Annotated in this window: 54 protein-coding genes, 1 tRNA gene and 1 pseudogene (2 of these 56 only partly in view); 23 read left to right on the forward strand and 33 right to left on the reverse strand. The window is 63.1% G+C overall.

Features of this window, described 5'->3' with window-relative positions:
- A protein-coding gene (locus NKJ88_RS22470) for a cobalt-precorrin-6A reductase (RefSeq protein ID WP_352445523.1) crosses the window boundary here: on the reverse strand, positions 1-646 show its 5' portion. The gene continues 113 nt to the left of window position 1, outside the view; the window shows 646 of its 759 coding nt (coding positions 1-646); it begins with the start codon at positions 644-646; its stop codon lies beyond the left edge, outside the window.
- Positions 647-854: 208 nt separating this feature from the next.
- On the opposite strand from NKJ88_RS22470, the gene cbiE reads away from it, so the two are divergent.
- Genes cbiE through cobT form a run of 7 tightly spaced genes read left to right on the forward strand, consistent with a single transcriptional unit; the run spans position 855 to position 7136 of the window.
- Positions 855-2081 (forward strand): precorrin-6y C5,15-methyltransferase (decarboxylating) subunit CbiE, encoded by a 1227-nt coding sequence (gene cbiE / locus NKJ88_RS22475; protein ID WP_352445525.1) that lies wholly within the window; start codon positions 855-857, stop codon positions 2079-2081.
- A complete protein-coding gene (locus NKJ88_RS22480; RefSeq protein WP_023690940.1) occupies positions 2078-2464 on the forward strand; it encodes a cobalamin biosynthesis protein in 387 nt (128 codons plus the stop codon). The genes cbiE and NKJ88_RS22480 overlap by 4 nt, the downstream gene beginning before the upstream one ends.
- Positions 2461-3231 (forward strand): precorrin-4 C(11)-methyltransferase, encoded by a 771-nt coding sequence (cobM, locus tag NKJ88_RS22485; protein ID WP_352445526.1) that lies wholly within the window; start codon positions 2461-2463, stop codon positions 3229-3231. Before NKJ88_RS22480 ends, cobM begins: the two co-directional genes overlap by 4 nt.
- Positions 3221-4027: a uroporphyrinogen-III C-methyltransferase gene (gene cobA / locus NKJ88_RS22490; RefSeq protein WP_023746870.1), complete on the forward strand. Its 807-nt coding sequence runs from the start codon at positions 3221-3223 to the stop codon at positions 4025-4027. The genes cobM and cobA overlap by 11 nt, the downstream gene beginning before the upstream one ends.
- The gene (locus tag NKJ88_RS22495; RefSeq protein WP_352445528.1) at positions 4024-5337 is read left to right on the forward strand and encodes a cobyrinic acid a,c-diamide synthase CobB; all 1314 of its coding nucleotides are present in this window, start codon (positions 4024-4026) and stop codon (positions 5335-5337) included. Before cobA ends, NKJ88_RS22495 begins: the two co-directional genes overlap by 4 nt.
- A complete protein-coding gene (locus NKJ88_RS22500; RefSeq protein WP_352445529.1) occupies positions 5334-6101 on the forward strand; it encodes an adenosylcobinamide-GDP ribazoletransferase in 768 nt (255 codons plus the stop codon). Before NKJ88_RS22495 ends, NKJ88_RS22500 begins: the two co-directional genes overlap by 4 nt.
- 24 nt (positions 6102-6125) lie before the next feature.
- Complete coding sequence (cobT, locus tag NKJ88_RS22505; RefSeq protein WP_352445531.1) at positions 6126-7136, forward strand: nicotinate-nucleotide--dimethylbenzimidazole phosphoribosyltransferase; 1011 nt, start codon at positions 6126-6128, stop codon at positions 7134-7136.
- 176 nt (positions 7137-7312) lie between these two features.
- On the opposite strand, the gene NKJ88_RS22510 is transcribed toward cobT, so the two are convergent.
- The 3 genes from NKJ88_RS22510 to NKJ88_RS22520 all read right to left on the reverse strand — a co-directional run bounded on the left by NKJ88_RS22510 (position 7313) and on the right by NKJ88_RS22520 (position 9725).
- Positions 7313-8005, reverse strand: coding sequence for an outer membrane protein (locus tag NKJ88_RS22510; RefSeq protein WP_031201864.1), 693 nt, complete (start codon positions 8003-8005; stop codon positions 7313-7315).
- A gap of 389 nt (positions 8006-8394) precedes the next feature.
- A tRNA-Lys gene (locus NKJ88_RS22515) sits at positions 8395-8470 on the reverse strand.
- Positions 8471-8816: 346 nt separating this feature from the next.
- On the reverse strand, positions 8817-9725 hold the full coding sequence (locus NKJ88_RS22520; RefSeq protein ID WP_023805502.1) for a PhzF family phenazine biosynthesis protein: 909 nt from the start codon (positions 9723-9725) through the stop codon (positions 8817-8819).
- A 113-nt stretch (positions 9726-9838) separates the two neighbouring features.
- Here NKJ88_RS22520 and NKJ88_RS22525 point away from each other — a divergent pair, with 113 nt between their 5' ends.
- The 4 genes from NKJ88_RS22525 (at position 9839) to NKJ88_RS22540 (ending at position 13419) form a co-directional block, all read left to right on the forward strand.
- On the forward strand, positions 9839-11125 hold the full coding sequence (locus NKJ88_RS22525) for an efflux RND transporter periplasmic adaptor subunit (RefSeq protein WP_023706151.1): 1287 nt from the start codon (positions 9839-9841) through the stop codon (positions 11123-11125).
- A gap of 4 nt (positions 11126-11129) precedes the next feature.
- Positions 11130-11834 carry an ABC transporter ATP-binding protein gene (locus tag NKJ88_RS22530; protein WP_352445534.1) on the forward strand — a complete coding sequence of 235 codons (705 nt, stop codon included), beginning with the start codon at positions 11130-11132 and terminating at the stop codon, positions 11832-11834.
- A complete protein-coding gene (locus tag NKJ88_RS22535; protein WP_023685173.1) occupies positions 11831-13048 on the forward strand; it encodes an ABC transporter permease in 1218 nt (405 codons plus the stop codon). Before NKJ88_RS22530 ends, NKJ88_RS22535 begins: the two co-directional genes overlap by 4 nt.
- A 128-nt stretch (positions 13049-13176) precedes the next feature.
- The gene (locus NKJ88_RS22540; protein ID WP_023690325.1) at positions 13177-13419 is read left to right on the forward strand and encodes a hypothetical protein; all 243 of its coding nucleotides are present in this window, start codon (positions 13177-13179) and stop codon (positions 13417-13419) included.
- On the opposite strand, the gene NKJ88_RS22545 is transcribed toward NKJ88_RS22540, so the two are convergent.
- The gene (locus NKJ88_RS22545) at positions 13416-14135 is read right to left on the reverse strand and encodes an NUDIX hydrolase (protein ID WP_023668380.1); all 720 of its coding nucleotides are present in this window, start codon (positions 14133-14135) and stop codon (positions 13416-13418) included. The genes NKJ88_RS22540 and NKJ88_RS22545 overlap by 4 nt on opposite strands.
- 5 nt (positions 14136-14140) lie before the next feature.
- Positions 14141-15253 (reverse strand): endonuclease/exonuclease/phosphatase family protein, encoded by a 1113-nt coding sequence (locus NKJ88_RS22550; RefSeq protein ID WP_023746877.1) that lies wholly within the window; start codon positions 15251-15253, stop codon positions 14141-14143.
- Positions 15254-15410: 157 nt separating this feature from the next.
- Between NKJ88_RS22550 and NKJ88_RS22555 the strand changes: the two genes are divergently transcribed.
- Together NKJ88_RS22555 and NKJ88_RS22560 are read left to right on the forward strand one after the other, a co-directional pair.
- Positions 15411-15989, forward strand: a complete 579-nt coding sequence (locus tag NKJ88_RS22555) for a BA14K family protein (RefSeq protein ID WP_023700393.1) — start codon at positions 15411-15413, stop codon at positions 15987-15989.
- A gap of 166 nt (positions 15990-16155) precedes the next feature.
- Positions 16156-16440, forward strand: coding sequence for a PilZ domain-containing protein (locus NKJ88_RS22560; RefSeq protein ID WP_023685169.1), 285 nt, complete (start codon positions 16156-16158; stop codon positions 16438-16440).
- Between the two features lie 80 nt (positions 16441-16520).
- On the opposite strand, the gene ilvC is transcribed toward NKJ88_RS22560, so the two are convergent.
- The 3 genes from ilvC to NKJ88_RS22575 form a co-directional block, all read right to left on the reverse strand.
- Entirely contained in the window at positions 16521-17540 is a 1020-nt protein-coding gene (gene ilvC, locus NKJ88_RS22565) for a ketol-acid reductoisomerase (protein WP_013531065.1), read from the reverse strand.
- 22 nt (positions 17541-17562) lie between these two features.
- A complete protein-coding gene (locus NKJ88_RS22570; RefSeq protein ID WP_352445537.1) occupies positions 17563-18228 on the reverse strand; it encodes a TetR/AcrR family transcriptional regulator in 666 nt (221 codons plus the stop codon).
- A 143-nt stretch (positions 18229-18371) separates the two neighbouring features.
- Positions 18372-18830: a MarR family winged helix-turn-helix transcriptional regulator gene (locus NKJ88_RS22575; protein WP_352445539.1), complete on the reverse strand. Its 459-nt coding sequence runs from the start codon at positions 18828-18830 to the stop codon at positions 18372-18374.
- A gap of 62 nt (positions 18831-18892) precedes the next feature.
- Here NKJ88_RS22575 and NKJ88_RS22580 point away from each other — a divergent pair, with 62 nt between their 5' ends.
- Complete coding sequence (locus NKJ88_RS22580) at positions 18893-19231, forward strand: Rieske (2Fe-2S) protein (protein ID WP_352445541.1); 339 nt, start codon at positions 18893-18895, stop codon at positions 19229-19231.
- A gap of 1 nt (position 19232) precedes the next feature.
- Complete coding sequence (locus NKJ88_RS22585; protein WP_352445542.1) at positions 19233-19991, forward strand: glutathione S-transferase family protein; 759 nt, start codon at positions 19233-19235, stop codon at positions 19989-19991.
- Here NKJ88_RS22585 and NKJ88_RS22590 read toward each other — a convergent pair.
- Together NKJ88_RS22590 and NKJ88_RS22595 are read right to left on the reverse strand one after the other, a co-directional pair.
- Positions 19954-21189, reverse strand: a pseudogene (locus tag NKJ88_RS22590) (FAD-dependent oxidoreductase); the annotation flags it as partial. The gene NKJ88_RS22585 and the pseudogene NKJ88_RS22590 overlap by 38 nt on opposite strands.
- Before the next feature lie 75 nt (positions 21190-21264).
- Positions 21265-21672 (reverse strand): winged helix-turn-helix transcriptional regulator, encoded by a 408-nt coding sequence (locus NKJ88_RS22595; protein WP_023690335.1) that lies wholly within the window; start codon positions 21670-21672, stop codon positions 21265-21267.
- 138 nt (positions 21673-21810) lie between these two features.
- On the opposite strand from NKJ88_RS22595, the gene NKJ88_RS22600 reads away from it, so the two are divergent.
- The gene (locus tag NKJ88_RS22600; protein WP_352445544.1) at positions 21811-22701 is read left to right on the forward strand and encodes an SDR family oxidoreductase; all 891 of its coding nucleotides are present in this window, start codon (positions 21811-21813) and stop codon (positions 22699-22701) included.
- 50 nt (positions 22702-22751) lie between these two features.
- On the opposite strand, the gene NKJ88_RS22605 is transcribed toward NKJ88_RS22600, so the two are convergent.
- The 4 genes from NKJ88_RS22605 to NKJ88_RS22620 all read right to left on the reverse strand — a co-directional run bounded on the left by NKJ88_RS22605 (position 22752) and on the right by NKJ88_RS22620 (position 28621).
- Positions 22752-23792, reverse strand: coding sequence for an SDR family oxidoreductase (locus NKJ88_RS22605; RefSeq protein ID WP_352445546.1), 1041 nt, complete (start codon positions 23790-23792; stop codon positions 22752-22754).
- A gap of 36 nt (positions 23793-23828) precedes the next feature.
- Positions 23829-25748, reverse strand: a complete 1920-nt coding sequence (locus tag NKJ88_RS22610) for a potassium transporter Kup (RefSeq protein ID WP_352445548.1) — start codon at positions 25746-25748, stop codon at positions 23829-23831.
- 141 nt (positions 25749-25889) lie between these two features.
- The gene (locus tag NKJ88_RS22615; protein ID WP_023823130.1) at positions 25890-27803 is read right to left on the reverse strand and encodes a potassium transporter Kup; all 1914 of its coding nucleotides are present in this window, start codon (positions 27801-27803) and stop codon (positions 25890-25892) included.
- Positions 27804-27880: 77 nt separating this feature from the next.
- Complete coding sequence (locus NKJ88_RS22620) at positions 27881-28621, reverse strand: pyridoxine 5'-phosphate synthase (protein ID WP_023702989.1); 741 nt, start codon at positions 28619-28621, stop codon at positions 27881-27883.
- Positions 28622-28733: 112 nt separating this feature from the next.
- On the opposite strand from NKJ88_RS22620, the gene NKJ88_RS22625 reads away from it, so the two are divergent.
- The gene (locus NKJ88_RS22625; RefSeq protein ID WP_023682069.1) at positions 28734-29153 is read left to right on the forward strand and encodes a SpoIIAA family protein; all 420 of its coding nucleotides are present in this window, start codon (positions 28734-28736) and stop codon (positions 29151-29153) included.
- A 34-nt stretch (positions 29154-29187) separates the two neighbouring features.
- Here NKJ88_RS22625 and NKJ88_RS22630 read toward each other — a convergent pair whose 3' ends face one another.
- The 10 genes from NKJ88_RS22630 to NKJ88_RS22675 form a co-directional block, all read right to left on the reverse strand.
- Positions 29188-30315 carry an ATP-dependent DNA helicase gene (locus NKJ88_RS22630; protein WP_023682070.1) on the reverse strand — a complete coding sequence of 376 codons (1128 nt, stop codon included), beginning with the start codon at positions 30313-30315 and terminating at the stop codon, positions 29188-29190.
- A 471-nt stretch (positions 30316-30786) separates the two neighbouring features.
- A complete protein-coding gene (locus tag NKJ88_RS22635; RefSeq protein WP_352445551.1) occupies positions 30787-31161 on the reverse strand; it encodes a nitrile hydratase accessory protein in 375 nt (124 codons plus the stop codon).
- Positions 31148-31807, reverse strand: a complete 660-nt coding sequence (gene nthB, locus NKJ88_RS22640) for a nitrile hydratase subunit beta (protein ID WP_352445553.1) — start codon at positions 31805-31807, stop codon at positions 31148-31150. Before nthB ends, NKJ88_RS22635 begins: the two co-directional genes overlap by 14 nt.
- Positions 31804-32409 (reverse strand): nitrile hydratase subunit alpha, encoded by a 606-nt coding sequence (gene nthA, locus NKJ88_RS22645; protein WP_352445554.1) that lies wholly within the window; start codon positions 32407-32409, stop codon positions 31804-31806. Before nthA ends, nthB begins: the two co-directional genes overlap by 4 nt.
- Before the next feature lie 64 nt (positions 32410-32473).
- Positions 32474-35635: an efflux RND transporter permease subunit gene (locus NKJ88_RS22650; protein ID WP_352445556.1), complete on the reverse strand. Its 3162-nt coding sequence runs from the start codon at positions 35633-35635 to the stop codon at positions 32474-32476.
- Positions 35632-36927 carry an efflux RND transporter periplasmic adaptor subunit gene (locus NKJ88_RS22655; protein WP_352445558.1) on the reverse strand — a complete coding sequence of 432 codons (1296 nt, stop codon included), beginning with the start codon at positions 36925-36927 and terminating at the stop codon, positions 35632-35634. The genes NKJ88_RS22650 and NKJ88_RS22655 overlap by 4 nt, the downstream gene beginning before the upstream one ends.
- A 225-nt stretch (positions 36928-37152) precedes the next feature.
- Positions 37153-37749 carry a LysE family translocator gene (locus tag NKJ88_RS22660; RefSeq protein WP_023682076.1) on the reverse strand — a complete coding sequence of 199 codons (597 nt, stop codon included), beginning with the start codon at positions 37747-37749 and terminating at the stop codon, positions 37153-37155.
- 99 nt (positions 37750-37848) lie between these two features.
- Positions 37849-38421 carry an acetolactate synthase small subunit gene (ilvN, locus tag NKJ88_RS22665; RefSeq protein WP_023668352.1) on the reverse strand — a complete coding sequence of 191 codons (573 nt, stop codon included), beginning with the start codon at positions 38419-38421 and terminating at the stop codon, positions 37849-37851.
- A gap of 79 nt (positions 38422-38500) precedes the next feature.
- On the reverse strand, positions 38501-40297 hold the full coding sequence (locus NKJ88_RS22670; protein ID WP_023668351.1) for an acetolactate synthase 3 large subunit: 1797 nt from the start codon (positions 40295-40297) through the stop codon (positions 38501-38503).
- A gap of 331 nt (positions 40298-40628) precedes the next feature.
- On the reverse strand, positions 40629-41591 hold the full coding sequence (locus NKJ88_RS22675) for a DUF1236 domain-containing protein (protein ID WP_023668350.1): 963 nt from the start codon (positions 41589-41591) through the stop codon (positions 40629-40631).
- 565 nt (positions 41592-42156) lie between these two features.
- Here NKJ88_RS22675 and NKJ88_RS22680 point away from each other — a divergent pair.
- The 3 genes from NKJ88_RS22680 (at position 42157) to NKJ88_RS22690 (ending at position 44667) form a co-directional block, all read left to right on the forward strand.
- Complete coding sequence (locus NKJ88_RS22680; protein WP_352445560.1) at positions 42157-42468, forward strand: DUF1236 domain-containing protein; 312 nt, start codon at positions 42157-42159, stop codon at positions 42466-42468.
- A gap of 163 nt (positions 42469-42631) precedes the next feature.
- The gene (locus NKJ88_RS22685) at positions 42632-44023 is read left to right on the forward strand and encodes a sensor histidine kinase (RefSeq protein ID WP_023690914.1); all 1392 of its coding nucleotides are present in this window, start codon (positions 42632-42634) and stop codon (positions 44021-44023) included.
- Positions 44020-44667: a LuxR C-terminal-related transcriptional regulator gene (locus tag NKJ88_RS22690; RefSeq protein WP_023682079.1), complete on the forward strand. Its 648-nt coding sequence runs from the start codon at positions 44020-44022 to the stop codon at positions 44665-44667. Before NKJ88_RS22685 ends, NKJ88_RS22690 begins: the two co-directional genes overlap by 4 nt.
- Positions 44668-44716: 49 nt before the next feature.
- Here NKJ88_RS22690 and NKJ88_RS22695 read toward each other — a convergent pair whose 3' ends face one another.
- The 3 genes from NKJ88_RS22695 to tmpA form a co-directional block, all read right to left on the reverse strand.
- Positions 44717-45202: a hypothetical protein gene (locus NKJ88_RS22695; RefSeq protein ID WP_352445561.1), complete on the reverse strand. Its 486-nt coding sequence runs from the start codon at positions 45200-45202 to the stop codon at positions 44717-44719.
- A 334-nt stretch (positions 45203-45536) separates the two neighbouring features.
- On the reverse strand, positions 45537-46121 hold the full coding sequence (gene tmpB, locus NKJ88_RS22700) for a (R)-1-hydroxy-2-trimethylaminoethylphosphonate oxygenase (RefSeq protein ID WP_352445562.1): 585 nt from the start codon (positions 46119-46121) through the stop codon (positions 45537-45539).
- A complete protein-coding gene (gene tmpA / locus NKJ88_RS22705; RefSeq protein WP_352445564.1) occupies positions 46118-47269 on the reverse strand; it encodes a 2-trimethylaminoethylphosphonate dioxygenase in 1152 nt (383 codons plus the stop codon). Before tmpA ends, tmpB begins: the two co-directional genes overlap by 4 nt.
- A 121-nt stretch (positions 47270-47390) precedes the next feature.
- On the opposite strand from tmpA, the gene NKJ88_RS22710 reads away from it, so the two are divergent.
- Complete coding sequence (locus NKJ88_RS22710) at positions 47391-48281, forward strand: LysR family transcriptional regulator (protein ID WP_352445566.1); 891 nt, start codon at positions 47391-47393, stop codon at positions 48279-48281.
- 138 nt (positions 48282-48419) lie between these two features.
- Positions 48420-50222, forward strand: coding sequence for an NAD(P)-binding domain-containing protein (locus NKJ88_RS22715; RefSeq protein WP_352445567.1), 1803 nt, complete (start codon positions 48420-48422; stop codon positions 50220-50222).
- On the opposite strand, the gene NKJ88_RS22720 is transcribed toward NKJ88_RS22715, so the two are convergent.
- From NKJ88_RS22720 to NKJ88_RS22730, 3 genes are read right to left on the reverse strand one after another with little or no spacing between them, the layout of a single operon-like run.
- Positions 50219-50740, reverse strand: coding sequence for a GNAT family N-acetyltransferase (locus tag NKJ88_RS22720; RefSeq protein ID WP_352445568.1), 522 nt, complete (start codon positions 50738-50740; stop codon positions 50219-50221). The genes NKJ88_RS22715 and NKJ88_RS22720 overlap by 4 nt on opposite strands.
- Positions 50741-50755: 15 nt before the next feature.
- Complete coding sequence (locus NKJ88_RS22725; RefSeq protein ID WP_352445570.1) at positions 50756-51064, reverse strand: hypothetical protein; 309 nt, start codon at positions 51062-51064, stop codon at positions 50756-50758.
- Positions 51065-51068: 4 nt separating this feature from the next.
- Positions 51069-51635: a helix-turn-helix domain-containing protein gene (locus NKJ88_RS22730; protein WP_352445572.1), complete on the reverse strand. Its 567-nt coding sequence runs from the start codon at positions 51633-51635 to the stop codon at positions 51069-51071.
- A 152-nt stretch (positions 51636-51787) separates the two neighbouring features.
- On the opposite strand from NKJ88_RS22730, the gene NKJ88_RS22735 reads away from it, so the two are divergent.
- Positions 51788-53620, forward strand: a complete 1833-nt coding sequence (locus NKJ88_RS22735; protein ID WP_023668338.1) for an ATP-binding protein — start codon at positions 51788-51790, stop codon at positions 53618-53620.
- Positions 53621-53908: 288 nt separating this feature from the next.
- Here NKJ88_RS22735 and NKJ88_RS22740 read toward each other — a convergent pair whose 3' ends face one another.
- Both NKJ88_RS22740 and miaA read right to left on the reverse strand, forming a co-directional pair.
- Complete coding sequence (locus tag NKJ88_RS22740) at positions 53909-54700, reverse strand: GGDEF domain-containing protein (RefSeq protein WP_023690907.1); 792 nt, start codon at positions 54698-54700, stop codon at positions 53909-53911.
- Positions 54701-54831: 131 nt separating this feature from the next.
- A protein-coding gene (miaA, locus tag NKJ88_RS22745) for a tRNA (adenosine(37)-N6)-dimethylallyltransferase MiaA (protein ID WP_023733841.1) crosses the window boundary here: on the reverse strand, positions 54832-55216 show its 3' end. 599 nt of this gene lie beyond the right edge of the window; 385 of the gene's 984 nt are visible here — the last part of the coding sequence; the start codon falls outside the window, past its right edge; it ends in the stop codon at positions 54832-54834.

Below are 55216 nucleotides of genomic sequence, written 5' to 3' on the forward strand. Positions count from 1 at the left end.
CCTCGATACCGAGCGCCCGCGCCGCCGCGATCTTGCCGTAGGTGGCCTCGCCGCCGCTGTTCTTGGATACGACGACATCGATGCGGTGCTCCTCGAGCAGCGCGCGTTCATCCGCCTCGCGAAACGGCCCACGCGCCAGCAGGTAGGTCGCATCCGGCACCGCCAGTTTCGGCTCGACCGGATCGACGCTGCGGACAAGGTAATGATGCTGCGGCGCCGCCTCGAAAGCCGCGACCTCCTGCCGGCCGAGCGCCAGGAAGGCACGGCGCGGCGGCGACCCAAGCGCGTGCACCGCATCGCCTGTCATATCGACCTGCGTCCAGCGGTCGCCATCTATTGGCTCCCAGCCAGGGCGGCGCAAAGCAAGGATCGGCACGCCGGTCATTTGCGCGGCTTGCGCCGCATTGGCGGAAATTCGCGCGGCATAGGGATGCGTCGCGTCGATCAGCAGATCGGTTCGCGTCTCCTTGAGATAGGCGGCCAGCCCGTCGGCGCCGCCAAATCCGCCGCTACGCACCGGCACGCCTTGCGCGACCGGACTTTCGGTACGCCCGGCCAGCGACAGGGTGACAAGGAAATCTTCCACCAGTTTTCCGGCCAATTGGCGCGCTTCTGTCGTGCCGCCAAGGATCAGAATCTTCTTCATGAGCACCATGTTGAACAGCGTCGGCGCTGCCCCTCACCCCTACCCTCTCCCCGTGAAGAACGGGGAGAGGGAGGCGTCAGCGCCGGAGCTTCTCCCTTCTCCCCGTCACTACACGGGGAGGTGAGGAGTGGTCTGGCTGGCAGACGAAAAGTCAATTGCTTGACTTTTCGAACGACGAACGCCTCAGGCGGATGAGGGGCGGCGCGACATGTCAAAAAAACAGCCCACGCCAAAATGGCTTACAATCGTCGGCATCGGCGAGGACGGTTTAGCGAGTCTCGGCGACGAGGCCAAGCGGCAGATCGCTGACGCCGAGACCGTCTTCGGCGGCAAGCGGCATCTGGCGCTGGTGGCTTCGCTCATCAAGGGTGAGCAGCGCCCATGGCCGGTGCCATTCGATGCCGGCATGGCAGACGTGCTGGCGCTGGCCGGCCGGCGCGTCTGCGTGCTCGCCTCCGGTGATCCATTCTTCCACGGGGTCGGCGCCACCCTTGCCCGCAAGGTCAAGCCTGAAGAGATGCATGTCATCCCCGCGCCATCGGCGATTTCGCTGGCTGCCGCCCGGCTCGGCTGGGCGTTGCAGGACATCGAGACGATCTCGCTGCATGGAAGGCCGCTCGACCTGATCCGGCCGCTGCTGCATCCCAGGGCGCGCATCCTGGCGCTGACATCGGACGGCGACGCACCAGCGACAATAGCGCGCCTGCTCGTAGAGCTCGACTTCGGCGGTTCGCGGCTGACCGTTCTGGAAGCGCTGGGCGGACCGAACGAGAAGCTTCGCTCGGCACGTGCCGACGCTTTCGATCTCAGAGACATCAATCCGCTCAACGTGCTGGCGCTTGAGCTTGAATCGACACAAGAGGCCCGCATCCTGCCGCTGACCGTTGGCCGCGCCGACCATCTGTTCGAGCACGACGGCCAGATCACCAAGCACGACATCCGCGCCATCACGCTTGCGGCGCTGGCGCCGAGGCGTGGCGAATTGCTGTGGGACATCGGCGCCGGTTCCGGCTCCATCGGCATCGAATGGATGCTCGCCCATCCCTCGATGCGCGCCATTGCCATCGAGGCCAACAGCGACCGCGCCGCCCGCATCGTCCGCAACGCCGCGCATTGCGGCGTGCCCGGTCTTGTCGTGGTGGAAGGGTCGGCGCCCAAGGCACTGGCCGGGCTGGACACGCCGGATGCGATCTTCATCGGCGGAGGTGGCAGCGACGCCGGCTTACTGAACGCCGCCATCAAGTTGCTGCCATCCCGTGGCCGTCTCGTTGCTAATGCGGTGACGCTGGAGATGGAGGCGCTGCTTCTCGCGGAGCACATCAAGCGCGGCGGCGACCTTACCCGCATCACCATTTCCCGCGCTTCTCCTGTCGGTTCGATGCAGGCCTGGCGCCCGGCCATGCCGGTCACCCAGTGGAGCTGGGTGAAGCCATGATGGTGGCGGGCATCGGCAGCCGGAAGGGCGTGAGCGTCGAAGACGTGCTCGCGGCGATCGAAACCGCCCTCGAAGCGCACGGGCTGGCGATAACGGCGCTGTCGGCCTTGGCCACCGCCGCGCTCAAGAAAGACGAAGAAGCGATCTCTGCCGCTGGCCGCACGCTCAACCTTCCCGTCATCATCGTTGATGACGCAGCACTTCAGGCCGTCTCGTCGGAGGCACTCAGCAAATCCGATCTCTCGCAGGATCTCGCCGGCACACCCTCAGTCTCAGAAGCCTCCGCCCTTGCCGTTGCCGGCCCCGGTGCAAAGCTGCTTGGTCCACGCACCGTGCTCGGCCCGGTCACCTGCGCCATCGCCATCAGCGGAGACGCGCCATGACCGTGCATTTCATCGGCGCCGGTCCCGGTGCCGCCGACCTCATGACACTGCGCGGCGCCAAGCTGCTGGCAAGCTGCCCGGTCTGTCTGCATGCCGGCTCGATCGTCGCGCCGGAATTGCTGCAGCACTGCGCGCCTGGCACAAAACTGATCGACACCGCGCCCATGTCGCTCGACGAGATCGAGGCCGCGTATCTGGAAGCCCATCAGGCCGGCCATGACATCGCCCGACTGCATTCCGGCGATCTCTCGGTGTGGAGTGCGGTTGCCGAGCAGATCCGCCGGCTGGAAAAGCACGGCATCCCCTACACGCTGACGCCGGGCGTTCCCTCTTTCGCCGCCGCAGCCGCAGCCCTTCGCCGCGAACTGACCATTCCCGAGGTGGCGCAAAGCCTGGTGCTGACCCGCGTCTCCGGCCGCGCCTCGAAAATGCCGCCGGGCGAAACGCTGGCCGGCTTCGGCCGCACCGGCGCGACGATGGCCATTCATCTCGCCATCCACGCCATCGACCGAGTCGTCGCCGAATTGTCGCCGCATTATGGCGGCGATTGCCCGGTGGCGATCGTCTTTCGCGCTTCATGGCCGGACGAGCGCGTGCTGACCGGCACGCTCGCCACGATCGAGGCACTGCTCGCCGCCGACCCGATGGAGCGCACGGCGATCATCTTCGTCGGCCGCTCGCTGGCAGCGGAAGGTTTTGGCGAGAGTTCATTGTACGACGCCCACTATCAGCGGCGTTTCCGGGGACGGACGGATTGTGAGCGGTAAAAGCGAAAACACCACGCTCGAACAGGCCCTTGCCCGGCTGAACTTCAAGCCGCGCCGGCTTGAGCCGGGCCATGTCTGGCTGGCCGGCGCCGGCCCCGGCGATCCCGGCTGCCTGACGCTGGAAGTGCTGGCGGCATTGGCCGAGGCCGACGCTGTGGTCTATGACGCGCTGGTCTCCTCTGACGTTGTCGCCGTTGCGGACAATGCCCAGCTGTTCTTTGCGGGAAAGCGCGGCGGCAAGCCGTCGATGAAGCAGGACGACATCACCGCTTTGCTGGTGCGGCTGGCGCGCGATGGCCGCCGCGTCATCAGGCTGAAGGGTGGCGATCCCTATATTTTCGGCCGTGGCGGCGAAGAGGCGCTGGCGCTGGCGCGCGAAAAAATCCCGTTCCGCGTCCTGCCCGGCCTGACATCGGGGCTGAGCGCGCTGGCCGCCACCGGCATTCCCGCAACCATGCGCGGCATCAACAAGGCGATCATCCTGGCGACAGGTCATGCCGCCGGCACAGATGACGATCTCGACTGGGGCGCGATCGCCCGCACCGGCCAGCCGGTGGTCATCTATATGGGCATGGCCAATCTGCCTGTTATCGCCGCGTCGCTGCTCGAAGGCGGGCTGGCGCCGTCGACGCCGGCGGCTGTCATCGTTTCGGCGACGACACCGCAGGAGCGGACCGTCGTCGCGACACTCGCCACCATTTCCGAAGCGGCCGCCGCGGCGGAATTGGCCTCGCCGGCCCTCATTGTCGTCGGCGGCATCGTCGCCATGCGCGCAGCACTGGCGGGTAACGCATGACCCGCGCCATCATCATCGGCGCGCCGCGTTCCGGCTCCGGCAAGACCAGCGTCACCATCGGCATTTTGCGCGCGCTCGCCCGGCGCGGCATCAAGGTGCGCGGCGCCAAGTCCGGCCCCGACTATATCGATCCGGGTTTTCATACCGCCGCCACTGGCCTGTCCGGCGTCAACCTGGACAGCTGGGCGATGTCGCCTGACCTGCTCAACGCGTTGGCCGGCAATGCCACCGAGGACGCCGATTTTATCTTCCTCGAAAGCGCCATGGGCCTGTTCGACGGCATCCCGGCCGGACAAGGCCGCACCGGCTCGGCCGCCGATCTGGCGCGGCTCTACCACCTGCCGGTGCTTTTGGTGCTCGACGTCTCGGGACAGTCGACGACGGCGGCCGCCGTCGCGAAGGGTTTTGCCACCTACGACCCGGATGTGCGCATGGCCGGAATCGTGCTCAACCGTCTCGGCAGCGAGCGGCACCGCAAGCTGTGCAGCGAGGCGATCGAAACGCTCGGCCTGCCGGTCGTCGGTGCCATCCTGCGCGATCCCACGCTCAATTTGCCGGAGCGCCATCTCGGCCTCGTCCAGGCCGGCGAATATGCCGACCTGATGACGCATCTCGACCGCCTCGCCGACATGGTCGAGAAATCCCTCGACCTTGACGCCATCATGGCGCTGGCCGCGCCGTTTTCGCCGTCACCGGGCAGTTTCGAAAATGCCTTGCAGCCGCCCGGCCAGCGCATCGCACTCGCCGAAGATGCCGCCTTCACCTTCCTCTATCCGCATGTCGCCGCCCACTGGCGTCAGGCCGGCGCCGAGCTCGTGCCGTTCTCGCCGCTCGCCGACGAAGCACCGGCGCAGAATTGCGATGTCTGCTGGCTGCCCGGCGGCTATCCCGAGCTCCACTCCGGCCGCCTCGCGGCGGCGACCAATTTCCGAGCTGGCATGGCCAGGTTTGCCGAGACCAAGCCGATCCATGGCGAGTGCGGCGGCTTCATGGTGCTGGGCGAAGCGCTGGAGGACGCGGCCGGCGAGACGCACGCCATGCTTGGCCTGCTCGGCCATTCCACCAGCTTTGCCAAGCGCAAGATGAACCTCGGCTACCGCGAGGCACGCCTGCGCGTCGCCTGTCCGCTGGGGCCGCAAGGCGCGCTGATCCGTGGCCATGAATTCCACTATGCGCAGATGATCGCCACCGGCAATGACGAGCCGTTGGCCGATCTCGCCGACGGCCAGGGCAATCCGCTCGGCGCCTCCGGCTATCGCCGCGGCCATGTCAGCGGCACCTTCTTCCACGCCATTGCGAGGGGTGCATGACCTCCGTGCCCTCGCCCCGGCAAGCGCTCGACGACGTCGCGCTTTGCCTCGTCTTCTTCACCCGGCTGCCGCTGCCGGTCTTCGACCTTCGTGGCCGCAGCCTGGCCGATGCGATCTGGGCGGCGCCTGTCGCCGGCCTCGCCGTCGCTGTGGCTGGTGCTGTCGTCTACGCCGCGGGCGTACAGCTCGGCCTTGCCCCCGGCCCGGCAGCAGCCCTTGCGCTTGCAGCAACCCTGCTCGCCACGGGCTGCCTGCATGAGGACGGGCTGTCGGATGTCGCAGATGGCTTTGGCGGCGGCAAGACACGCGATAAAAAACTGGAGATCATGCGCGACAGCCGCATCGGCGCCTATGGCGCAGCAGCTCTTGGCCTGTCGATGCTCATCCGCTGGAGCGCGCTGTCGCAACTGGCCAATCCGACAGGCGTGCTCTTCGCGCTGATCGCCGCCCACGCCGCATCGCGCGGCCTGCTCGGCGCGTTCATGCATTTGGCGCCGGCGGCGCGCAGTGACGGCCTGTCTGCCGGCGCCGGGACCGTCTCGACCCAGACAGCTGTTCTCGGCGCCGTGCTCGGGGCCATCCCGCTTCTGACTCTGGGGCTCGGCGGCGCCTTTGCCGCACTGATCCTGCTCGCTCTCGTGTTCAGCGCCTTGCGCGCGCTCTGCCTCAACCAGATTGGCGGCCACACCGGTGACACGATCGGCGCCCTGCAGCAGTTGGGCGAGATCACTGTCCTGCTCGTCGCTTCCATTTCCCTGTCCTGATTCTTCCGCGGAGATTCCTTCCCCATGCCCTTCAAATCATTCGATGAACTGCGCGCCGCCTGTTTCGATCTGCCTGCCGGCAGCGATACCGCCGCCAATGCAGTCGCCCGCCGCCAGGACACGCTGACGAAGCCGCAAGGCAGCCTGGGCCGGCTGGAAACCCTCGCCGCCTGGCTGGCACGCTGGCAGGGCCGCGACATGCCGAAACTCGATCGCGTCAAAGTCTTCGTGTTCGCCGGCAATCACGGCGTCACCGCGCAGGGCGTGTCGGCCTTCCCGTCGGAAGTGACCGTGCAGATGTTGGCGAATTTTGCCGGCGGCGGCGCCGCCATCAACCAGCTTGCCCGCATCGCCGGCGCGGAACTCGACGTCATCCCGCTCCATCTCGATCATCCGACAGGCGACTTCACTGACGTGCCGGCAATGGACGAAAAAAACTTCCTCGCCGCCGTCTCGGCTGGCTATGACGCGGTGACGAACGACCTCGACCTCGTCTGTTTCGGCGAGATGGGCATCGGCAACACCACGCCGGCGGCCGCCATCTCGACCGCCCTGTTCGGCGGCGGCGCTGAAAAATGGACCGGGCGCGGCACCGGCGTCGACGATGCCGGGCTGAAGCGCAAGGTCACCGCCATTGAATCCGGCCTTAAGCGCCATGCCGACGCGCTGTCCGACCCGCTGAAGATCGCCGCCGCCCTTGGCGGCCGCGAACTCGCCGCCATCTTCGGCGCCACGCTCGCCGCCCGCCGCAAGAACGTCCCGGTGCTGCTCGACGGCTTCGTCTGCACGGCAGCGGCAGCGCCCCTGGCGCGACTGCACCCCTCAGGCCTCGCCCACACCATCGCCGCCCATGTCTCGGCCGAATCCGGCCACCGCCGCCTGCTCGAAGCGCTCGGCCTGCCGCCGCTGCTCGACCTCGGCATGCGGCTCGGCGAAGGCTCGGGCGCCTGCCTCGCCGTCAACATCGTCCGCTCGGCACTGGAATGCCATGCGAGGATGGCGAGTTTTGCCGAGGCTGGCGTGTCAGAGAAGTAGGCTTTCGCAAGGTTTGCAGGGACGCGCGGACTGGGTGGCCATATCAAGTGGAAGGCCACCCGCGCGGGCCATGTCGCGCCTCCTAGGGTGGAAAGAACGTCCATGACGCGCCCGGCCAGTCGCGCAACAAAAAAGCCTCGCCGAAGCGAGGCTTTGAAAGAAGGCACAGTCAGAAATCAGAACTTGTAGGCAAGTCCAACGCGAACATCGTTGGTGGTCAGATCAAGTCTGGCTTGCTGTGTCGGGAAGTCGAACGGCGCAGGCTGCGATTTGCGGCCATAGTCGGAATAGCGGTATTCGAACCGCGCAATCAAATTGTCGGTGACGGCATAGTCAAGTCCGGCGCCTACCGTCCAACCAACCATGTTATCGCTGTTCTCAATCGACCCACCTGGAAAATTGTTTGCGCCGGAGTAATGACCGATAGCGAGACCGCCAGTTACAAATGGCAGAAAACGATCGAACGCATAGCCTGCACGCAAGCGTGCCGACCCGAACCATTTTAACTCACCGCTTGCGAAGACAACGGGAGGCCCCGCAGGAAACGTATTGTCGCCCTTTACGTCGGCGAAATTGGCATCCGCTTCAACGCCGATGACATAGTTGCCATTGAACTGGTAGTTATAGCCAACATAGGCACCGCCAAAGCCCCCTTTGGGATCGACGGAGGTGCTGATGAAGGGAGGCCCGGCCGGAGACCCCGCGCCGTCGTAAGTTGAATTTCCCCAAGCGTACCCGCCCGCCGCACCTACATAAACACCGGTCCAAGTATAAACCACAGGTTCGGTTGGCTGGGGGGAAAGGTCCGCCGACAATGCAGGGCTGGCCAATGCAAGGGAAGCAAGAAGGGCAAATTTGAGCGCGCGCATCGGGCGATTCCTTGGGGGGTGGAGACAGGGCCGAATAGCTTATGTGTAGCTGGTCCCTTGGAAAACGATGTAGCGTTTCTGCCACAATCGAGATTTGTTTGATCGCCACAGAAAGCGATATCGACTATAGAGTAAAGAAATCCGAGCTTTGTGCAGAACCTGTGCCGGCTTTTTTATGATTTCTGGCGCAAAAAATACGCGTACTCGACATGTTCCGGGCGGCCGGCGCGCTGGTCGACACCACGGTGCGATATCGTCGAGCGACCACTACCAGCTAGCGGGTAACAGCCTTTGACGAATCGCCATGACGGCCAGGTTGCTTCGGCCTGCCCGCAGACGCGTCAACGCCTCTCGCTTTCAAAGGTCTTCCACCAAGTTTTTGAAAAATTTGGTGGGTGCGCACAGGATTGAACTGTGGACCCGCTGATTAAGAGTCAGCTGCTCTACCAACTGAGCTACGCACCCACTCGACCGGTAAAAACCGGCGTTGGCGGGCATATAGCCGCCGATACCGGTCCTGTCCAGCCCTGCCGGAATCATTTCCCGACAAATCGCTCCGGGCTTCGGTTTCGAGTGTTGCAGCGAAGCAAAAACCAGAGTCGGCGGCGGGACAGCGCCCCCCTCTGCCCTGCCGGGCATCTCCCCCACTTGGGGGGAGATTGGCAGCCTTGCCGTTTCGCCTGTCTTTCGGCGTTGGAGATTGGCGAAAGCCAATGCGACATCCGATCTCCCCCCTCGTGGGGGAGATGTCCGGCAGGACAGAGGGGGGCGTGAAGGATCGCCGACAGCGACGATCTCAGCCACGGGCCACTCAAACGAACAGCTTGCCTTCCGCCACTTTTACCGCATGGCCGCCGATGCGCGCCGAGGCCAGTTTTCCGCCCTCGACAGTGAGTTCGAGCCGGATACGCGATGGCCGGCCCATCTCCAGCCCCTGCTCGATCCACAGCTGCGAAATGCCGTCGGTCGGGCCATCGAACTGCATGATGGCGCCGGCAAAGGCCGCCGCCGCCGACCCGGTCGCCGGGTCCTCATAGGAGGGAGTACCCGGCACGATCATGCGGACATGGAAGGCGCTGTCATGGTTCACCGTCTGGCGGCAATAGACGTACGGGCTGGCGAAGGCCCATTCGCTCTTGCGCGGCGCCAGTTCCGACCAGGCCTGGTTGTCGAGCTTGACCCGGGCCGCAGCCTCCAGATTGGCGACCGGGATGGTGACGTAAGGCACGCCTGCCGACCAGAACGACACCAGGTGATTCTCGAAGCCGATCTCGTGCGGCGCCAGCCCGAGGGCGGCGCCGATCGCCTCCGGGTCGGCATCGAGCTTCAGCGGCTCCGGCAGCTTCGCCAGGTCGAACTCGGCAAAGGTGGCGCCATCGTGCCGGCTGACGGCGCAGCGCACCGGGCCGATATTCTCCTCCAGCACGAAGATGCCGGCTTCGCCCTCGCCTGTCAGTTCGGCCAGCGCGATCGCGGCGCCAACTGTCGGATGTCCGGCGAACGGCATCTCATAGTCGGGCGTGAAAATGCGGATGCGGTTGCGATGTTTTGGATTGTCCGGCGGCAGCACGAAGACCGATTCGGACAGGTTGAACTCGCGCGCAATGGCCTGCATGGCGGCTGTATCCAGCCCTTGGCTGTCGAGCACGACGGCCAGCGGATTGCCGGCCAGCCGTTCCGTCGTGAACACATCGTAAAGCAAGTAATTGCGCGTCTGCATCTTGGAAAACCTTCCGCCTCAATCCGAACATGGCCGAAATTTAATTTGATATTCGAACCACCAAGCCTGATCTGTGCACATATAGGGACATTACGCTTTCATAGGGGTCCGGCGTGGACCAGCTTGTCAATCTGCCAAAGACGGAATCGGATTCCGCCATCGAGGCGGCGCTTGGACTTGACCAGAGTGGTGTGCGCAAGACGCGCCGCCGTGGCTGGCTTTACGCGCTGCTGGCGCTGATCGCACTTGCCGCCGGGTTGGCTGGCTACCAGTGGTTTGCCGGCTCTCCGGCCAAGATCGACTACACCACCACGCCGGCCACCATTGCCGACCTCACCGTCGCGGTATCGGCGACCGGCACGCTGCAGCCCCTCACCCAGGTCGATATTTCAAGCGAATTGTCCGGCATCATCCGTTCGGTCTCCGCCGAGGAGAACCAGCAGGTCAAGAAGGGCGACGTGCTGGCGACGCTCGACACCGTGAAACTCGAGGTCCAGATCGAACGCGCCGAAGCCTCGGCCAAGGCCGCTGCCGCCAATGTCGAGGACGCCACGGTAACCCTGAAGGAAAACGAAAGCGCCCTCACCCGCGCGGCCGAACTGACCAGGCGTGGCATGGCGACCGATCAGTCGCTCGAGGCGGCGACTGCCACGCGCGACCGCTCCAAGGCGGCGCTCGATAGTGCGCAGGCCAATCTCGCCATCGCCCAGGCCGATCTCAAGGCGCAGCAGACCGACCTTGCCAAGAGCACCATCTATGCGCCGATTGACGGCATCGTCTTGACGCGTTCCGTCGACCCCGGCCAGACGGTCGCCTCCTCGCTGCAGGCGCCGGTTCTGTTCATCATCGCCGCCGATTTGAGGAACATGGAATTGGTGGCGGCGGTCGACGAGGCCGATATCGGCGCGGTCAAACCAGGCCAGCATGCACGCTTCACCGTCGATGCCTTTCCGGAGCGGCCGTTCGACGCCGAGATCCGCGACATCTCCTACGCCTCGGTCACCACCGACGGCGTCGTCACCTACAATGCACGGTTGGAAGTCGACAATAACGAGCTTTTGCTGCGGCCCGGCATGACCGCCACGGTTTCGGTCGTCACCAGGCAGGCCAAGAGCGTGCTCACCGTGCCTTCAACAGCGTTTCGCTATCGGCCATCGGCACCTGCTGCCCGCGCGTGGAGCCTCAGCGATCTGTTCACCGGCCGCATGGGTCGTGGCGGCAACCGCCGCCAGCCGGTGAAGGCGCCCACCGACGGCTCACGCACGCTCTATGTGCTGGAGAACGGCCGGCCGCACCCGGTCAACGTGAAGATCGGCTCCACCGACGGCGAACTGACCGAGATCACCTCCGGGCTGGATGAAGGTGCAGAGGTTATCACGACCTCGCAGCTGCGGAGCTGACGCCATGGCCGCGGGCCTCATCGGTTTCGACACGGTCTGGAAGAGCTATGGCCAGGGCGAAGCCAAGGTCCATGCGCTGGCCGGCGTCGACTTCGCCATCCAGCGTGGCGAATTCGTCGCCATCATGGGCCCGTCCGGTTCGGGCAAATCGACCGCGATGAACATCATCGGTTGCCTCGACACGCCGACGGCCGGAACCTACTCCTTCATGGGCATCGACGCCGGGCGGCTCGACCGCAACCGCCGGGCGCTTCTGCGCAATCTCTATATCGGCTTCGTCTTCCAGGGTTACAATCTGTTGCCGCGCACCACGGCGGCGGAAAATGTCGAGCTGCCGCTGATCTATCGCGGCGCGCCGGCCCGCGAGCGCCGCGATCTTGCCATGCAGGCGCTGGCGGAGGTCGGCCTGGTCGGGCGCGAACACCACACGCCGGCCGAACTCTCCGGCGGCCAGCAGCAGCGCGTGGCGATCGCGCGCGCCATCGTCACCAGGCCTACGCTGCTCGTCGCCGACGAGCCGACCGGCAATCTCGACACCGCCCGCACGCATGAGATCATGGAGTTGTTGACGCGGCTGAACCGGGAGCTCGGCTTGACCATCGCCATGGTCACCCACGAGGCCGATGTCGCCGATTATGCCGAGCGCACCATCCGCTTCCTCGACGGCCACGTCGCGTCCGACACGGCCAAGTCGGAGTTGGCGTCATGATCTGGGAAACCGTCCGCCTCTCTCTGCGCTCCATCCGCCGCAATGTGCTGCGCTCGTTCCTGACGCTGCTCGGCATCGTCATCGGTGTCGCCGCCGTCATCGCCATGCTGACCATCGGTTCGGGCACCACGGCCAAGGTCAAGTCGGACATCGCCAAGCTCGGCTCGAACCTGCTCGTCGTCCGTTCCGGCCGCCCGGCAGGCACCGGCGGACCAGGCGGGCTCGACCAGGCGGTACGGCCTCTGGCCGACAAGGATGTAGCCGCCCTCGTAGCCCACCTGACCGGCGCGCGCGCCATCGCGCCGGCGTCGCAGAAACAAGTCCGCGTCATCTTCGGCACCGAGAGCCTGACCTCGGGCGTCACCGGCACCGACAGCGCCTATCTCGACGCCCGCGACTGGAAGCTGGTGTCGGGCCGCCCATTCAGCGATTCGGAGACACGCTCGGGCACCGGCGTCTGCCTGATCGGCGAGACGGTGCGCCAGCAATTCTTCGGCGCCGGCGAACCCGAGGGCGAGATCATCCGCGTCAACCGCACCTCGTGCAAGATCATCGGCCTGCTCGAACCCAAGGGCTATACCGGCTTCGGCCAGGACCAGGACAATGTCGTCTTGATGCCGCTTGCCGCCTATCAGCGCCGCATCGCCGGCAACCGCGACATCGACAACATCTACGTCGCCGCCGACGACCGCACCCCGACCACCGAATTGCAGCCGCGAGTCGAGGACATTTTGCGCGACACCCGCCGCATCACGCCGGACCGCGAAGACGATTTCTCGATCCGCGACATGACCCAGATCGCCGACGCCATGGCCAGCGCCACCACCACCATGACCGGCATGCTGGGCGCCGTCGCGGGCGTCAGCCTGCTGGTCGGCGGCATCGGGATCATGAACATCATGCTGGTCTCGGTCACTGAGCGCACCCGCGAGATCGGCATCAGGCTCGCCATCGGCGCGCATGAAAAGCACATCCTCATCCAGTTCCTGGTCGAGGCGACGGTGCTGTCGCTGCTCGGCGGCATTATCGGCATCCTGATCGGCCTGGCGCTGGCCGGCCTCGCCTCGGCAACGCTGGCCATACCGTTTGCGCCGAGCCCGGCGGTCATCCTGCTCGCCGTCGGTTTTTCGGCGCTGATCGGCATGGTGTTCGGCTTCTTCCCGGCGCTGCGCGGCGCCAGGCTCGACCCGATCGACGCGCTGCGCCACGAATAAGCGCCAGATCAGCTCCACCGCAACCAACCGCTATCCACAAGGATGGGTGCTTGTCGACATCGCAATACTTGTTGTCGTCCGGTCTGCGATGCTAATTTTAGAGCAAAGCATCTGGTCAAGGAGTGGCAATGAGCAAGAAGGCGCGGCTGATTCTGACGATGGTGATCATCGAAGGCGCCCTTGCGGGACTTTGGTGGTATCTCGCCCGCTACGGCATGGCCAATCCCGATCGTGTCACCGCCGATTTTCAGGCAGTCGTCGGCCAGACGATGGGCATGGTCATGGGTGGATTGCTGGGCATCGGCGTTATCCTGTTCCTCGTCGCCGCCCGCAACGACCGCAAGGCGGCGCAGAACAATCCGCGCCGTTAGCCCCCGCCACCGCCAAAATGCCACTCGACCAGCGGCTTCATATGCGGTGCCAGCCCTTCCGGCAGGTCGGCGGCGTGGCGGATGATCACCGGCCCCTCGATCTCCGGCTCGGTCTCGGTCGCGACGAAGGCGCCGATGCGCCGCGCAATCTCGTCGGCCGGCGCATCGACGTGGTAGCGGCGGAAGAGGACCGTGCCGGTCGAAGTCGACAGCGCATGGTAGCGCTTGCCGCGCGCAGCGCCTGTCAGGTCAAGCCCGGTCTCCTCGCGCACTTCACGGATCATGTTGAAATCGACATCGACGCGGCCATCGCGAAAATCGATCGGCTCGAACGAGCCGGCAGCGAAGTAGACACTGCCGGCCGGGACCGTGTGCGCGCCCATGCGGATGGCCACCAAGGCGTTGTCGCCGGCGACCAGCATGGCGTGGCCATAGGCGTGCTCGGCGCCCGTCCCCTGCCGGTTCTTTCGCCACAGCAGGAAGGTCGAGTACTTCACCGCGTGACAACGCCCGACGATCCGGTTGTCGCGCCAGGCGAGCGCCGAGAGCAGCACCACCGTGCCGTCGAACAGCGCCGGATTGGCCGTGACCTCGCGCCGCCAGTTGTCAGTGATCGCCTGCGCGTTGTCGCGCTCGAACGGATGCGGGCCGGGGTCGAGCCGGACGTCGATTTCGTCGACGGGCAGGATGACGTTGCGCGGCAGGTCGAAGCTCACCGTGCTCAAGCCATGTCCAGGGTAATTGCGACGGGACAATGGTCCGACGCCTTCGGCCGGTCCCAGCCGGCGCGCGGAAAGCGCTCCACCGCCTGTCCCGCCGGAAAGATGGTGCGCCAGGGCTGGCCGTTGCGGATGATGTCGGGAACCGCCGTCGCATTCTTCGCCGCCAGCCCTTTCGACAGCAGGATGTAGTCGAGCTGGCACAGATGCCGCTCCTTCGGCCCGCGCGTGTGGTAGAAACTCCAGCGGTCCATCTCCGGCCGGCGTTCGACGACATTCTCGCAAAAGCCGCCGGCGGTGAGCACATCGATACAGGACTGGCTCTCGTCGATCACCTGGAAGCGGTAGCCGTCGATAGCGTCGCCCTCGATCTTCACCCGCTGCCGGTAGTCGTTCATGTCGCCGCAGATCGCCCAGTTTTTGTCGGCTGCGTGCTCTTTGCCGAAGCGCTCGTCGATAATGCGGCGCACCGCTTGCGCCTCGGCGATGCGCACCGGCATCGTCGCCTCGCGGCCGTCGAGCCCATTGCGCGGCGAGCCCATCGATTTGAAATGGACGAGGTAAAGCGTCAGCGGCACGCCGCCGACCTTGATGTCGACCTCCAGGCAATCGCGCCGGAAGATGCGTTCATTGGCCAGGTTGCCGAGCGCCTCGAGTTCAGGCGTGTGCAATCCGAACTGCTCGAACGTGACATAGGCATGGCTGGTCATGCGCACGAATTCGATCGGCTGACCTTGCGCTGTCTCGTTGCGCATCATCACGGCAACGTCAATGCCGCGCGAATCATTGCCGGCGGTGGTGTATTTCTGCCGGTAACCCTCGCCCACCATCTTGAAGAGATAGCCATACTCGAACGCCTTCAGCGCCTCGATGTTGTCGACCTCCTGCATGCAGATGATGTCCGCACGGGTGGCGGCAATGGCGAGCGCGGTCAACTGGCGCGTATCGTCGGATTGCGCGATGGCGCGCGCCTGCTCCAGCATCCGGTATTCGGCTTCGCTCTGGATGTCGAAAAGCGCCAGCGTGCGGTCTTCGTTGAGCTGGTTGCGGAAGCCCGAGTAATCGAACCTGTTCATCAGGTTTTCGACATTGAAAGTGGCGAGGCGCAGCGACATGGGCTGACCTTTGCCTGCAAGCGCCAATGAAAACAAGGGCTGCTCGTCATGGCTGATGGAACCTTTCTGTTCATCCTCCGTTCAGACGCCAAGGTCCATCAATAGGCCACTTCCCTGGGGTATCCGGGCGTGGGGCCTGTATCACTTGGAGAGTGCAATGAGCTCGCTCTTTTCGTCCACAGTCAAATCCGGGCTGTTAGCGCTCGGTCTTTTCTCGGGTCTCACGGCGCCATCCGCCGCCGGCCCGATCCTGCAGCCAAACCTGGCGGTGCCGACAAGCACCGCATTGTCTGACATCACACCGGTTCGCGACAGCTGGGCGGGCGGCAATGACCGCCGCTCCTTCAACGATTGGCAGTGGCGCCGCCACGACGGCCGTCGCTTTGCCCGGTCAGGCAACTGGAACAACGGCAACTGGAATGGCGGCAACTGGAACGGCGGCGACAACTGGCGCTGGCGCCATCACCGTCACCATCGCGGCCGTGATTTTGACACCGGCGCCGCAGCAGTTCTCGGCCTCGGCCTGGGTCTCGGCCTCGGCAGCATCTACAACAACGGCTATTACAATGACGGCTACTACGTGCAGCCGGCGCCCCGCCGCTATTACCGCACGCAGCGTCTGTCCAGCGCCCATGTCCAGTGGTGCTACGACCGCTATCGGTCCTACCGGGCCTGGGACAACACGTTCCAGCCCTATGGTGGCCCGCGCCAGCAATGCTGGTCGCCCTACAGCTGACCTATAAACGACAATAAACGACGGCGCCGCCCCATCGCGGCGCCGTTTTCATTGGGAAAGACGGCTGGTCTCGGTCACCGCTAACCATATGTTTATCGGCTCAGCCTATCCGTGATATCGTGCCCCATCTGACGATCGCGCCGATCAGGTCGCGAAGGACGCCGTCATGGCCGACAACGAATTGCGAAACAAACACCGGCAGCGCGTGCTGAAGGGCGCGACGATTCTGACCGGCCTCACCAATTCCGAGGTCAAGTGCACGGTCCGCAACATGCATGCCGGCGGCGCCGAACTGAAAGTCTCGATAGACGCGCGCGTGCCGGACGAGTTCCTGCTCTATGTGCCTGTCGACGGCATCGGCTACAAGGCCATCGTGCGCTGGCGCCGCGACGACCGCATCGGCGTCGAGTTCACCGGCACCGAGCCGAAGCCGCATTGGCACTATGGCTGAGCGTCCTGATCGATAAACCGGCATGAAAAAGCCGGCGGATCGCTCCGCCGGCTCTTTGCTCCCAATCCGAAGATTGCGGGTTAGTTCTTGGCCTTGTCGACCAGCTTGTTCTTGGAAATCCAGGGCATCATGGCGCGCAGCTTGGCGCCGACTTCCTCGATCTGGTGGCTGTCATTGTTGCGGCGGATGCCCTTGAAGCGCGACATGCCGGCGCGGTATTCCTGCATCCACTCCGAGGTGAACTTGCCGGTCTGGATATCCTTCAGCACGCGCTTCATCTCGGCCTTGGTCTCGGCGGTGATGATGCGCGGGCCAGAGACATATTCGCCCCATTCGGCTGTGTTCGAGATCGAGTAGTTCATGTTGGCGATGCCGCCTTCATAGATCAGGTCGACGATCAGCTTGACCTCGTGCAGGCACTCGAAATAGGCCATTTCGGGCGCATAGCCGGCTTCCACCAGCGTCTCGAAACCGGCGCGGATCAGTTCGACCAGGCCGCCGCAGAGCACGACCTGCTCGCCGAACAGATCGGTCTCGCATTCCTCGCGGAAATTGGTCTCGATGATGCCCGAACGGCCGCCCCCGACGCCGCAGGCGTAGGACAGAGCGAGATCGAGCGCATTGCCGGAAGCATCCTGGTTGACGGCGACCAGGCACGGCACGCCGCCGCCCTTCTGGTATTCGCCGCGCACCGTGTGGCCGGGGCCTTTCGGCGCGATCATGACGACATCGACGGTCGACTTCGGCTCGATGAGGCCGAAATGCACGTTGAGGCCGTGCGCGAAGGCAATCGCGGCGCCGTCACGAATGTTTGGCGCGATTTCGTTTTTGTAGATGTCGGCCTGCAATTCGTCAGGCGTCGCCATCATCATCAAATCGGCCCATTTGGCAGCGTCCGCCACGCTCATCACCTTGAGCCCGTCGGCCTCGACCTTCTTGGCCGTCGCCGATCCCGCCTTGAGGCCGATGGCGATTTCCTTGGCGCCCGAATCCTTGAGGTTGAGCGCATGCGCCCGGCCTTGGCTGCCATAGCCGATGATGGCGACCTTCTTGCCCTTGATCAGATTGAGATCGGCGTCGCGATCGTAATAGACACGCATCTTTTGCTTCCTTCCCGTGAGATTAGAGGCCTTGCGGCCCGGTTTTTGCTCCATAAAGAGCGAGAAACTGCTGCGTTGCCCGGACGGCATCGCCGCCGATCGCCGCTTCAGTCAATTCCAGCCTGTCGCCGAGCAGGAGACGGATCTGCACGTCGCGGGCGACCAGCCCGAAAAAGGTCCGGAACGCCATTTCGGCATCCGTAAAGTCGAGCAGCCCGGCCTGCTTGCCGGCAAGCAGCACCGGCTTCAGCCGTCTGGCCAGCGCGAAACGGCCATTCTCCAGCACGATGGCGCCGAGATCGTCCTTTCCGGATCCGGCATGGCCGACCGCGACGCGGTTCAGCGCGATCGAGGTATCGCTCGAAATCACCTTCAGCCAGTCCGAGGCGAAGCCTTCCAGGCTTGCCGTCAGCGAGGCAAGATCGAGCCGCTCACCGTCGACCGGCACCACGCGCACTTTCGATGCCTGCCACTGCACGGTCGCCGTCAGCAGTCCGTCGCGGTCGCCGAACCATTTGTAGAGCGTTTCCTTCGAGCAGCTGGCGCGGCGCGCCACCGCCGTCATGGTCAGATTGTCGCCCTCCTCGACCAGCAGCCGCAAAGCCGCGTCCAGGACGACCTTTTGCCGCTCTGTCAGCACTTCGCTGCTATCGATCTCGGCACTCGCCTGCAACAATTTCCTGCCCATTCGATGAGGTCGCCGGGTCGCCTCAAACGGCGTACCGTACGTTACGGTTCGGCATATTGCGCAATCCTGTGCTCGACGCAAGGGGTTAGGTAGAAAAATCGTCGACGTGAGAGCCGCCGAGCAAACCACGAGATTCTGACGGATCAATCATCGGCGGCCGGATGGCGCAACTCTCCAAGCAGGCTTGCCAGTATCTTCAGCTCCTCCGTCGAGAGTTTGTCGCCGACCAATTCCGCAATCGACCGTCCATAGACAGCCCACATCCGTCGCCGCGTCTGACGGCCCTTGGCCGAGATGCGGATGGTCTGGCCGCGGCCGTCATCGGCAACCCTGAGTTTCTCGACCAGTCCTTCGGCCTCGAGCCGCGCCAGAAGCCGCGAGATGTTGTACTGCGCAAACAGTGTGCGCTCGGTCAGCTGGAATGGCCGCAGCCCGCCCTCACCCGCCTCGGCGAGTTCATGCAGCACGTCATACCAGTCGAGCGGCGGCAAGCCGCTGGTCTTCAAAGCCTCTTCCGCCTTTTCGATGAGCTGGCGCGAAACCCGCATCAGGCGGGCCCAGGCCTTGACGGCTTCGGGCGAAGGCGTGGTTGTTTTGGTCATGACCCATCCTAGGCGGTAGATGCAGTTGCATCAAGCTTGACGGTCGATGCACTTGCATCTATATGCATGCAACTGCATCGATCCGGGAAAGATCCACGAAACACGAAATTTGCAAAGTCGCCGACGTCCCACAGACGGGCAGCCTGATCGCACCGTTCTTCGGCCGCGAGGTCCATGTCTGGCGCAGCGGCGAGCGTGTCCGCGCCGCCGCCAATGTCTGCCTGCATTTCGGCGGGCCGCTCGACTGCAAGGACGGCAAGCTGGTCTGCCAATGGCACGGCGCCGCCTTCGACATGACATCAGGCGACCGAATCGAAGGGCGGGCGCCAAAAGCGTCGCGACTGATGTTCCTGTCGACGCGCGTCGAGGACGGCGCGTTGAACTATGTCTGGGGAGAGTGACATGCCTGAGAAGAATGAAATGCCTGAGAAGAATGAAATGACTGGCAAGCTCATTCTCGTCAGCCATCATCTATGCCCCTATGTGCAGCGCGCGGCGATCTCGCTGGCCGAGAAAGGCGTGCCGTTTGATCGTGTCACCATCGACCTCGCCAACAAGCCGGACTGGTTCAAGGCGATTTCGCCGCTGGGCAAGGTGCCGCTGCTGATCGTCCAGGCAAATGGCGAGGAGACGGTGATCTTCGAATCCGCCGTCATTCTCGAATTCCTCGAGGAGACGCAAGCCAATCCTCTGCATCCGGCCGACGCCTACGCCCGTGCCCGGCATCGCGCCTGGATCGAGTTCGGCTCGGCGACATTGAACGCCATCGGCCGGTTCTACACGGCTTCGACGGAGGCCGCCTTCCTGGCAGAGTCCACGGCACTTTCGGCCATGTTCGATCGTCTGGAGGACGAACTGGCCGACCAGGCCGGACCGTGGTTCAATGGCGAGTGCTTTTGCCTCGTCGATGCCGTCTACGGCCCGGTCTTCCGCTATCTCGACGCCTTCGACCGGATCGGCAATTTCGGCATTCTGGACGGCAAGCCATTGGTCCAGGCCTGGCGCAAGGCGTTGAGCGAACGCGCCTCGATCAAGGGTGCCGTGGCGCCGGACTATCCGCAGCGGCTGCGTCTATTCCTGCGTGCGAGAAATTCGCTTTTCTCGACCCTGATCCCGCCGGATGATCTGGCCAGTGCACCTCCTCTAGCCCGATCCGCCTGAACGGATCGATCAGCGTGCCGGCCACCATCGAGGCAAGCACGCTTGGCACTGGCGGGATTTTGGCGATGGTTGCCACCAGCCTGTCGCGGAAGAAGGGCAGCATCGTGCCGTCCGACTGGTAGAACGGCGTCAGCGCCAGCGACAGCAGCTGGAAGATCCGGACATGCCATCGCCGCGCCCGGGCGTAGCTTTCCAGCGCTGCCTCGACGTTGCCCGTCTGTGCCAAGGCATGGCTGAGCGCTGCCGCGTCGAGCAGCGCCATGTTGGCGCCTTGCCCGAGCTGCGGGCTGGTCGAATGCGCGGCGTCGCCGATCACCGCCAGCCGGCGGCCGGTCGGCAGCTTCATCGTGTGATGGCCGTAGCGCGCCAGCGACAGCTGGTCGAAGCTGTCGATCTGGCTGGTGAACGCCTCGCACTGTGGCCACAGCGAGACCAGTCTCGCCTTCCAGGCGTCGAGCCCTGCCGCGCGCACGTTTTCGGCATCCGCCGGCTTCAGGCTCCAGAAGAACGCCGCCATCTTTTCCCCGCCCGGTTCCGGTCGGCCGATCGGCAGGACGCCGATCATCACGCTGGCCTTGTCGTAGCGCTGCAGCAGCGCATTTTCGTCGAAGCCTTGGCGCCAGCCGAGCGAGGCCCAGAACGCGCCGTAAGTGAGCTGCCGCGGCTGGGCCGGATCGTTGAGGCACCGGCGCAGCTTCGAACGCGAGCCGCTGGCGTCGACCACGAGGTCGAACGGCCCTGCCCTGCGGCCCCCCACCGTTCGGCTCTTGTCGAAGATCAGGATCGCCCGCTCACCGACGTCCAGCGTCTCGATCTCGACACCGGTTTCGATGGCGATGCCTTGGCGCTGCGCGGCGCGAAACAACATGTTGAACAACGCCGCCCGGTGCACCGCCAGCCCGAAACGGCCGCCAGGCTGCGCATCGTAGCGCACGGCGAGCACGGTGCGGCCGCTCGAGGCATCGGCGCCATGCAGACGCTCGATGCGGCTCCCCAGCGCCAGAATGTCGTCGAGCAGGCCGAGATCGGCGAGCACGCTCAGCCCGGTCGGCTGCAGGATCAGTCCGGAACCGACGGGCTTGGGTTCCTCGAAACGTTCGAAGATGGTGACGTTGTGGCCCGCGCGCTTGAGATAGAGCGCGGTGGCGAGCCCCGCCGGGCCGGCGCCCGCAATCGCGATGTCGAGAGATTTTTCCATTGCCCGCCCAACTACTGGCCGGACAATCCTTCAGCGCCATTGTCAAATCAAGCCTTTGCTGCATGGACCAAAATATCAGCCACCGGCGTCGAAGGCAGCGCGCGCCTTGCGCACCGCACCATGGTTGAGTTCGGCCCACAGGATCAATTGATGCAAGGCGCCGAACATCGAACGGCCGAGATCGGTCAGGCTGTATTCGACGCTTGGCGGCTTGGTCGGGAACACTTCGCGATGAACAAAGCCGTCGCGCTGCAGATCGTGGAGCGTCTGGGTGAGCATGCGCTGCGAGATGTCGGGCACCAGGCGCCGCAACTCGCCGAAACGATAGGGCTGCTCTGCGAGCGCCGCCATCAGCAGCGAACTCCATTTGCCGTTCACGCCCTGCATCACGTCGCGAACCGGGCAATCGGCAATGTTTGCGCCATCGCTGGTGGCTTTGAATATATTGAGCTTGGTTCTCAGATTGACGACCTTGCCGTCCATGGCTGCTGGTTCCCTGGCGGTGCCTACCTCCCTAAAAACTGCCTTCTTTACGGTGGCCGGTCAATTCTTATTTTAGTGCTGGTCTCTTTTTGAGACTGTCAGAAGCACCCGCCACCCGGCGCAATTTCAGGATCCCCCATGACCGCAACCCTTCTCGTCACCGGCGCTTCCGGCCAGCTTGGCCGCGGCGTCATCAACCACCTGCTGGACACATTAAAGATCCCCGCAAACCGCATCATCGCCACCACCCGTACACCCGCCAACCTTGCCGATCTGGCGGCGCGCGGCGTCGTCGTCAGAGCCGCTGACTTCAACGACCCGCAATCGCTTGCCGAGGCCTTCGCGGGAGCCGACCGGGCACTCGTCATCTCGACCAACGAACTTGAGGTACAGGGGAAGCGGCGCGAGCAGCAGCTTGCGGCGGTGACGGCGGCCAAACAGGCTGGCGTCGGCCACCTGCTGTACACCTCGATGCCCAACCCCGAGCCTGGTTCGCCGGTTGTTTTCGCGCCCGACCACTACGACACCGAACAGGCGATCAAGGCGAGCGGGATCCCCTACACGATATTCCGCAATGGCTGGTATAACGAGAACCTGTTCATGGCGTTGCCGCAGGTTCTGGCGTCGGGTCAGTGGTACACCTCCGCCGGCGACGGCGCCATTTCCTACGGCACGCGTGACGATTTCGCGGCGGCGATCGCAGCGGGGCTCGCCTCGGACAGCAGCGAAAGCGCGACTTACACGCTCACCGGCCCCAGTGCGTATACGGCTGCCGAAGTGGCGGCGTTGGTCACCGAGGTCATCAGCAAGCCGATCAAGGTCATCCAGCTTTCCGACGAAGCCCTGACCGAGGGAATGAAGTCGGCCGGCCTGCCTGAACCCTTCGCCAAGGTGCTGGTGTCGTTCGACGCTGCCGCACGCGCAGGTGACCTCGGCATGGTGACAGACGCGGTCGAAAAACTCTCCGGCCGAAAGTCGGTGCCGCTGAAGCAGTTTCTGGAGACGAACAAGGCTGCACTGGCCGGCTGAAAGCTGCCGTTGCGGGACGCCGAGCCCTTAAGGTTCGGCCTCCCGCACAATTACTTATGTCGCTTGACCAGTCCCAGCCGGATCAGGCTTTCGCCCGTGGCAATCAAAGCATCTTCGCGCGAGCGTGGCGCCCAGCCGAGCACGCGCACCGCCTTGGCGTTGGTGGCGTTCTTGATCTTGCCCAGTTCCGTTGCGAGTTGGGCCGCTTCCGGATTGAACAGCCCGATGATGCGCACCAGCCAATCGGGAAACTCCCGCGTCGAGACGCGCGACGCCGCCGGCCCGAGCCGCGTCTTCAGGGTCTGCGCGATCTCGCGGACCGTCATGAAATCGCCGGCGACAGCGAGGAACCGTTCGCCCTTGGCGGCGGGGTGGGTCATGGCGCGAACATGCAGATCCGCCACGTCGCGCGCGTCGACGACGCCGAAGGACAGGCGCGGCAGCCCAGGCACGGCGCCGTTCAGCATGCGCTGGACAAATTCGGTCGAGGTCGAATGGTCCGCGCCGAGCACCGGTCCAAAGATGCCAACGGGATTGACGACCGCAAGCTCCAGCGCGCCGCCCTGCTCGGCGATGAAATCCCAGGCCGCGCGCTCGGCGAGCGTCTTGGACTTCACATAGGCGCTGACCTTGCCTGCCGGATCGGTCCAGTTTTCCTCGTTGAAAGGCTGCCCATCCGCGCGCATTTTGCCATAGCCGACGGCCGCGAAGGATGAGGTGAGCACGACGCGCCTGACCCCGGTATCCCGCGCCGCCCGCAGCACGCGCAACGCGCCCTCGCGCGCCGGAAGGATCAGGTCATCCTCATGCGTGGGCACGCCGGGCGGAAAAGGTGATGCGACATGCAGCACGTAATCGCAGCCGGCCACCGCCGCCGGCCAGCCTGCGTCGGCCATCAGATCGGCATGGGCGAATGAAAGGGCGTCACCGGGCTCCGTGCCACCTGCCTTGAGCATGGCGAGCACATCGGCTTCGCGCCTGGCCGATCGCACGGAGGTGCGGACGCGGTAGCCGGCCTTCAACAGTTCTAGGATGCAGTGAGCGCCGAGGAAGCCGGACCCGCCGGTGACCAGCACCAATTCGCCGCTCATATTAGCCTCCTCGACGATTTATCCCTTCGAGACCCCTCAGATCGCCACCTGCGTGCCGATCTCGACCACACGTCCGGTCGGGATCTGGAAATACTCCGTCGCATCGGCCGCCGAGCGGGCGAGCCCGATGAACAGCTTGTCCTGCCACACCGGCATGCCGGAATTGGGCGATGCCTTGAGCGAGCGCCGCGACAGGAAGAACGAAGTCGTCATGATGTCGAACTTCCAGCCCTGCTTGCGGCAGATCGCCAGCGCGCGCGGAATGTTGGGCTGCTCCATATAGCCGAAGGTCAGCGTCACCCGCATGAACAACTCGTTGACTGTCTCCATCTTGACCCGCTCGCTGTCGGGCACCAGCGGTTGCGGTGCGGTGACCACCGACAGAATGACGTTCTGCTCGTGCAGCACCTTGTAGTGCTTCAGGCTGTGCATCAGCGCTGTCGGCGCGCTTTGCGGATCGCTGGTCAGGAACACGGCGGTGCCGGACACCAGCTGCGGCTTCTTCTTCAGCAGATTGCCGGCGAGGAAATCGAGCGGGATTTCGTTGCGCCGGGTCTTGTCGAACAGATAGCGGCTGCCGCGCACCCAGGTCCACATCGCCAGAACGATGGTGAAGGCCACCGCAAGCGACGCCCAGCCGCCCTCGAACACCTTCACGATGTTGGAGGCGAAGAAGCCGATGTCGATGAAGCCGAACAGCGCCGTCATGGCGACGGCCACCCACAGCCGCCATTTCCAGATGCGGGTCATGACGACGAACAGCAGCACCGTCGTCACCAACATGTTGCCGGTCACCGAGATGCCATAGGCGGAGGCGAGCTTGCTCGATTCGCCGAAACCGACGACCAGCAACATCACCGCCAACGCCAGCAAAACATTGACGCGCGGCATGTAGATCTGGCCCGACTGCCGTTCCGACGTGTGCAGGATTTCGAGGCGCGGCAGCATATTGAGCTGCACCGCCTGCCTGGTCAGCGAGAAGGCGCCCGATATGACCGCCTGGCTGGCGATGACCGTCGCCGCGGTTGCCAATACCACCATCGGGATCAGCGTCCAGCCTTCGTTCATCTCGAAGAATGGATGGCCGACGTGACCGTTCTTCGCCAGCACGAAAGCGCCCTGCCCGGCATAGTTTAGCAGCAGGCAGGGAAACACGATGGCCAGCCAGGCGAGCACGATGGGCTTGCGGCCGAAATGGCCGAGATCGGCATAAAGCGCTTCGGCACCGGTGACGGCGAGGAAGATGGCGCCGATGGTGACGAAGGCGACATCGGGCGAATTGATCAGGAAGGCGACGATGTAGTGCGGGCTGACCGCCCACAGGATTTCGGGATCGGCGATGATGTGGTTCAAGCCCGAAAGACCGATAGCCAGGAACCAGACCGCCGTGATCGGGCCAAAGATCAGCGCCACACCGCCAGTGCCGAAGCGCTGCACCGAAAACAGGATCGCCAGGATGACCAGCGTCAGCGGCACGACGTAGGGCTGGAAGGTCGGGGTAACGACATTCATGCCTTCAACCGCCGAAAGCACCGAGATTGCCGGCGTGATGACGGCGTCACCGAAGAACAATGACGCGCCGACAACACCGATGGCCAGGATGATCGCCGAGCGGGTCGGGAAACTGCCGCGCGCCAGCGCCATCAGCGACAGCACGCCGCCCTCGCCTCGGTTGTCGGCTCTGAGCACGAACATGATGTATTTGATGGTGACGATAATCGTCAACGACCAGATGATCAGCGACAGCACGCCCAGAATATCGCCGCGCTCGGCGATTTCGCCGCCGGAGGACGCAACAAGCGCTTCCCGGAAGGCGTAGATCGGGCTGGTGCCGATGTCGCCATAGACCACACCGAGCGCGCCCAGCATCAGAACTTTGGTGCTGTGCTGTTCGATTTCGGGATGGCTCGATTGTTCGACGGGTTCTGCCTCAATACCAGCATTGGTAAGGGCCATGGACGACACTCCGATAAGCGCGCGGTGCTCTACGCTTGCTGCGATGCAATATCAAGTGCCGTGACGGTAGGGCTACCATGTTCCCAGCGCAGGGCTTGCCCCGCAATGACCGGTGCGTGGCGTCAAAGGCTGCCGGAAACCTCAGATCGCCACCTGCGTGCCGATCTCGACCACACGTCCGGTCGGGATCTGGAAATACTCCGTCGCATCGGCCGCCGAGCGGGCGAGCCCGATGAACAGCTTGTCCTGCCACACCGGCATGCCGGAATTGGGCGATGCCTTGAGCGAGCGCCGCGACAGGAAGAACGACGTCGTCATGATGTCGAACTTCCAGCCCTGCTTGCGGCAGATCGCCAGCGCGCGCGGAATGTTGGGCTGCTCCATATAGCCGAAGGTCAGCGTCACCCGCATGAACAACTCGTTGACTGTCTCCATCTTGACCCGCTCGCTGTCGGGCACCAGCGGCTGCGGTGCGGTGACCACCGACAGAATGACGTTCTGCTCGTGCAGCACCTTGTAGTGCTTCAGGCTGTGCATCAGCGCTGTCGGCGCGCTTTGCGGATCGCTGGTCAGGAACACGGCGGTGCCGGACACCAGCTGCGGCTTCTTCTTCAGCAGATTGCCGGCGAGGAAATCGAGCGGGATTTCGTTGCGCCGGGTCTTGTCGAACAGATAGCGGCTGCCGCGTATCCAGGTGGTCATGATCAGCCCCATGAGGCAGGCAACGGATATTGACACCCATCCGCCTTCCACGATCTTGACGACATTCGCCAGGAAGAAACCCATGTCGATGGTGCCGAACAGCAGCGCCAATGCCAGGGCGAGCCCAAGCTGCCATTTCCACAAATTGCGCATGACAACGAACAGCAGAATGGTTGTCATCAGCATCTCGCCGGTCACCGAAATTCCGTAAGCGGAAGCCAGCGAACTCGAGCTGCCGAAGCCGACAACCAGCAGCATCACTCCCAGGGCGATGAGCAGGTTGACGCGCGGCATATAAATCTGGCCGCTCTGCATTTCGGACGTGTGCTGCACCTCGATGCGGGGCAGCAGGTTGAGTTGCACTGCCTGACGTGCCAGCGAAAAAGCACCCGAGATCACCGCCTGACTGGCGATCACGGTGGCGGCCGTTGCCAAGCCGACCATTGGCATCAGCGCCCAATCCGGCAACATCTCGAAGAATGGATTGGTCGGCCTGCCGCCATTCGCCAATACAAAGGCGCCCTGGCCGAAGTAGTTGAGCAGCAGGCAAGGAAACACCACGGAAAACCACGCGAGCACGATCGGCTTGCGCCCGAAATGTCCAAGGTCGACATAAAGCGCCTCGGCCCCCGTTACCGCCAGGAACACTGCACCAACGGTCACGAAAGCGGCGGTCGGCGTGCCGGCTAAGTAGGCGATCGCATAATACGGGTTGATCGCCAACAGCACCGAAGGATCATCCATCAGGTGGTAGAGCCCGGAAACGCCGATGGCCAGGAACCATAGCGCCGTCACCGGCCCGAATACTGCCGCCACCTTCCCCGTGCCGAAGCGCTGCACGGAGAACAGAAATGCCAGGATGACCAAGGTGATCGGAACGACATAGGCCTCCAGCGTCGGTGTCACCACTTCCAGGCCCTCAACTGCCGACAGCACGGAAATGGCCGGAGTTATGATAGCGTCTCCGAAAAAAAGCGACGCCCCGCAAAGTCCGATGCCGAGGATAAGCTTGGCGCCTTTTGGATAGGCGCTGCGCGCCAGCGCCATCAGGGACAGCGTGCCGCCCTCGCCCTTGTTGTCGGCGCGAAGCACGAAAGCGACGTATTTTATGGTGACGATAATCGTCAGCGCCCAGACGATCAGCGACAGCACGCCCAGGACATCTATACGCGTGTCGGTACCAGGCGAAGCGTGAAGCGCCTCGCGGAAGGCATAGATCGGGCTGGTGCCGATATCGCCGTAGACGACGCCAAGCGCGCCCAGCATCAGAACTTTGGTGCTGTGCTGTTCAGTGTGGGAGTGGTTCGGTTGTTCGACGGGTTCAGCCTCGCTACCGATGCTGGAAAGAGCCATCGACTACTCCCCGATCACCGCGCGGTGCGCCTTGCTTGCTGTCATGCGATATCACCTTCGACACGAGCCTTCCACCGCTACCAACCGCAAGCCTTCAGAAACCGCCCCACCGTGCCGGCCATGCCATACTCCAACGCATCGGCTGTCAACCCGTGTCCGATAGACACTTCGGCCAATGCCGGAATGCGCTTTGCCAATGCCGGAAGGTTGTTCACCACCAGATCGTGCCCGGCATTGACCTGGAGCCCGGCGGCGAGTGCGGCATCCGCGGTTTTTCCCAATCTTTCCAGCTCCTTCCGCGCCTTGGCGGAATCGGAATGGTAGCTGCCGTAGGGCCCGGTATAGAGCTCGATGCGGTCGGCGCCGGTGTCGCGCGCGGCATTGACGCCGGTGGGATCCGGATCGGAAAACAACGACACGCGGAAGCCCCCTTTTTTCAGACGCTTGACGATCGGGTTAAGGAACGCCGCCTCGGCGGCAAAGTTCCAACCATGGTCTGATGTCGCCTGCGCCGGATCGTCGGGCACCAGCGTCACCTGCTCCGGCTGGTGCCTTTCCACAAGCGCCAGAAAATCCTCGGTCGGGTAGCCCTCGATGTTGAACTCCGCCTTGGGAAACTCGTCGTCGATCAGCGCCCGGATCTCCGGCAGGTCGGAATGCCTGGTGTGGCGCTCGTCGGGCCGCGGATGAACCGTCAGCCCGTGCGCGCCGGCCGCCAGCGCCAGGCGGCCGAGCCCGGTGACGCTTGGCCACGGCAGGTCGCGGCGGTTGCGCAGCATGGCGATGGCGTTGAGATTGACCGAGAGTTTCGCGGGCATGGCGTGAGGTCCGGCTGTTTGTGCAGCGCATCTATACTGCCTTTGATGGGAACAGACAGGGGCTTTCGGGTGTTCCAGTGATGACATCTGCTCGCAAGGGGGAACCCAGCCAATGAATTTTCTCCAATCCGTGCCCGCGATCCGCCGCCTCGAAACCGACCGTGAGGACCTTTTCGCCATCGACGTCGTCGGCCATGTATCGGCCGCCGACGGCGAAAATCTGTTCGGATTGCTGGAGGCTGCCTACGCGCTGCACCCGAGGATCGACGTCTTGGTGCGGCTGGTCGACCATGAGGGCGTCGACTGGATCGATATGGACGACGAGACGCTGAAACAAGGTACGGTTCATGCGCTAGAGCATATCGCCCGGTGCGCGACGATCGGTGAGCCCGACTGGATAGCGGATGCGCGGAACTTCCTTCCGGCTTCGCCACCCATCGAGTTCAGGCACTTCGCGGCCGAGGATGAAGCGGATGCCTGGCAATGGCTGGGTGCGACGCCACTCAGCCCTGCTGCGCCGGCTGCTACCTGACGCCGGCTATCTAACGCCAGCTATCTAACGCCAGCTATCTAACGATCGTCAGGCGCTCTGCCGCCCGCGTGATGGCGGTATAAAGCCAGCGCTGGCGGGTTTCCTTGAACGCCCAGCTCTCGTCGAACAGCACGACATCGTTCCACTGCGAACCCTGCGCCTTGTGCACGGTCAGCGCGTAGCCATAGTCGAAATCGTCAAAGCGCTTCTTCTGCTGCCAGGGGATATCGGCGTCCGGATCCTCGAAAGCCGACTTGAGCAGCTTGATCTTGGCGACGCCGCGGTCGGGATCGTCCTCCTCGGGCGAGACCAGAAGGTTGATGCCCGGCTTCACCGTTTCGCGCGACGAGGTCATTACCTTCCACAGCGAACCGTTGAGCAGGCCCTTGGCGGGGTCGTTGCGCAGGCAGACCAGCTTGTCTCCGGCCTGCGGATAATCGGCATTGAAACCCTTCAGCTCGCGCAGGCGCTGATTGTAGCGGCGGCGTGTTCGGTTGGTGCCGACCAACACCTGGTCCGCCTTCAGCACCAACTCCTGGGTGACGTCCTCCTTGCCGATGACCTGCGCGCTGCCGTAGTCGCCGCGCATGAACTCGCGGCCCTCGCGCACGTCGAGCGCCAGCTGGATGATCGGATTGTCGCGCGCCTGGCGATGGATTTCGGTCAAGAGCACATCCGGCTCATGCTCGGTGAAAAAGCCGCCGCCCGAGATCGGCGGCAGCTGCGCCGGATCGCCAAGCACCAGGATCGGCGTGCCAAAACTCAGAAGGTCGCGGCCAAGCTGCTCGTCGACCATCGAGCATTCGTCTATGACCACCAGCTTCGCCCGTGAAATAGGGCTTTGCCGGTTGAGCGAGAAGGTCGGCGACATCGAGGTCTTGCCGGTCACCTCGTCCGACACCGATTCCTCGCCCTTCGGCCGGTAGATCAGCGAATGGATGGTGCGGGCATTGACCGCGCCCTTGGAACGCAGCACCTGCGCCGCCTTGCCGGTGAAGGCGGCAAACTGCACCTGCCCGTCGACATGCTCGGCAAAATAGCGCGCCAGCGTGGTCTTGCCGGTGCCGGCATAGCCGAACAGCCGGAAGACCTGCGGCCGGCCCTCTTTCAGCCAGCGCGCCACCGCCTTCAACGCCTCATCCTGTTGGGGAGAGAATTCCATCGATTCGACAGACCGGATTCGCGAGAGAAAGACAAGCTTGGTGCCAACCACCGCTTAAAACGATGGGATTGCCTCACCTTAAACGGGACAAACTAGCAGGCGCAAATGCGAACGTAAAGTGAACATGCAGGCGGATAACGAACGATTTGAATTCAGGCATTTGAACCTAGATCGGGCAATGCCACTATCACGGACATGATCGAGATGCAGATCGGCGCAGACACCAGGGTTCGCGATATATACCGAGGTCACGGCCTGTCTGAGTGACGAAAATGCCAGAACCATAGAACGTGTTACCATCAGCGACGAGCAAGTGATCCTCCACTTGGCTGACAACGACTTCGTCGCCATTTCCAAAAACCGTGGCCGCTTCGCCGTCGTTGAGGCGTTTGTCTATGGGGACGACGAAGGCATGGTCGTCGAAAATTAGTTGTATCGGCCGCCAGATTTCAAACACCAACCACAGGCGGACTATATGTTCGCGCCGCCGCCGCTACCTCTGGTCGGCCCGGGATCGTTCTCCAACAAAATCGGCTTGCCGTGCGGGGTTGCATGCGCGGCGCGTTCCCAGGCGGCGGCGAGCGTGTCGACGTCACTTTTTCCCGCGACGCCCTTGGCCGCCAGCAGCGTCTCCAGCGCAGCCAGCCAATGCTCGTAGTAGTCGTGGCCGTCGCTTGCGGCGCCCGGCTTCTTCACTTGCGCCGACAGCGCATCGGCCCATTCGCTCCACGAAAACAGGCCCTTGTCATGCAGCGCCACCGTCATGGCGAAGGCTTCGGCCTGCCAGGATTCGGCGAATACCGGTTCGTCCAGACCCGCCGGCAATGCACCTTCAGGCCGGCTCAAGATAGCTCTCCCAGGCATCGATCGAGACGGTCAGCGTCGGGTCGGCGCCCTCGCCCCAGATTTCCGAGCCATCGAAGACCACGGTATAGACCCATTGCGGGTTTTCACCGTTGCCATGCGCGTTGCTGTCGGGGAACACAAAACCGTCACGCACGGCCTCGATCACTCCGTGCTTGCCGCGCGCATAACGCGGTAGCCTTGTGTGGCCGGTGGGATTGAAATTCCTTGTCCGCACCGGATCGCCGGCCTTGAAGCGCGGCGCCGTCTCGACCGGCCGGTCGCAAGGTCCTCCCTTGGCCAGTACCGCCGGCACGTTTTCGGCCTTCAACACCCTTTTGGGCGTCGCCGCCGGATCGACCGCCCGACCCTCCGTCAGATCGCGCTCGCTGACGAAGCCATGGCGCTTCAGCAGCACCTCGAGCGCTTTGATCCAGATCTGGTAGTAGCTCGAGGAATAATAGACGGCCGGATGCAGCGATTCCCTGGCGTGCCGGCTCTCGTCGATGTTCCACGCGCCCATGGCGCCGGCAGTCAGCGTCACGCCGAGCGCCCGCCTCTCCCAATCCGCATGAAAATACGGTTCGTCCTTTTCGGGCGCGACCGGCCCGAAACCCATCTGCCCACCGAGATCCTGCGGCCCGTTCATGCCGGTTCTCTCGCCACCGCCGTGCCGATCATCGCATCGCGGCTCACCAGTTCGGCGAGCTGGTCCTCACTCCAGCCTTCGGTACCGCCAGGCCGCATCGGCACCACGAGATAGCGCAGTTCGGCAGTCGAATCCCAGACGCGGATGTTTTTCTCCGCCGGCAAGGTCAGCCCGAACTCTTCGAGCACGCCGCGGGGATGGATCACCGCCCGCGAGCGATAGGGCGGCGCCTTGTACCAGACCGGCGGCAGGCCGAGCACCGACCACGGATAGCAGGAGCACAGCGTGCAGACGACGAGGTTGTGCGTCTCGTCCGTGTTGAACACCGCCTGCATGTGCTCGCCCTGGCGGCCGGTGTAGCCCAGCGAGGTGATCGCCGCAGTCGCGTCGCGCTTCAGCCACTCGGCAAAGGCCGGATCGCTCCAGGCTTTCGCCACCGCCCTGGCGCCGTTGCGCGGCCCGATCTTGGTCTCGTAGGTGTCGACGATGACGTCGATCGCCGCCGGATCGATCAGGCCTTTTTCGGTGAGGATGGTCTCCAGCGCGCGCACGCGCGCCGCAAACGGGTCGAGCTCATTGTCGTGGTCATGATCATGGGACATGACCTCAGATTAGGATCGGCGGCACGCGGCCGCAAGCATGACAGCTTGGGCCACGGGCTATCGCCTATTCGGCGGCGGCCCTTTGCGGCTCGAGCCGATCCTCGGGAGCGAACAGCGAGGCCTGCTCGCCGCTCTCGACCGCATGCAGCTCCGGCCTGTTCTTTTTCGAAGAGAAGAAGCTCACCAGCCAGCCGGAGAAATTCTCGAAATAGACATAGATGACAGGGGTGACGAACAGCGTCAGCGCCTGCGACGCCAGGAGACCGCCAACCACCGCGACACCGAGCGGCTGGCGCAGCTCAGCACTGGCGCCGGTGCCGAGCGCGATCGGGAACGTGCCCATCAGCGCCGCCAACGTCGTCATCATGATCGGCCTGAAACGCATCAGGCACGCCTTGTGTATGGACTCCTTGGCCGACATGCCTTCTCGTCGCAGCTCCAGCGCGACGTCGACCATCATGATGCCGTTCTTCTTGACGATGCCGATCAACATCAGGATGCCGATCACCGCGATCACCGACAGGTCCATGCCGGCAAAGCGCAGCGCGACCACGGCGCCCAGCACCGCCGAAGGCAGGCCGGTCAGAATGGTCAGCGGATGGATAAAGCTCTCATAGAGGATGCCGAGTACGATATAGATGGTCAGAATGGCGCCGCCGATCAGCAGGCCCTGATTGGCCAGCGAATCCTGGAAGGTCTTGGCGGTGCCGGCAAAGCTGGTCGAAATCGCCGGCGGCATGCCGATCTGCTCCTTCAGCGCGGCGATGCGGGCCGTGCTGTCGCCCAGCGCCACGCCTTGCGGCAGGTTGTAGGAGATGGTCACCGCGGGCAGCTGGCCGAGCTGGTTGACCGTCAGCGCGCCGGCGGTGCGGTCGACGCGGGCAAAGGCGCCGAGCGGCACCAGGCTGCCGCTTGCCGTCCTGACCTGGATGGCCAGCATGCGCTCGGGCGACCATTCGATGTTGGGATCGAGCTCCATGATGACTTCGTAGCTGTCGGCCGAGCCAAAGATCGTCGAGACCTGCTCCGTGCCGAAGCCGCCATAGAGACTGGAGCGCAGCGTGTCGGTGTCGATGCCGAGCGACGCCGCCTTGTCGCGATCGACCACCAGCGTCGCCTGCAATGAATTGTTCTGCAGATCGCTGGTGACGTCGGTGAAATTCGCATGATCGGCCGCCATCGCATCGTTGAGCTTTTGCGCCCATGTGTCGGTCAGGCCGGTATCGAGGCCCTGAACGACGAGCTGGTAGGCGCTGGCGGAAGAACGCGCGCCAAGCCGCAGGTTCTGCACCGGCTGCATATAGGCATCGATCCCCGGCACAGTGGCCAGTTGCCGCCTGAGATCACCGAGCACCTTGTCGATGTCGGGCCGCTGGCTCTTGTCCTTCAGCTGCACATAGAGCTGTCCCTGGTTCAGCGCATTGTTGCCGCCGCCGGCCGACCAGGCGACATGCGAGACATAGGGCGAACGCGAGAAGACACTTGCCGCCTGGTTCTGCAGCTTGACCATGGCGTCGTAGGAGATGTCCTGCCTGGCGATCGTCGTCACCGAGACCTGGCCGATATCCTCTTGCGGGAAAAAGCCTTTCGGCGAGACTTCGATCAGCCACACTGACGCTGCCGCCGTGCCGGCGAAGACGAGGAACACCAGAAAAGTGTGGCGCAGGCAGAATGTCAGAAGCCGGTCGTAGCCGCGGGTGACGATATCCTGCTTGTGTCCGGGGGCATGCTTGTCGCGATCGGCCTTGGTCACCGACAGCAGGCGCGAACACAGCATTGGCGTCAGTGTCAGCGACACGAACATCGAAGCCAGGATGGCGACCGTCACCACGACGGCGAATTCGTTGAAGATGCGGCCGATGACGCCGCCCATCAAAAGCACGGGGATGAACACCGCCACCAGCGAGATCGAGATCGAGATGATGGTGAAGCCGATTTCGCGCGCACCTTTCAGCGAGGCGTCGAAGGCCGAGAGACCGTCTTCCTCCATATGGCGAAAGATGTTTTCCAGCATGACGATGGCGTCGTCGACGACGAGGCCTACGGCGAGCGTCAGGCCCATCAGCGAGATGTTGTCGATGGAAAAGCCGAACAGGAACATGGCGCCCAGCGTCGCGATCAACGAGATCGGCACCGCCACGGCCGGAATGATGGTTGCAGTGACACGGCGCAGGAAGACGAAGATCACCATCACCACCAAAGCGATGGTCAGAAGCAGCGTGAACTGGACGTCGTCGACGGCCTGGCGGATCGAGGTCGAACGGTCGTTGAGCAGCTTGATGTCGGCGGCGGCCGGCATTTGGTCCTTGAACGACGGCAGCATCGCCTTGACCTTGTCGACGACGTCGACCGTGTTGGCGTCGGGCTGGCGCTGCACCGCCAGGATGATGGCGCGCGTGCCGTCATACCAGCTTGCAGTCGTCGTGGTCTCGACCGAGTCGATGACGCGCGTCACCTCGCCCAGCCGCACCGGATGGCCGTTCTTGGTGGCGATGATGAGGTTGGAGAACCCGGCGGCATCGGTGAGCTGCGTATTGGCCGTGATGGTCAGCTGCTGCTTGTCGTTCTGCAAGACGCCGAGCGGCGTGTTGGAGTTGGCCGACGCGATTGCCGTCTGCAGCTGGTCGATCGAAATGCCGCGCGCCGCCAGCGCCGTCGGATCGATCTGCACGCGCACCGCATATTTCTGCTGGCCGAAGATCGACACCTGCGCCACGCCGTCGATGGTCGACAGCGAGGGCGAGATGACGTTTTCGGCGAAGGCGTCGAGGTCGGTGAGCGGAACCGTGTCGCTGACCAGCGACATCAAAAGGATCGGCGCGTCGGCCGGATTGACCTTGCGATAACTCGGCGGCGACGTCATCTCCGGCGGCAGTTGCCGCTGCGTGCGCGCGATCGCCGCCTGCACGTCGGCGGCCGCCGCGTCGATATCCCGGTTGAGCACGAACTGGATGGCAATGGACGTGCGTCCCAGCGAATTGCTGGTGGAGATCGAATCGATGCCGGCAATGGTGGCGAACTGCTTGATCAGCGGCGTCGCCACCGATGTCGCCATGGTTTCAGGCGAAGCGCCGGCCAGGTTGGCCGAGACGTTGACGACCGGGAATTCGGCGCTCGGCAGCGCCGCAACCGGCAGGAACTTGTAGGCAAACAGCCCGCCGAGCACGAGGGCGAACGACATCAGCAGCGTCGCGACGGGCCTTCTTATGCAGAATTCGGAGATCATTGGGCAGCTCCGCCCGCTTTGTCGGCTTCCGCCACCTTGGGCGCTGCCTGACCGCCGGCAGTTGCCTTGCCTTCATGCACGCTGGCGCCGTCCTTCAGCCTGGTCTGGCCCTCGACGACAACCTTCTCGCCTGACTTGACGCCCTCGCTGATAGCGCTGTTTTCGCCTTCGGTCAGCGCCACCTGAACGGGGCGCATCTCGACCGTGTTGTCGGGCTTGACGACATAGACGAACGGTCCCTTCTGGCTGGGCTGCACGGCAACGGTCGGGATGGATGTCATCTGCGGCATGATGCCGGCGTCGAGCACGACATTCACATACTGGCCGGGCCACAGTGAAAGATCGGCGTTGGGAATGCTCGCCCGTGTCGCGATGGTGCCGGACGCGGTGTCGACGCTGGAATCGACGAAGTCGAGCGTGCCCTTGCCGATCGGCGTCGGATCGCCATCCTTGGTCAGCGTCACCGCGCCTTGCTGCGGGTTGGCCAGCGCCTTGTGCAGCAGCGCCAGGTTGCTCTCCGGCAGATTGAAGTTGACTTGCAGCGGATCCATCTCGGTGATCGTCACCAGCGGCGTGGCCGCGCTCGAGTTGCCGTTGCTCAAGGTGACCAGGTCACCGACCGAAACGTTGACCGCGCCCAGCCGGCCGGCAATCGGCGCCTTGATGCTGGCAAAGCCGAGTTGGACATTGTCGGCGTCGATCGTCGCCTTGTCGGCATCGACCGTCGCCGCGGCAGCCTTTTGCGCCGCCACCGCCTGATCGTAAGTCTGCTGCGTGCCGGCCTGCTTGGCGACGAGATCCTTGGCGCGCTGAAGGTCGGAGCCCGAACTGGTTAGCAGGGCCTGGTCCTTGGCGAGCGTCGCCTGATCCTTGGCAAGCTGCGCCTTGAGCGCCCTGTCGTCGAGCGAGAACAAAAGGTCGCCGGCCTTCACCATCAGGCCGTCCTTGACGTCGATCGATACGATCTGGCTGGACACGCGGGCGTTGATGTTGACCACGGCCGGCGACGACACGAAGCCGATGGCGTAACGGCGGATCGGAAAATCGGCCGTTGTCGCGGTGGCCGAGACGATCGAGGCCGAACGGGCGGCATTGCCGCCGGCGCCGGATTTGCCCCCTGCCTTGTCGGCCGAAGCCTTGTCCGATCCAGCCGGCTTGTCCGTTGCTGCCGCCTGCCTGGCGCCCGGCAGCATCTGCTGCAGACTGCTCATCGCCGCCGGCGAAAAATAGACCCATGCCGCGGCGACACAGGCCGCTGCCACCACCACCGCCAGAACGACTTTACCGCGCATCGACTAAAAGCCCTATGATCCGACACGCCGAACCCGGTGGTCTCATTCTACCCAATCACGGCGCCTTGCCGCGATCTCGCCGAAGTAGATAGGACGCACATTTGTCGGAAAAGGGCCAAAACACGGCATTACGAAGATTTAATGTGCACTGCACAATGACTATGCAGCCGGCTCAGCAGTCGGAAAACCAGCCAGGATGCGGTTGAGATTTCAGGCCGGATGCGTCTATTTCAGCATCGGCCAGAGCGTCGCCGCCAAGAGCACGCCCATGGCGATGTTGAACCATTTCAGCCGCACCGGATCCGACAGGAACCCGCGCAGCGCCGTGCCGAAGCCGGCCCACACCGAGACGCTCGGCAGGTTGACGACGGTGAAGGCGATCGCGATCAGCGCCACCGACAGGAACGGGTGGTCCGGATTGGAGTAGACGGCCATGGCGGTGATCGCCATCACCCAGGCTTTCGCATTGACCCACTGGAATGCGGCTGCCTCGATGAAGCGCATCGGCCGTGCCTCCGTCTCACCCTTGCTGGACAGCGAGCGCGACATGGCGATCTTCCAGGCGAGATAGAGCAGATAGGCAGCGCCGGCGATCTTCAATCCGGTGTGCAGGGCCGGAAACGCCGTCAGCACCGCGCCCAGGCCAAAGCCGACAGCAAGCAACAGCACCAGGAAACCCATGCTGATGCCCAGCATATGCGGAATGGTTCTGACGAGGCCGAAATTCACGCCCGACGCCAAGAGCATGAGGTTGTTCGGCCCCGGCGTGATCGAGGTCACGAAGGCGTAGACCAAAAGTGCAAGGAAAGCGTCGAGGGTCATGACGGCTCACAAAGGTCAGCAATGCTGACTTAAGTCGACAGGGCGCTGGACTCAACCTCATTCCATTGGTCCAAAGCGCCGCGCCGCGCGCATGAAGGCCTACATCCCCTGCGGGCCGCGGTTCATCGCCGCCACGCCGGTGCGGCAGATCTCGACCAGGCCGAGCGGCTTCATGATGGCGATGAACTGGTCGAGTTTCGAGCCCTTGCCGGTAATCTCGAAGATGAAGTGCTCGGTGTTGGCGTCGATGACCGAAGCGCGAAAAGCGTCCGCCAGACGCAGCGCCTCGACGCGGGCTTCGCCGGTGCCGGCGACCTTGACCAGCGCCAACTCGCGTTCCAGCGGCCGCTCCTGGCCGAACTCGTGCGAGCGCACGGTGAGATCGACGACGCGATGCACCGGCACGATGCGTTCGAGCTGGTGCTTGATCTGCTCCAGCACATGCGGCGTGCCGCGCGTCACGATGGTGATGCGCGACAGGTGCTTCTCGTGTTCGGTCTCGGAGACGGTGAGGCTCTCGATGTTATAACCGCGGCCGGAAAACAGGCCGATGACCCGGGCAAGCACGCCGGGCTCATTGTCGACCAGAACGGAGAGCGTGTGGTTCTCCGGCTTTTCCGTTTCCTTGGCGATGAAATAGGCGGAGCCGGTCGGTTGAAGCTGTGCGTTCATGACATGTCTCGATTTCAGACTTTGAGCTAATTCTCTGTTTGCGCACGGCTTCTCGCGACAGCCCTGCCCCGGCTTGGACCTAGACCAGTTCCCTGCCCTTGGCGTCGATGGCGTTGGCCACGGCTTCGTCGGTCGCCTCGTCGGGCAGGAGCATTTCATTATGCGCCTTGCCCGACGGGATCATCGGGAAGCAGTTGGCGAGCGTCGCCACCCGGCAATCGAACAGCACCGGCTTCTTCACCGCGATCATCTCCTTGATCGCATCGTCCAGCTCGTCCGGTTTCTCGCAGCGAATGCCATGACCGCCATATGCGTCGGCCAGCTTGACGAAGTCGGGCATCGCTTCGGTGTAGGAATGCGACAGACGGTTGCCGTGCAGCAATTGCTGCCACTGGCGCACCATGCCCATATACTGGTTGTTGAGGATGAAGATCTTGATCGGCGCATTGTGCTGCACCGCCGCGCTCATCTCCTGCATGGTCATCTGCACCGAGGCATCGCCTGCGATGTCGATGACCAGCGCATCCGGGTGCGCGATCTGCACGCCGAGCGCCGCCGGCAGGCCGTATCCCATCGTGCCCAACCCGCCCGACGTCATCCAGCGGTTCGGCTTCTCGAAATGATAGTGCTGCGCCGCCCACATCTGGTGCTGGCCGACCTCGGTGGTGATGTAGGTGTCCATGTCCTTGGTCAGTTCGTAGAGCCGCTGGATGGCATATTGCGGCATGATCACATCGTGGTTCATCTTGAACGCGAGCGAGTCACGCGCGCGCCATTTGGCGATCTGCTCCCACCAGGGATGGAGCGCCTTCTTGTCGGCCTTGGCGCTCGCCCGCCACAGCCGCACCATGTCCTCCAGCACCCGGCCGACATCGCCGATGATGGGCACTTCCGTGTGCACGTTCTTGTTGATCGACGATGGATCGATGTCGATGTGGATCTTCTTCGAGTTGGGCGAGAAGGCGGTCAGCCGTCCGGTGATGCGGTCGTCGAAGCGCGCGCCGATGCAGATCATCACGTCGCAATCATGCATCGCCATATTGGCTTCATAAGTGCCGTGCATGCCCAGCATGCCCATCCAGTTCTTGCCCGATGCCGGATACGCGCCGAGGCCCATCAGCGTCGAGGTGATCGGGAAGCCGGTGAGGTCGACCAGTTCGCGCAGAAGATGGCTGGCCTCCGGACCGGAGTTGATGACGCCGCCGCCCGAATAGATGATCGGCTTCTTGGCGCTGGCCATCAGTTCGACGGCGGCCTTGATCTTTTCCAGGTCGCCCTGGACCTTCGGCTGGTAGCTGGTGCGCGGCGCCGCCTGCGGCGGCACATAGATGCCTTTGGCGAACTGCACATCCTTCGGAATGTCGACCACCACCGGGCCGGGGCGGCCGGTCGTCGCGACATGGAAGGCCTCATGGATGGTGGCGGCCAATTCGTTGACGTCCTTCACCAGCCAGTTGTGCTTGGTGCAGGGGCGCGTGATGCCGACCGTGTCGCACTCCTGGAACGCGTCGGAGCCGATCAGCGAAGTCGGCACCTGCCCGGTCAGGCAGACCAGCGGGATCGAATCCATCAGCGCATCCTGCAGCGGCGTCACCGCATTGGTGGCGCCCGGGCCGGAGGTCACCAGCATGACGCCGGCCTTGCCGGTCGAGCGGGCATAGCCTTCGGCCGCATGCCCTGCGCCTTGCTCGTGGCGGACGAGGATGTGCTCGACCTCGTCCTGCTGGAAGATTTCGTCATAGATCGGAAGCACCGCGCCGCCGGGATAACCGAAGACATGCTTGACGCCATTGTCCTTCAGCGCCTGCACCACCATTTCGGCGCCAGTCATTTCCCTGTTTGGCATTTCGCGCCGTTCGTTCTGTCCGTTGCTCATCGGTCTGGTCCCGTACTTCTAGCCATGAGGCGATTGCTGGTCGTTTAGTCGTGTTTCGGGCAATAAAAAAGGCCCCCGATGGGAGCCTGTGTGTTGCGCATGGGAGGTTTTCGCCCGGCGGTTACACCGCCTTGCCCACGCGCTTTCCTACGAGAATGAGTGCCTTTTTCATCGTGGCGGACACTACGAGGGTGAAAGGCAAGGTGTCAACGGGAAAAACGCGCGATGCGAAAGACAAAGCAAGTGGCCCGCCGCCTCTGGTCGGCGGGCCACCGCGGCGCATACGATACCCCTCAATCGCACCGCGCCGGGAACAAGAGTCACTGCCGTGTCACGTCAGGATCAGCACGATCTTGTACGTATCCGGGTCGACGATGACGATGCGCCCGTCGGCCAGCACGAAGTACTCATAGGATTCGTAGGCCGGGACGATCTTGACAATGCGCGCCGGCAGACGGTGCAGGCGCACTTTGTGCCGCGGCACCTCGATGCCGACCGAAATGTCGAAGTCGACGTTCTTCACCGGCTCAACCCTGGTCTCGTGGATGATCTGCGTGACCTGCGTCTTCTGCTCGACGGTCACGTTGTTGATCGAGGCCGTATTGCCCTGGTCGGTCTGAACGTTTGTGTTGCCCTGAGCGTTCTGCTCGGTGGTGGTCCCGGCCTTGCCCTGGGCCTGCTGGTCCGTGCTGGTGCCGGTCTGGCCCTGAGCGTTCTGCTCGGTGCTGGTCCCGGCTTTGCCCTGAGCCTGCTTCTCGGTGCTGGTGCCGGTCTGGCCCTGAGCGTTCTGCTCGGTGCTGGTCCCGGCCTTGCCTTGGGCCTGTTCATCCGTCTTGAGCTTGGCCTTGCCCTGAGCCTGCTTCTCGGTGCTGGTGCCGGTCTGGCCCTGAGCGTTCTGCTCGGTGCTGGTCCCGGCCTTGCCCTGGGCCTGTTCATCCGTCTTGAGCTTGGCCTTGCCCTGAGCCTGCTGATCGGTCGTGGCGCCGGCCTGACCCTGAGCATTCTGCTCGGTACTGGTCCCGGCCTTGCCCTGTGCCTGTTCATCCGTCTTGAGCTTGGCTTTGCCCTGAGCCTGCTGATCGGTCGTGGCGCCAGCCTGGCCCTGTGCATTCTGATCGGTCTGTGACTTCATCTTGCCTTGCGCCTGTTCTCCGGCCTTGCCGCCCTTCTGGCAATCGGCCGCGCCGGCGGCGCAGTTGTCGCCACCGCTCGGCTGCACGGCCTGGGTCTGGGCGATCGCGGCGCCGCACCCGACGCCAAGCGCAATCATGCTCGTGATCAACACATGTTTCATCTGCTTTCTCCTTAAAGAGTCGGTCCCTCAGCCTAGCCAACTCTGCCAAAAATACTTTGTTCCACATTTTGTGAATAAAATCGGGCTTCTAAGAAGACCAATGAATGTTGGCAGTAATTTTGCAACAATCACCTACAAATTGCATCAAACAATTAATGCAACGCAACATTTTGTTTTTTCCTGAGCTTGCGATCCCATAGCGATGACACCAGCCTCACAAGCTTAGAAGTACTCCCGTCGTCATGACCAGGATGGCTACCCCGAAAACAGGCAAGAGCAACCATCGTGCCTGATGGACGCTGTTGTCCATTAACGCCTCCCACAAGTGCTGATCTCAACGATGCCGAGAACCCTGTGTTCCGCCCTGAGGAGGCTCTAGGACCTCTACAGCCTGGCACCAGACTTTGGTCCCTCCCCCTATCGTCCATTGGCCCGATGACGCCCGGACCGAAGCCCCACGCGGGAACGCAGCCGCGAAAAGCCCGTTCGGCTTGCGGTGTGCATCAACCTCACCAACACCACGTATCGGAATCGAGCTCGCGCAAGATGCATGAGCGTTGCTCGCATGAAGGTCATGACGACCATGTACCAGTCGACCGCAATTGCCGGATTCTTGCTGCTCGCGAGCGCGGGCGTAGTTGCTGCTCAAGACGTCATCATCGCGCCGGAGCAGGAAACGGTTGTGCGCGAATACGTGAAAAAGCAGCCCCTTGCGTCGGTGAAGATTCCAGGTGTCGAATTGAACGTGGGGACCGCCATTCCCGACACGGTGGAACTGCATGAAGTGCCGAGCGTCAAGTATCGCTACGTTGTGGTCGACGGGCGAACCGTGCTGGTCGACCCCGGCACGCGGAAGATCGTCAAGATCATACAGTAACGCTGATCCCACCGCCGTTCCCCGCGGGTGGCGGTGGGATCATGCCCTGAAATTGCGGTTTCCCCGGCAATTCAACCTAGCGCTTGCTCGCACCATCGACCGTTCTAGTTGTAGGATGGCTTAGGATTTTGGCACGGCCAAAGCTCGCGGGGTCGGTTGAGACGTGCGCTACATTGATAGTCTCTATCAAAACTGGAACAGGCTATCGTTGGCTTGGCAGTTCATCATAGTCGGAAGCATTGGGCTATTGTCGCTGATGCTGGTCGTCGGCCTATGGGTCACCTCGCAAATACGAGATGGAGTGATCCGCAACTCTGCAAGCACGACCGCGCTTTACGTCGACAGTGTCATCGCGCCAATCCTGCCGGATATGCGCAAAAGCCAGCAGCTCAGCGACACCGTTAAACGGGCACTCGATGAAACCCTGGACCAGGGTGCGCTCGGCAAAAAACTGGCGTCCTTCGTGCTTTGGCGGCGTGACGGCAAGGTCCTGTACGCCAAAGACGCGGCTCTTATCGGCCAGACTTTCGAGCCAAATGCAAACTTGCTGCATGCCTTCGGCGGAAACGTGGTGGCGCAATTCAATGATCTGGACGAAAATGAAAGGAAGGAACGGAAGAGCCCCACCGCCTCGCTGCTCGAGATCTACAATCCGGTTCGAGAGCCGTGGTCGGGCGATGTTGTGGCCGTTTCCGAGTTCTACGAGATAGCCGACGATCTTCAGGGCACTTTAAACTCGGCACTATGGTCGAGCTGGCTGCTCGTGGCTGGCGCGACGGCGGTCGCCTTGGCGATGCTCTCGGGAATCGTGCTTCGCGGCAGCAGCACTATCGAAACGCAGCGTTCAGCGCTTGAGACACAAGTGGCGGAACTTCAGTTGCTTTTGGAGCAGAATTCCGCTTTGCGGGAGCGCGTCCAGCAGGCGTCGCGCCGCGCAACGGCAATCAACGAACGTTACTTGCGTCGCATCGGGTCTGATTTGCATGACGGTCCAGCTCAGCTCGTCGCACTGGCTGCGCTGCGCATGGACAGCCCTCTGCTGCTCGATCCCGCCGCATCCCCAAGCCACCGCAAGACCGAGATCGCCGATATCCATCATACGTTGGATGAGGCGATGCGGGAGATCCGCGCCATCTGCACCGGCCTCGTACTGCCACAGATCGAAGCTTCGACAGTCGCGGAGATATTGCGGCTTGCGGTTGCCGAACATGAACGCCGGACGGCCTCCTCCGTATCGCTTTCACTGCCATCTCGCCTGCCCGACCTGGGGACGTCCGAGAAGATAAGCATCTTTCGCTTCGCGCAGGAGGGGCTGAACAATGCCTGGCGACACGGTCTGGGCAAGGGGCAGGCTGTCAAGGCGCGAGTGACGCAGGGCAAGCTCCTCATTCAAGTGCTTGATCACGGCCCTGGATTCCAGTCGGGATCGTGTGAAGGGCTTGGACTCGCCGGTATGAGGGAACGTATCGAAAGTATCGGAGGTCACTTCGAGACCTTTTCGAGCCCCAGGGGGACCCGGCTGACCATAACGCTCAACATCGAGGACCAGAAATGACCGCTCCCATAAGGATTGCCATTGTTGATGATCATCCGCTGTTTCGCGAGGGTGTGGCTCGCAGCCTCGCCGAAATCGGCGGCTTCGAAGTCGTTGGTGCGGGCGAAACCGCGGCGGATGCCGAACAGCTTGCGGCCTTGGCAAATCCCGACATATTGCTGCTCGACATCAGTTTGCCGGGAGGGGGCTTAGCGGCAGCGGAAAATATTCTTGCAACTCAGCCTGACTGCAAGATCGTCATGCTCACCGTCTCGGAGGCGAACGCCGATCTGGCAACGGCGCTCAGGCTGGGCGTACGCGGATATGTGCTGAAAGGGATTGGGGCGGCATCGCTGGCCGAGGTGCTGACTTATATAGCCGCAGGAAAAAAATATGTTTCGCCGACCCTGTCAGCGCAGCTTTTGAATGAACTGATCCGGCCGGAAAAGCGCACAACCGATCTCGTTGCCAATCTCTCGGGACGCGAGCTTGGGATAATCTCCTTGGTAGGCGAAGGACTGAGCAATAAAGAAGTCGCCAAACGTCTCAACCTGCAGGAGAAAACGGTAAAACACCACATGACTCGGATATTTCAAAAGCTAAAGGTGCGAAACCGCACCGAAGCAGCCATTCTTATGCATGCGCCCAAAACGGGTCTTGTATAGGGAGATCGGGGCTTGTCTGAAGGTCGGATGCTGGTTGGCGAACCAACAGTTACAGCCCTTTCAGACGAGCAATGTCGGAGGCCCTTACGGCGCGTTCGACAATTGTCCTTCCAAGCGGATCCTTCATAGTGAAGCGGCCGGCCTCGATGCTTTCGCTGAATCCATCGCGATGCACGACCTGGATTTTGGCGCCCTGTACCGTCACCGTGTCGCCAGCGGCATTGACTTGGCTACTGGGAGCTTGGCTACCGGGGGCGTTGTCGCCGGCACCATTTTTTCCCTTTCCGTTGGCGTTGCCATTCCCGGCGTTGCCGCCTGAGCCATTACCGTTACCACTACCGTTGCCACCACCGTTACCATTGCCATTGTTTCCGCTCTTGGCGCTGGCAGCGGCGAATTCGATCTTGTAGCCGTCGACATGGCTCAACCGCAGACCAAGCACCGGCATCGTCACCGCAACCGCCGCCACTACGCGCAAGCTAAAGTACGCCCAGCGACGCACGGATGAAAACAGGGGCTGCCTTTCTCCATTCATGCCACCATCACATCATGACGTGTCACGGTATTCAAGAATGAACAGCCCAAAATTGCGGCTTACAAACGCTGAGGAAACTCTCCTTTCGTGCTTTCAGCTCGATTCTCAGACCTTCGTCTGAGTCAAATATACACCGAAGTCTGACCTACTGATCTTGGCCGCGCCGACGGATGTCGCAATAAAATCCGCGGTGACAAGGCTCGTCACCGGTAGGGATCGGCAGCGAGGCGCGAGCGCCTGCGGCACGTAGACGCTCGCGGCAGGTCTCCGGCATAGGGTTAGCGCATGGTCGCCGTCGAAGCGGTAGCACATGCCGTCCTTCCCCGGATTACGATCAGGCGCGATTGGCGAAGTCGCGGACAACCCGTTGCAGCAGCGGCATGTAGTCGCGAAATGCCCGGGTTTTCATATTGGCGATCTTGCCGGCCTCGTCCCAGATGCGAACCCGAACCGCTTCCTCGTGGAACGGGTTCTTGCGGAACTCGGCCACCTCTTCGGCATTCATCGGCCCGCCTTGCAGCGACAGCGTGTGGACCGAGGCCTGCGACAGCCTGCCGAAATAGGTCGGGTCGGTAGCGCAGAGGTAGCGCTTGGCCGCCACATGCAGCCTGACGCATTCGACGATCACCGGTGGAAAGAACGGCGCCAGCACCTCGCCGCCGGCTTCGTCATGATGCTTGTCCTCGACATCGTCGGGCGAATAGGTGCCGAACTCGCTGGTGTAGTGGCCGATATCGTGCAGCAGTGCTGCCGCCACCAGCACATCGGGCGCGCCGTCCTTTTCGGCGAACCAGGCGCCCTGCAACATGTGCTCCGACATGGTGACGGGTTCGCCGAGATAGGATTCCGCCCCTCGGCGTTCGAAAATATCGGCGATGAATTCGACGATGTTGCCCGCGTTCAAATCCTGACTGCTCATTCCGCGGCTTCCTTGAACTCGTGTTCGATCGCCGACAGCGTCGACAAAAGGCCATCCTTGTCGGCGTAGCAGCCCTGCAGCCAGCGCTTGCCGGTGCCGGAGAACGCCTTGCGGGCATGCATGACGCGGGTGTTGTCGACGATGAAGGCCTCGCCCGCCTCGAGCCTGAAGGTGACTTCGAAGGAAGGATCCTCGATCAGTTCGGCAAACCGGCGATAGGCGGCGTAGTAGGCCTCCATCTCCGCGAACGGCACATCGACGGTCGGCGCCATCGAGCGGTTGTTGAAGCGGATGGCGATGAGTTCGCCATCCGGCCCGAGCTCGATCATCGGCCGCTTGGCCTGCAATCGCACGCCCGACGACCCCGCATATTCGAAACGCGCCGGGTATGAACTCAACAGCCGGAAGCCTTCGGGGTTTTCGGCCTGCAGCGCGGCCGCCACGGTAAAACCATCGACGACGCTGGATTCGCCGCCCTCCACGGTGTTTTCGATGCAGGACAGGATCTGCAAGGTCGGCACCGGATCGCGATAGGGATTGTCGGTATGCGCCTGCAGGCCAAGATTGGTGTAGGCCAGATTGGTTGGATTGACCTCGGCGCGCACCTCGAACCATCGGCCGTAATTGGTCTCCCTGATATAGCCGAACAGATCGGACACTTTGCACAGCGCCCCGGATTCGGGCGGCAAATCGTCCATCACCGCGAAGCCGTAGGTCTTCACCGCCGACAGCCATTGCCGCAAGACGGCGCGGTCCCGGCTGGCAGCGAGATAGCCGGCGCGCGGCACCGAATTCTGCATAGAGGCCCTGGTCCATCGCACGGTGCCCTCGCCTGTCCAGCCGGGCTGTCGGGCGGCATCGCGGTCATAGGCATTAGCGCTCAGCCATGCCGCAGGAAAGCGCACCGTCTTTCCCTCCGGTTCGAAACTGACTTCAAGCGCATCGCCCTTGATCGCGGCTGCGCCGATCCATGTCTGCACGGGAATGTCGAGAATGGTGATCAGCCGCTGGCCGTTGCCGGCGCTACGCGTCTTGTCGTCGAGCGCATTGTCGCGCAACCACACTGCGTGAAAGCGAGTGCGCGCGCCGTCCTTCCACCCGAGGTCGATCGTTCTTCCTTCGTCGCCGATCAGCACCTGGCTAAGCATGGGGATCCGTTCCTGTCCGCAGCGCCCCGCAGCCAACTCCGCAGGGTTTCCGGTTGCATCGTGATGATGTCGAAGGTATAACTCAAATTATCATTTTGCAGCCAGAGGCCCTAAACGGTTTATGACTGAAACAACCTTGCCCTTGCCCCCGCTTGACTGGCTGCGGAGTTTCGAGGCCGCCGCGCGGCTGTCGAATTTCACCGCCGCCGCGGCCGAGCTTGGCCTGACCCAGGCTGCGGTCAGCCAGCACATCCGTTCTCTCGAAGAGCGGTTGAAGCAGCCGCTGTTCATCCGCCTGGCGCGCGGCGTCGAATTGACGCCGGAGGGTGCCGCCTACCTGCCGCATCTGCAATCGGCCTTTGCCGTGATCGCCAACAGCACGCGCGAGCTGTTCGAACCCAAGACCGTCCAGAGCGTGACGATACGCTCGCCGATCTCGTTTGCCGTGCTGATGATCGCGCCAAAGCTGCCGCAAATGGCCAAGGACCTGCCCTTCGTCCAGCTGCAGATCGAGACCATCCACACACCGGCCGATTACGGCGAGCGCTTTGTGGGTCTCGACATCCGATTCGGCATTGGCTCCGGCTCCTTTGCCGGACGGCAGGCCGACCGCCTCACCCGCGAAACCTTGACGCCGATGGTGTCGCCAAATATCGCAAAGGCCAAGGATTGGACAGGATTGCCGAGACTTACAGTGGTCGGCGCGCGGGAAATGTGGGGCGAGTGGTTCGCCGTCGCCCGGATGAAGCCGGCGCTCGGGCCCACGCACAAATTCGACAGTTTCGTTACCGCACTGGAGGCGGCGAAGCACGGCGCCGGCATGGTGCTGGGATCGCGACCGTTGGCCGACGCGGCACTGCGCGAAGGATCTCTCGTCACCCTGTCCGGCTTTACGCTGTCGAGCGGTGCCGGCCACTATCTGACCGCACCTTCGGGCGCGCATCTGAGCCCGGCCGAAGAAGCGGTCCGCCGCTGGTTCGCAACGGTCTTCGGCGTCCCGATTTCCCGATAAGCCCCTGAATACGCGGCAAACTATTGGACGACGTGACGCGGCGCATAATTTGTCGCGATACTGCGCCAGGCCGGACGTCAAGCTTCGGCAGGGTTCCGCTCGCTAAAGGCGGCCAGGAAAAATCGCGGAGGAAATTCAATGCTCGACAAGGCCCCCAACAAGAAGCTTTCCGACCTGCTCGATCGCTTCGGCGCGGCACTCGCCGCCGGCGACATCGACAAGGCGGTCGCCTGCTTTCAGGAGGATTGTTTTTGGCGCGATCTCGTCAGCTTCACCTGGAACATCAAGACCATGGAAGGCCGCGACCAGGTGCGCGACATGCTGGTGAGCCAGGTGGCGAAAACCAACCCATCGAACTGGGAGATCGCCAAGGGCGAGGACGCCACTGAAAACGATGGCATGCTCGACGGCTGGATCAGTTTCGAAACGTCCGTGGCGCGCGGCTTCGGCCACATCCGGCTGAAGGACGGCAAGATCTGGACGCTGCTCACCACCATGGTCGAGCTCAAGGGCCATGAGGAGCCGGCCGGCTTCGACCGCCCGCTCGGCGCCAAGCACGGCCATGGCAAGAACCGCCCGACCTGGAAGGAGGAGCGCGAGAAGGAGGCCGCCGAACTCGGCTTCAAGACGCAGCCCTATACGCTCATCATTGGCGGCGGCCAGGGCGGCATCGCGCTCGGCGCGCGGCTGCGGCAGCTCGGCGTGCCGACCATCATCGTCGAGAAGAACGAACGGGCCGGCGACAGCTGGCGCAAGCGCTACAAATCGCTCTGCCTGCACGATCCGGTCTGGTACGACCATCTGCCCTATATCGACTTTCCCAGGAACTGGCCGGTCTTCGCGCCCAAGGACAAGATCGGCGACTGGCTGGAAATGTACGCCAAGGTAATGGAGCTGAACTACTGGTCGTCGACCGAGGCCATGAGCGCTGTCTATGACGACAGCAAGAAGGAATGGACGGTGGTGGTGCGCCGCGACGGCAAGGACATCACGCTGAAGCCGAAACAACTGGTGCTGGCCACGGGGCAATCCGGCAAGGCCAACATGCCGAACTTCAAGGGCATGGACACATTCAAGGGCGACCAGCATCACTCCTCGAAGCATCCGGGACCCGATGCCTATGTCGGCAGACAAGCTGTCGTCATCGGCTCGAACAACTCCGCCCACGACATTGCAGCAGCCCTTTGGGAGGCCGGCGCCGACGTCACCATGGTGCAGCGCTCGACCACGCATATCGTCAAGTCGGACACGCTGATGGAGATCGGCCTGGGCTCGCTCTATTCGGAAAAGGCGGTCGCGAGCGGCATGACCACCGCCAAGGCCGACCTCGTCTTCGCCTCCCTGCCCTACAAGATCCTGCACGAATTCCAGATCCCGGCCTATGCCGAGATGAAGAAGCGGGACGACAAATTCTACAAGGGCCTGGAAAAGGCCGGCTTCATGCTTGACTGGGGCGATGACGGCTCCGGCCTGTTCATGAAATATCTGCGGCGCGGCTCGGGCTATTACATCGATGTCGGCGCCTCCGACCTGATCATCGACGGGTCGATCAAGCTGAAAAGCGGTGTCGACGTGAAGGAGATCAAGGAGCACTCCGTTCTGCTCTCCGACGGATCGGAACTGCCGGCCGATCTCATCGTCTACGCCACCGGCTACGGTTCGATGAATGGCTGGGCGGCCGATTTGATCTCACGGGAGGTCGCCGACAAGGTCGGCAAATGCTGGGGCCTCGGCTCCAACACCACCAAGGACCCAGGCCCCTGGGAAGGCGAGCTGCGCAACATGTGGAAGCCGACGCAGCAGGAGGCGCTGTGGTTCCATGGCGGCAATTTGCACCAGTCGCGCCATTACTCCCAGTTCCTGGCGCTGCAGCTGAAGGCGCGCATGGAAGGCATCGCGACGCCGGTCTACGCGCTGCAAGAGGTTCACCACAAGGCTTAGGCAGCGCCGCCGATGCGCTTCCAGTAGATGAGCGTGCCCGTCAGCCCGCCATGCGGTTTCAGGGCAAAGTCCGGTATTTCGCCAGTGAGCGTGAAGCCGAGTTTTTCGTAAAGGCCGGAAGCGCCCTCCTCGGTTGCGGTGTCCAGCACCAGAAGCGTGCGGCCTTTCTCGACGGCGAGCGTTTCGGCCGCCCGCATCAGCCGGCTCGCTATGCCCTTGCCGCGGTGTTCGACGCGGGTCATCAGCTTGGCGATCTCGGCCCGGTGCGGCTGATTATCAGGAAAGTCGAGCAGCACGGTCACGGTGCCGACCAACGCGTCGCCATACCAAGCGCCCAGCACCGCTCTTTCGCCTCTCTCTGCTGCCATCAACGAGTTGCTCCAGAAGGTTTCCGCCGCTTGCCTGGATAAGGGATGCATGAAGCTGACGGAGCCGCCGCCCGCGACCGTCTCGATCAGGAGGTCGGCCAGCCTGTCGCGTGTTTCCGCAGTCAGCGACCTGATTTCGATGGGACTCACCTGCACTTTCCCTTGCTAATCCAGACGCGCGACGCGGCGCGGCTTTCGTCTCGCCTTGATCGCGGCGATGCGATCTGTGTCTTTCGGCTGCAGATGCAGCCCGCGTTCGAGGATTTCGAGCGTGTATTCCTCATAGGTCAGGCCAAGCCGCTCGGCCTTTTCCATGCGCATCAGCATCACGTCACGGCTTGGCGCCTTCCACGCCTTGGCATGCGCTGCCTGCCAGGCCAGGAAGATGTAGGGATCGCCCTTGCCCCATGGCGGGCCCTTGTAATCATCGAGCGGCGGTCCGCCATTGTCGGAGCGCTTGGGACGTCTTGCCACGATTTCAGCCCCTGACCAGCGCAACCAGATAGTCGGCCGGCTGCGGTCCGACGGCATGGAACGTGCAGTCCGACGGCGCGCCGAGCGCCAGGCAGTCGCCGGGCTCGAGACTATGCGCCATATCACCCTCGGTGAACTCAAGTCGCCCGGAGATCAGCCACATCTGCTGCTTGATGAAGGCATAGGACGCCGCCGGGAAACTCACACTGGCGCCAGCCGGCAGTTGCACCCGGATCAATTCGAGCGGCGTGTCGGAAACCGGCGACAGATGCCGACGGACATAGCCCGTACCGGGGTCGCGCCAAACCGGCTGCTCACTCTCGCGCAGCAGGCCGCCACCTTGCTGCTCGGCGCGTGCTATCAGCGTCGACAGCGTCATGCCGAAAGCAGCGGCGATGCGCACCAGCAGCGCGGCCGTCGGGCTGGTCATGCCGCGCTCGATAGTGCTGAGCATGGCTTTGGAGACGCCGGAGCGGTTCGCCAGGTCGGCCAACGACCAGTCCCGCAAGGCTCTTTCGGCGTGGATTCGTCTGCCTATCGTGGCCGACATGTCATTCGCTATATCAGTCATTCGTCCAATATATCGAATATTTGGATTCGGAAAAGAGGCCGGCCGGTTGAATTTTCGCTGACGGGTTAACCCCTGCTACACCATCCCGCATCACGCCACCTTAACCCCGTCTGTGTAGGATCGACGCTCCACGAGAATGGGGATCGGATCGTATGTTTGTCGAGCGCGAAGCCTCCGTCGGCGAACCGACCTCGCAGGAGCGCCGCCGCGCAGAGCAGAGCGACAAGCGCATTCTCGGCAACGTCGTGCAGTGCGACGGTGCGCGCGCCACCATCAGCGCCTATGCCGACGACATCGAAGGCGCGGTCACCGGCCTGTGGACCGTCGGCAAGATGATCTCCATCAATCTCGGGACATCGCGCACCGTTGGTCTGGTCTACGAAATCGGCAAGTCGGATCGCGCCTGGAGCAATGAGGGACAAAATCCCATCGAGGTCAGCGTCGAACTAATCGGCGAAGTGCGCGACGGCGCGGAGCCCGGCGCCAAACCGGTGTTCGACCGCGGCATCACCACCTATCCTCATATCGGCGCCATAGCGCACCGCATCCGTACCCGTGACCTGCAGGCGGTCTACGACCTCGCCGGGCGTCATTCCATCACCATCGGCACGCTGTCGCAGGATGAGTCGATCGACGCCAACATCGCCATCGACGACACGCTGGCGCGCCATTTTGCCGTTGTCGGCACAACCGGCGTCGGCAAATCCACCGCCATCTCGCTGCTGCTGCGCAAATCGATCGCCGCCCGGCCCGATCTGCGAATCCTCATTCTCGATCCGCACAATGAATTCGCGGCATCCCTGCCTGAGTTCTGCGTCCGGGTCGATTCCAAGACGCTTGACCTGCCGTTCTGGATGTTCAGGCTCGAAGAATTCGCCGAAGTGCTGTTTCGCGGCCGAGAGGTCGTGCCGGAAGAAGTCGATGTCCTGCGCGACCTGATCCCCGCCGCCAAGAACCTCTATCGCAATCCCAATTCAGGCTCTTACGTGCGCCGCGGCAGCGATGCGCTGACCGCCGACACGCCGGTGCCCTACCGCATGGTCGATCTCATCAAGCAGATCGACGAGCGCATGGGCCTCCTGGAAAGCAAGAACGACCGCCCGACGCTGAAATCGCTGAAGACGCGCATCGAGTCCGCCGCGTCCGACCCGCGCTATCGCTTCATGTTCAATTCGCGACTGATCGAGGACACGATCCACGAGACGATCGGCAATATTTTCCGTGTGCCGCATCATGGCCGCCCGGTGACCTGTTTCGAGATGGCCGGCATGCCGTCCGAAGTGGTCAACTCCGTCTGTTCGGTGCTGGCGCGCCTGGCCTTCGACCTTGCGCTGTGGAGCGAGGGCCGGCTGAAGCTGCTGTTGCTGTGCGAGGAAGCGCACCGCTATATGCCGGCCGATCCGCGCCTAGGCTTCGCCCCGACAAGGCATGCACTGTCGCGCATCGCCAAGGAAGGCCGCAAATATGGCTGCTATCTCGGCGTCGTCACCCAGCGCCCGGGTGAACTCGATCCGACCATCCTGTCGCAATGCTCGACCTTCTTCGCCATGCGGCTGGCCAATGAGCAGGACCAGGCGATCATCCGCTCGGCGATCGCCGATTCCTCCGCCTCGACGCTGGCCTTCCTGTCCTCCATGGGCCAGCGCGAAGCCATCGCCTTCGGTGAAGGCGTGGCGACGACCATGCGGCTGAAGTTCGAGAAACTGGCGGAGAACCTGATCCCCGGCACCGCCAAGCGAGAGCAGGACGAGTTCTCGCAGGACGGCAACGACGTCGATCTCGCCGCCATCGTCGAGCGGCTGCGCAACGTCCCGAAACCGCAGCAGCAGATGGCCTTCGCCGAGGTCGTGGACTCCGGCCGCCAGGCCGGCGATCCCGATTACCGCAAGCCGGCCACCGCACAGCGCGTCCAGCCCGACGACGATTTCGACCTGCGCTACGGCCTCAAGCCCACAACCTTCGGCATGCGCCCGCAGAACGATTGACCTTCAGCGTAGCGACTTTTTTGCCGGCCAATTGAGAAGCCGCCGGAGCGCCAGGGCTCGGCTTCGTTGGCCCGCTTGGGTAAATCACGCCAGAAAATTCGTCAGGCTGAGTCGGTTGGTGTCGACTTCGAGAACCGGAGCGGAGCGGACATTGAGTCCGTGAGCACCGGCCTACGCCGGCCGTAGCCATAGCTGCCGCCACCACCTCATGAGTGCTTCGGCCGGCGAAGGCCGGAAGCGCAGAAGACGGCATCAAACGGCCAGCCTCACGGATTTAATGCCGGGATTTTAGGCGCAGACGCGGTTGCGGCCTTGCCTCTTCGCCTCGTAGAGCTGGCGGTCGGCGCGGCGGTAGAATTCCTCGGCCGTTTCCTTCCGATCCCAGACGGCAAGACCGACACTGGTGGTGATCTTGAGGCGGACATTGCCCGACAGCACCGACATGTTGGCAATCGCCTTGCGGATGCGTTCGGCGAACTTCCCCAACAACTCCGCGTCCATGTTGGGGGTGACAACGGCGAACTCTTCGCCGCCGAGCCGCGCCACCACGTCGTGATAGCGCGTCATGCCTTTGAGGCAATTGGCGACTGCCCTCAGCACCTCGTCGCCGACATCGTGGCCATGCGTGTCGTTGACCTGCTTGAAATGATCGAGGTCGAGGATCATCAGCCCGACGGGCTTTTCGATGCGGCGGAATTCCTCGAGATATTCCTTCAGCGCATCGTCGAAATAGCGCCGGTTCTGCATGCCGGTAAGGCCGTCGGTCAATGCCGCATGCTGCAGCGTTTCCGAGCGGGCGCTGAGCGAAACCGTCATGGCGCGCAGCTTGCCCTCTTCCGTCGCCTGCCTACGGATCAACGGGTAGATGAAGAACACGCCGAAGAACAGCGCTGTCGCCAGCAGCACCCCGGTGACAAACAGCAGCGTGTTGAGATAAGCGATCCGCTCGACCCGGGAAGTCGTATCGTGACCGACCGCGATGGACTGCAATTGACCATAGGCATAAAGCGTCACCAGGCCTGCGGCCAGGATCACGAAAATAAAGACGAAAAATGCGGATTCCGCCTTGTGGAAACGCATCTGCTCCCCGTTGGAAAAGTACCCCCCGGATCTATGGCATGCCGGCGCCTTACGGACGGTTAATCCAGACAACCGGAGCGGGAATGTTCATTCCTACTTCTGTTTCTTTAATTGTATTAGCAGCACGAAAATCAAATCACGGCTTGCAGGCCGTCGCCGGGCTGCAATCGCAGCCATTCCGGTCCCAGCTGATGGCGAAACCACGTCGTTTGCCGTTTGGCATATTGCCGCGTCGCTGCCTTGCAGCGCTCGATGGCCTGAGGAAAGCTGATGTCACCGGCCATGGCGGCCGAAAGTTCGCGAACGCCGATCGCCTTCATCGCCGGCAGCTCGGGATCGAGGCCAAGCGCCGCAAGCCGTTTGACCTCATCGAGCGCGCCGAGATCGAGCATGCGGTCGAACCTTGTTTCGATCCGCTCGACAAGGGCGGCGCGGTCCGGCTCGATAACGAAGAACCGAGCGCTGTCGCGGTCGATCAGCGGCCGGCCGCGCGCTGCCTGCCATTCGAGGATGGAG

This window comes from Mesorhizobium sp. M0016, assembly GCF_040324035.1.
GTDB lineage: Bacteria > Pseudomonadota > Alphaproteobacteria > Rhizobiales > Rhizobiaceae > Mesorhizobium.

Excerpts from the sequence above, each read along its gene's own strand:
- cbiE (WP_352445525.1), top strand. The coding sequence starts at position 855 with ATGTCAAAAAAACAGCCCACGCCAAAATGGCTTACAATCGTCGGCATC.
- NKJ88_RS22480 (WP_023690940.1), top strand. The coding sequence starts at position 2,078 with ATGATGGTGGCGGGCATCGGCAGCCGGAAGGGCGTGAGCGTCGAAGAC.
- cobM (WP_352445526.1), top strand. The coding sequence starts at position 2,461 with ATGACCGTGCATTTCATCGGCGCCGGTCCCGGTGCCGCCGACCTCATG.
- NKJ88_RS22495 (WP_352445528.1), top strand. The coding sequence starts at position 4,024 with ATGACCCGCGCCATCATCATCGGCGCGCCGCGTTCCGGCTCCGGCAAG.
- NKJ88_RS22500 (WP_352445529.1), top strand. The coding sequence starts at position 5,334 with ATGACCTCCGTGCCCTCGCCCCGGCAAGCGCTCGACGACGTCGCGCTT.
- cobT (WP_352445531.1), top strand. The coding sequence starts at position 6,126 with ATGCCCTTCAAATCATTCGATGAACTGCGCGCCGCCTGTTTCGATCTG.
- NKJ88_RS22510 (WP_031201864.1), bottom strand. The coding sequence starts at position 8,005 with ATGCGCGCGCTCAAATTTGCCCTTCTTGCTTCCCTTGCATTGGCCAGC.
- NKJ88_RS22520 (WP_023805502.1), bottom strand. The coding sequence starts at position 9,725 with ATGCAGACGCGCAATTACTTGCTTTACGATGTGTTCACGACGGAACGG.
- NKJ88_RS22530 (WP_352445534.1), top strand. The coding sequence starts at position 11,130 with ATGGCCGCGGGCCTCATCGGTTTCGACACGGTCTGGAAGAGCTATGGC.
- NKJ88_RS22535 (WP_023685173.1), top strand. The coding sequence starts at position 11,831 with ATGATCTGGGAAACCGTCCGCCTCTCTCTGCGCTCCATCCGCCGCAAT.
- NKJ88_RS22540 (WP_023690325.1), top strand. The coding sequence starts at position 13,177 with ATGAGCAAGAAGGCGCGGCTGATTCTGACGATGGTGATCATCGAAGGC.
- NKJ88_RS22550 (WP_023746877.1), bottom strand. The coding sequence starts at position 15,253 with ATGTCGCTGCGCCTCGCCACTTTCAATGTCGAAAACCTGATGAACAGG.
- NKJ88_RS22555 (WP_023700393.1), top strand. The coding sequence starts at position 15,411 with ATGAGCTCGCTCTTTTCGTCCACAGTCAAATCCGGGCTGTTAGCGCTC.
- NKJ88_RS22560 (WP_023685169.1), top strand. The coding sequence starts at position 16,156 with ATGGCCGACAACGAATTGCGAAACAAACACCGGCAGCGCGTGCTGAAG.
- ilvC (WP_013531065.1), bottom strand. The coding sequence starts at position 17,540 with ATGCGTGTCTATTACGATCGCGACGCCGATCTCAATCTGATCAAGGGC.
- NKJ88_RS22570 (WP_352445537.1), bottom strand. The coding sequence starts at position 18,228 with ATGGGCAGGAAATTGTTGCAGGCGAGTGCCGAGATCGATAGCAGCGAA.
- NKJ88_RS22575 (WP_352445539.1), bottom strand. The coding sequence starts at position 18,830 with ATGACCAAAACAACCACGCCTTCGCCCGAAGCCGTCAAGGCCTGGGCC.
- NKJ88_RS22580 (WP_352445541.1), top strand. The coding sequence starts at position 18,893 with ATGCATGCAACTGCATCGATCCGGGAAAGATCCACGAAACACGAAATT.
- NKJ88_RS22585 (WP_352445542.1), top strand. The coding sequence starts at position 19,233 with ATGCCTGAGAAGAATGAAATGCCTGAGAAGAATGAAATGACTGGCAAG.
- NKJ88_RS22595 (WP_023690335.1), bottom strand. The coding sequence starts at position 21,672 with ATGGACGGCAAGGTCGTCAATCTGAGAACCAAGCTCAATATATTCAAA.
- NKJ88_RS22600 (WP_352445544.1), top strand. The coding sequence starts at position 21,811 with ATGACCGCAACCCTTCTCGTCACCGGCGCTTCCGGCCAGCTTGGCCGC.
- NKJ88_RS22605 (WP_352445546.1), bottom strand. The coding sequence starts at position 23,792 with ATGAGCGGCGAATTGGTGCTGGTCACCGGCGGGTCCGGCTTCCTCGGC.
- NKJ88_RS22610 (WP_352445548.1), bottom strand. The coding sequence starts at position 25,748 with ATGGCCCTTACCAATGCTGGTATTGAGGCAGAACCCGTCGAACAATCG.
- NKJ88_RS22615 (WP_023823130.1), bottom strand. The coding sequence starts at position 27,803 with ATGGCTCTTTCCAGCATCGGTAGCGAGGCTGAACCCGTCGAACAACCG.
- NKJ88_RS22620 (WP_023702989.1), bottom strand. The coding sequence starts at position 28,621 with ATGCCCGCGAAACTCTCGGTCAATCTCAACGCCATCGCCATGCTGCGC.
- NKJ88_RS22625 (WP_023682069.1), top strand. The coding sequence starts at position 28,734 with ATGAATTTTCTCCAATCCGTGCCCGCGATCCGCCGCCTCGAAACCGAC.
- NKJ88_RS22630 (WP_023682070.1), bottom strand. The coding sequence starts at position 30,315 with ATGGAATTCTCTCCCCAACAGGATGAGGCGTTGAAGGCGGTGGCGCGC.
- nthB (WP_352445553.1), bottom strand. The coding sequence starts at position 31,807 with ATGAACGGGCCGCAGGATCTCGGTGGGCAGATGGGTTTCGGGCCGGTC.
- nthA (WP_352445554.1), bottom strand. The coding sequence starts at position 32,409 with ATGTCCCATGATCATGACCACGACAATGAGCTCGACCCGTTTGCGGCG.
- NKJ88_RS22650 (WP_352445556.1), bottom strand. The coding sequence starts at position 35,635 with ATGATCTCCGAATTCTGCATAAGAAGGCCCGTCGCGACGCTGCTGATG.
- NKJ88_RS22655 (WP_352445558.1), bottom strand. The coding sequence starts at position 36,927 with ATGCGCGGTAAAGTCGTTCTGGCGGTGGTGGTGGCAGCGGCCTGTGTC.
- NKJ88_RS22660 (WP_023682076.1), bottom strand. The coding sequence starts at position 37,749 with ATGACCCTCGACGCTTTCCTTGCACTTTTGGTCTACGCCTTCGTGACC.
- ilvN (WP_023668352.1), bottom strand. The coding sequence starts at position 38,421 with ATGAACGCACAGCTTCAACCGACCGGCTCCGCCTATTTCATCGCCAAG.
- NKJ88_RS22670 (WP_023668351.1), bottom strand. The coding sequence starts at position 40,297 with ATGAGCAACGGACAGAACGAACGGCGCGAAATGCCAAACAGGGAAATG.
- NKJ88_RS22675 (WP_023668350.1), bottom strand. The coding sequence starts at position 41,591 with ATGAAACATGTGTTGATCACGAGCATGATTGCGCTTGGCGTCGGGTGC.
- NKJ88_RS22680 (WP_352445560.1), top strand. The coding sequence starts at position 42,157 with ATGAAGGTCATGACGACCATGTACCAGTCGACCGCAATTGCCGGATTC.
- NKJ88_RS22690 (WP_023682079.1), top strand. The coding sequence starts at position 44,020 with ATGACCGCTCCCATAAGGATTGCCATTGTTGATGATCATCCGCTGTTT.
- NKJ88_RS22695 (WP_352445561.1), bottom strand. The coding sequence starts at position 45,202 with ATGAATGGAGAAAGGCAGCCCCTGTTTTCATCCGTGCGTCGCTGGGCG.
- tmpB (WP_352445562.1), bottom strand. The coding sequence starts at position 46,121 with ATGAGCAGTCAGGATTTGAACGCGGGCAACATCGTCGAATTCATCGCC.
- tmpA (WP_352445564.1), bottom strand. The coding sequence starts at position 47,269 with ATGCTTAGCCAGGTGCTGATCGGCGACGAAGGAAGAACGATCGACCTC.
- NKJ88_RS22710 (WP_352445566.1), top strand. The coding sequence starts at position 47,391 with ATGACTGAAACAACCTTGCCCTTGCCCCCGCTTGACTGGCTGCGGAGT.
- NKJ88_RS22715 (WP_352445567.1), top strand. The coding sequence starts at position 48,420 with ATGCTCGACAAGGCCCCCAACAAGAAGCTTTCCGACCTGCTCGATCGC.
- NKJ88_RS22730 (WP_352445572.1), bottom strand. The coding sequence starts at position 51,635 with ATGACTGATATAGCGAATGACATGTCGGCCACGATAGGCAGACGAATC.
- NKJ88_RS22735 (WP_023668338.1), top strand. The coding sequence starts at position 51,788 with ATGTTTGTCGAGCGCGAAGCCTCCGTCGGCGAACCGACCTCGCAGGAG.
- NKJ88_RS22740 (WP_023690907.1), bottom strand. The coding sequence starts at position 54,700 with ATGCGTTTCCACAAGGCGGAATCCGCATTTTTCGTCTTTATTTTCGTG.